Here is a 54,737-nt window from a genome sequence, read left to right as displayed (position 1 = left end):
GCGTGAGCGCGATCGCCGCGCCGGCTCTGGCGGCTGAAAAGCCCAAAACCACCGACAAGTTCTCCGAGGCGACCGCCGGGCTCGAGCGCAAGGACGGGCTGGTTCCGGTCTTCGTCGATAAGAAGGACGGCAAGGTCTTCCTGCTGCTGCCCAAGCCGGGCGCGGACGGGATCGCCGGGCGGTATCTCTACCAGACCTATCTGCGCGCCGGCCTCGGCTCAAACCCAACGGGCTTGGACCGTTCGGCGCCGGGCGACACCCAGATCATCGCCTTCCGCCGCGTGGGCGGGAAGGTCATCGCCCAGTTCGAGAACTGGGGCTTCTCGGCCGCGCGCGGTTCGGCCGACGAGCAGCAGGCGGTGCGGGACTCGTTTCCGATCTCCAGCGTCTGGTCCAACGCCATCGAGGCCGAGGGTGCGGATGGCCGACTGCTGGTCGATATCTCCAGTTTCCTGGTCCGCGATGCGCAGGGCATCGCCAAGACCCTCAAGCGGTCCAAGCAAGGCGACTTCCGGCTGAACGACGGGCTCTCGTACGTCGACACCGGCGAGGTCAATGTCTTCCCGCTGAACGTCGAGCTGGAGGCGGTCGAGACCTTCGTCGGCGATGATCCTGGCGGCGAGGTTCGCGGCATCGTGCCCGATCCGCGCAACGTCACCCTGGCGCTGCACCACTCGTTCGTGGCCTTGCCGGAGCCCGGCTATACGCCCCGCCAGAACGATCCGCGCGTCGGCGTCATCGACCATACCGTCGCCGACTATTCCGCGCCGCTGAACGAGCCCCTGGTCTATCGCCTGGCCCACCGCTTCCGCCTGGAAAAGACCGACCCGACCGCCGCCCGCTCGCCGGTCAAGAAGCCGATCGTGTTCTATGTCGACCGCGCCGCGCCCGAACCGGTGCGCTCGGCCCTGATCGAGGGCGGGCGCTGGTGGAACCAGGCCTTCGAGGCGGCCGGCTTCATCGACGCCTTCAGGGTCGAGGTCTTGCCGGACGGCGTCTCGCCGCTGGACGCTCGCTACAATGTCGTCAACTGGGTGCACCGCCAGACGCGCGGCTGGTCGTACGGCCACGCGGTGGTCGATCCGCGCACGGGCGAGATCGTCAAGGGCGACGTCCTGCTGGGCTCGCAGCGCATTCGCCAGGACCGGCTGATCTTCGAAGGCCTGGAAGGTGCGACCGCCACCGGCCAGGGCGGGCCTAATGACCCGATCCAGATCTCCTTGGCCCGCCTGCGCCAGCTGGCCACCCACGAGATCGGCCACTCGATCGGCCTGCAGCACAATTTCGCCGCCAGCGCCTATGGCGACCGCGCCTCTGTGATGGACTATCCGGCGCCCAGGATCGCCATCAGGGGCGGGCAGCTGGACTTCGCCGACGCCTATGGGCGCGGGGTGGGCAGCTGGGACAAGTTCGCGATCGATTGGCTGTATAGCCCCGCGCCGGCCGGGACGGACGAGAAGACCTGGCTGAAGGCCAAGGCCGACAAGAGCCAGGCCGACGGCCTGCGCTATGTTTCCGACGAGGACGCCCGCGCCGCCGACACGCCCCACCCTCTGGGCGCGGTGTGGGACAACGGCGCCGATCCCGTCGCCGAGCTCGATCACCTGATGGCCGTGCGCAAGATCGCCCTGGATCGCTTCGGTCTCGGCAACCTGCCCAAGGGCGCGTCGGTGGCCGACCTGCGCCGGATCGTCGTGCCGATCTACATCTTCCACCGTTACCAGGTGGACGCGACCGCCAAGCTGGTCGGCGGTGTCGACTTCACCTACGGCGCCGAGGGCGACGGCCACGAGGCCAGCAAGCCCGTCCCGGCTGCTCGCCAGGTCGCCGCCATCGACGCCCTGCTGCGGACGGTAACGCCGGCGGCGCTGGATCTCTCCGACAAGACCCTGGACGTCCTGACCTCGGGGCAGTCGCAGGGCTCGGACAAGGCCAATGACATCGAGACCTTCCAGCAGGGTCCGGTGTTCGACCTGCCCGCGACGGCCGAGGTCGCCGCCGACCTGGTGTGGAGCGACCTCTTCGCGCCGGCCCGCCTGAACCGCCTGATGGAGGCCAAGCGTCGCGATCCGGCCCAGCCGGGTGTCGAGGGCCTGCTGGACAAGGCCCTGGCCTTCGCCGCCTTCGACGGCAAGGCGACCGGTCGTCAGGCCGAACTGGCCCGCCGCGTGCGCCAGCGCATGGTGGTCAGCCTGGCCGATGCGCTCTCCGACAAGAGCCTGTCGCCGACCGCCGCCGCCATCATCCGCGCGCGCCTGGCCGACTGGGGCAAGGGATTGAAGGCCGTCACCGCCGGCGACGCCGCCGACCGCGCCCAGGCCCGCGCCCTGGCCGGCATCGTCGCCGACGAGGGCGGCGGCCGCCTGGCGTCGCTGGTCGAGGACGGCAAGGCCAAGGTCGTGACCCCGCCGGGACCGCCGATCGGCGAGACGGAGTGGTTCGGAGATCTCTCCCTTTAATCCGGTCTCCCCGGCGAAAGCCGGGGCCCAGATCGAGCCCAGGGCGCCGTTTGTCTCGTGCGGAAGGTAGGCGCGAGCGCCTAAACGCTCGGGATGAATCTGGGTCCCGGCTTTCGCCGGGAAATCGGAGGTGGGGGACGGTGCTCCAGCTTGACTCAGGGGCAGCCCTCCCGCATTGACCCCATCGACCCTCGCGGGAGACGTCGGGATTCGTTCCCGAGGCCGAAGGCGCAACCGCCCCGGAAACGCTCAGGCAAAAGGACCGCGCGGGTTTAGGAACGCTGGAAAGTAGCCGTCCGAAAGGCCGGCTCGCCGAAGGAGCAAGGCTGACCCCAAACAGCAGAGGGGGGGGGGCGGAATCTCTCAGGCCAAAGGGACAGCGGGGGCGACTTGCCGGCGGACGCCGGTCCCGTCGCCGACCCCGCTTGGAGCCTGCCTAGTGTCCGACCAAGACCTCAAGAAGACCCCGCTCTTCGACGCCCACGTGGCGGCCGGCGCGCGCATGGTGCCGTTCGCGGGCTATTCCATGCCGGTGCAGTACAAGGACGGGGTTCTGAAGGAGCACCTCTGGACCCGTGAGCACGCCGGCCTGTTCGACGTCTCGCACATGGGCCAGGCCCGCATCCGTGGTGAGAACCCGGCCAAGAGCTTCGAGAAGGTCGTCTCGGCCGACTATCAGGGCCTGAAGGCCGGCAAGCAGCGTTATGGCGTGCTGCTCAATGCCGAGGGCGGCATCATCGACGACCTGATGACCGCGCGTCCGGACGACGACGGCCTGTTCGTCGTGGTCAACGGCGCCTGCAAGGACAACGACTACGAGATCATCGCCGACGTCCTGGCCGGCGAGGCCACGGTGACCCGCCTGGAAGACCGCGCGCTGCTGGCGCTGCAAGGTCCCGAGGCCGCCGCCGTGCTGGCCGCCCATGTGCCGCAAGCCGCGCAGATGGTGTTCATGGACACCAAGGCCCTGACGGCCTTCGGCGTCGACGCCATCATCTCGCGCTCGGGTTACACGGGCGAGGACGGCTACGAGATTTCGGTTCCGGCCGACGCCGCCGAGCGCGTGTGGAACACCCTGCTGGCCGACGAGCGCGTCAAGCCGATCGGCCTGGGCGCCCGTGACAGCCTGCGCCTGGAAGCGGGCCTGCCGCTGTACGGCCACGACCTGGACGAGACCGTCTCGCCGATCGAGGCCGGCCTGAACTTCGCCGTCGGCAAGTCGCGCCGCGAGGCCGGCGACTATCTGGGCGCGGCCCGGATCGCCAAGGAGCTGGCCGGCGAGCTGTCGCGCGTCCGCGTGAACCTCAAGGTGCTGGAAGGCGCCCCGGCCCGCGAAGGCGCCGAGATCGCCGACGAAGCCGGCAATGTCATCGGCAAGGTGACCAGCGGCGGCTTCGCGCCCTCGCTCGGCTTCCCCATCGCCATCGGTTTCGCCCCGCCGGCTTTCGCCGCGGTCGGGACCAAGTTGAAAGTCATCGTACGAGGCAAGCAGGCGGCCGCCGAAGTGGTCGCCTCGCCGTTCGTGCCGAACCGTTACGTCCGCAAACTCTAATCAAGGGCCGACAGAGATGCGTTTCACCAAAGATCATGAATGGGTCGTCGTCCAAGGCGACGTCGCCACCGTCGGCATTACTGCCTATGCCGCCGAGCAACTGGGCGACGTGGTGTTCGTGGAAGTGCCGGAAGCCGGCAAGACCGTGAAGCAGGGCGAGAACCTGGCCGTCGTCGAAAGCGTCAAGGCGGCCTCGGACGTCTACGCCCCGGTGTCGGGCGAAGTCGTCGAAGGCAATGCCGAGCTGGGCGACGCGCCGGAAACCGTCAACGCCCTGCCGGAAAGCGGCGGTTGGTTCGCCAAGATCAAGCTGTCGAACCCGGCCGAGGTCGACGCCCTGATGGACCGCGATGCCTACGAAGCGTTCCTCGCCACTCTGTAATTCGCCGCGAAAGCAGACCCAATGCGTTACCTCCCCCTGACCCCCGAAGACCGCGTCGAGATGCTCGGCGCGATCGGCGTGAAGTCGATCGACGATCTGTTCGTCGACGTGCCGGCCTCGGCCCGCCGCGACGGAACCGTCGACCTGCCGCTGCACGCCGGCGAGATCGAAGTCGAGCGCGAGATGGCGGGCCTGGCCCGTCGCAATCGTTCGGCGGGGGAGGGACCGTTCTTCTGTGGGGCCGGCGCCTATCGCCACCACGTGCCGGCCACGGTCGACCACATCATCCAGCGGTCGGAGTTCCTGACCAGCTACACGCCCTACCAGCCGGAAATCGCGCAGGGCACTCTGCAGGTGCTGTTCGAGTTCCAGACCCAGGTCGCGGCCCTGACCGGCATGGAGGTGGCCAACGCCTCGCTCTATGATGGCTCGACCGGCGCGGCCGAGGCCGTGATGATGGCCCAGCGCGTCACCCGCCGGAACAAGGCGGTGATGTCGGGCGGCGTCCACCCGCACTACATCGAAACCATCGAGACCCTGGCCCACGCGGCGGGCGTCTCGACGCAAGCCATGCCGGCCGCCGTCGACGCCGAGGACGCGGTGATCGCCGCGATCGACGCCGACACCGCCTGCGTCGTCGTCCAGACGCCGAACGTGTTCGGCACGGTCACCGACGTCACCAAGATCGCCGAGGCCGCTCACGCCGCCGGCGCGCTGCTGATCGTGGTGACCACCGAAGCCGTCTCGTACGGCCTCTTGAAGTCGCCCGGCGAGATGGGCGCCGACATCGCCGTGGCCGAGGGCCAGTCGATCGGCAACGGCCTGAACTTCGGCGGTCCCTATGTCGGCCTCTTCGCCTGCAAGGAAAAGTTCGTCCGCCAGATGCCGGGCCGCCTGTGCGGCGAGACGGTCGACGCCGACGGCAAGCGCGGTTTCGTGCTGACGCTCTCGACCCGCGAGCAGCACATCCGTCGCGATAAGGCGACGTCGAACATCTGCACCAACAGCGGCCTGTGCGCCCTGGCTTTCTCGATCCACATGAGCCTGCTGGGCGAGACGGGCCTGCGCCAACTGGCGGCCCTGAACCACCAGAAGGCCGTCGCCCTGCGCGACGCCCTGAAGGCCGTGCCAGGCGTCGAGGTGCTGACCCCGCGCTTCTTCAACGAGTTCGCGATCAAGCTGCCGAAGAACGCCGCCGACGTGGTGGAAACTTTGGCCGGCCACGGCGTCATCGCCGGCGTGCCGTTCTCGCGCCTCGACGCGGGCGCGGGCCTGGACGACGTGCTGCTGGTCGCGGCCACCGAGACCACGCTGGATATCGACATCACTTTCTTCGCCAAGATCCTGACCAAGGCGGTGGGCCAATGAGCATGAACAACGTCGGCCGTCCCACGCGCCCCGAGACCGCCAATGACGCCGGTGGTCATGAGACCCTGACCGGCAACCGCGGCCTGCTGCAGAACGAAGCCCTGATCTTCGAACTGGACGGCTGGAACAAGACCGGCGTCGACCTGCCGGAAGCCGCCGCGCCCTCGAGCGACCTGGCCGGCCTGCTGCGCGCCGAGCCGATCGGCCTGCCGGGCCTCTCGGAGCCGGAAGCCGTCCGCCACTATGTGCGCCTGTCCCAGAAGAACCATGCCATCGACCTGGCGCTGTATCCGCTGGGCTCGTGCACGATGAAGCACAACCCGCGCCTGAACGAGAAGATGGCGCGCCTGCCGGGCTTCTCGGACATCCACCCGCTGCAGCCGCAGTCGACGGTGCAGGGCGCCCTGCAGCTGATGGACCGCCTGGCCCACTGGCTGAAGACCCTGACCGGCATGCCCGCCGTCGCCCTGTCGCCCAAGGCTGGCGCCCACGGCGAGCTGTGCGGCCTGCTGGCCATCCGCGCCGCCCACGAGGCGGCCGGCAATGGCCATCGCAAGACCGTGCTGGCGCCGACCAGCGCCCACGGCACCAACCCGGCCACGGCGGCCTTCGTCGGCTACACCGTCGTCGAGATCGCCCAGACCGCTGACGGCCGTGTCGACCTGGCGGACCTGGAGTCCAAGCTGGGCGACCACGTGGCCGCCATCATGGTCACCAACCCCAACACCTGCGGCCTGTTCGAGCGCGACGTCGTCGAGATCGCTCGCCTGACCCACGCGGCGGGCGCGTACTTCTACTGCGACGGCGCCAACTTCAACGCCATCGTCGGCCGGGTGCGTCCGGGAGACCTGGGCGTCGACGCCATGCACATCAACCTGCACAAGACCTTCTCGACGCCCCATGGCGGCGGCGGTCCGGGCGCGGGTCCGGTGGTGCTTTCGGAGGCTCTGGCGGCCTTCGCGCCGACGCCCTGGCTGGTCCACGGCGACGACGGCTTCTCGATGGTCGAGCACGCCGGTGAAGAGGGCGCCAAGACCGCCTTCGGCCGCATGAGCGCCTTCCACGGCCAGATGGGCATGTATGTGCGCGCCTATGCCTACATGCTGAGCCACGGGGCCGACGGCCTGCGTCAGGTGGCCGAGGACGCCGTCCTCAACGCCAACTACATCAAGGCCCAGCTGAAGGACGTGATGAGCCCGGCCTTCCCCGAAGGTCCGTGCATGCATGAAGCCCTGTTCGACGACAGCTGGCTGGAAGGCACCGGCGTGACCACGCTCGACTTCGCCAAGGCGATGATCGACGAGGGCTTCCACCCGATGACCATGTACTTCCCGCTGGTCGTCCACGGCGCGATGCTGATCGAGCCGACCGAGACCGAGAGCAAGCAGGAGCTGGATCGCTTCATCGAAGCCCTCCGACTGCTGGCCGGGGCGGCCAAGGCGGGGGATACGGAGCGCTTCAAGGGCGCGCCGTTCCATGCCCCGCTGCGTCGCCTCGACGAGACCCAGGCGGCCCGCAAGCCTCGGTTGAGGTGGAAACCTGTTGCAGCGGCGCCACTGGCGGCTGAATAGCAAATTCCATACCCCCCTTGCGACCAGAGGGCGCCTTTACGGCGCCCTCATCGGTCCACATATCGGGGGTGCGTGTCGGGGCGCTCTGGCTTTTCCAGGGAGCAAGCGGGGCGCAGGCCCGTTTCGTCCTCCCAATGACTGCTCTCGCCCTCGCCATGCCGCGCGCCCACCGCACCGCCGATGATCTCGCCCGCGAGCTCATCGCGCGATTCCTGCGCGTGATCCTGGTGAGCCTGGGTGTGCTGCTGATCATCGGCGGCATCGTCATCGCGCCGCTGCCGGGTCCCATGGGCCTGCCGCTGACCGTGGTCGGCCTGATGCTGGTGCTGCGCAACTCGTTCAAGGCGCGCAAGCAGTTCGTCCGCTTCCAGCACGCCCACCCCAAGCTGATCTTCCCGCTGCGCCGCCTGCTGCGTCGCGAGCCCGAGGTCGTGCTGGTGGCCTGGCAACAGGCCCTGCGCGTTGAGCGCCTGATCGTGCCGCGCAAGTGGCGCATGGCCGCCCGCTGGCGCAAGTCCTTCAAGCGTCGCGCCGCCGCGAAGCAAGCCGCCGGTCGGTGACCGCCACCGCCTCCACGATCGACATCAAGCACAGGGTCCGGCGCCGCGCGCGGTTGGCCTTGCTGCTGCGCGAGTCCGCGGCCCGCGCCTTCCGCTGGATCGCCATCGGCTTCGGCACGCTGGTGATCGTCGCGGGCGCGGTGCTGACGCCGCTGCCCGGCCACGTGGGCCTGCCGTTGCTGGTCATCGGCCTGATGATCGTGCTGCGCTACTCGTTCCAGGCCCGCAAGACCTTCATCCGCTGGCAGAAGCGCCACCCCAAGCTGGTCTTCCCGATCCGCCGCCTGATGCGCCGCGAGCCCGAGGTGCTGCTGGTCGTCTGGCAGCAGATGCTGCGCACCGAGAAGCTGGTCCTGCGTCGGGCCCGCTGGCGGCTGCTGAAGAAGACCCGCAAGCGCGTGAAAAAGTACGTGGCGCGCAAGATGGCCAAGGCCGCCTGAACCCATTCAGCCTGAGGGGATTGTAGCAGGGCGCGCTACCGCGACCGCCCCAGGACAATCCATGCGTTTCGACGTCGAAGCCTCGCTGACCTACGACTTCGCGACCCCGTGCGAGGTGCTGCTGCTGGTCGAGGCCGCGCATGGGCCTGACCAGATCGTCCATTCCGAGGCCCTGACCTTCTGGCCGAATGTCGACGCCGTGCGGGTCGACGATCCCGTGACCTTCGAGCGCCGGACGGTGTTCACGGCCAGCGGCCGGGTGAACGCGCTGTACCGCGCGCGGGTCGAGGTCATGCCGCGCGACCACGACCTGGCGGACATGCCGGCCATGGCGATCCGCGAACTGCCCAGCGCCGTCCTGCCGTTCCTGCGCCCCAGCCGCTACAGCCCTTCGGACCGCCTGGAGCGGTTCGTCGAGCACCGGTTCGGCGGCCTGAAGGGCGGACGCCGGGTGGCGGCGATCCTGGCCTGGATCGCCGAGAACCTGGTCTATCGCGCCGGGGTCAGCGACGCGGCCACGACGGCGGTCGACACCTTGGTGGATAGGGCCGGCGTGTGCCGCGACTTCACCCATCTGGTCATCGGCCTGTGCCGCGCCAGCGACATCCCCGCCAGGGCCGTCAGCGCCTATGCCTGGAAGCTGGAACCGCCGGATCTGCACGCCATCGCCGAGGTCTATCTGGGCGGCCGCTGGCGGCTGATCGACGCCACGGGCCTGGCGCCCATCGACGGGCTGGTGCGGGTCGCCACGGGCCGTGACGCCGCCGACATCGCCTTCATGACCATCTTCGGCCAGGCGACCCTGGTCGAGCAGAGCTTCTCGATTCAGGCCGTGGGATAGACGGGCCTTCGGCCCTAGGCCTTGTAGCGGTATCCCCCGGCCCCGACGTATCCGGCGTTCTGCTCGCGCACCTGGGCGCCGGCCTCGTCGTACAGGAACGGCAGGAAGGCGTAGCGCTTGCCCTTGGTCACCGGCAGGGCCTCGTGCAGCAGCGAGCACGAGAACACGACCGCGCCGCCCGTGGGGGCGCGATAGGTCCGGGGCCCGAACTCCGGGAAGCGCAGGTCGCCGCCCTCATAGTCTTCCGCGTTCAGGTTGATGGTCACGGCGAAGCGGCGGTGAGCGGTGCCCTTGGTGGTGTTGTCCCGATGGGCCCGGAAGAAGCCGTGGTCGGCCGCGTCGTAGCAGGCGACCAGGTCGCGCTCCATGCGGGTGGCGGCGAACTGGAAGGCCTTGGCGATCTGCGGGGCCAGGCGGCGCTGGATGCGGGCGCGGACGGCGTCGCGCAGCTCGCCGGCCGGCAGCATCAGGTCGCGGCGGATCTTGTGGTTGGCGTCGCGGATCTCGACCGTCCGGCCCTCCACTTCCCGCATGAAGCCGGACGCCGCGCCGCCGTCGGCCTCGTAGGCGGCGATCAGGGTCTGGCACAGCTCGGGCTCGAACAGGCGGGGCACCACCAGCACGGGGGCGTGGAGCTCGACGCCGGAATGGGTCGCCACCGGCGGCAGGCCGGGCAGGATGCGGGCCAGAAGCTCGGTCTGGTCGGCGGACAGCGCGGCCAGGATGCGGAAGTTCGGGTCGACCAGGATCCATCCCGACCAGCCGGGCTCGTCGGCCGCGCCGAGGGCGGTGAAGGCAGCGCCGGCCTCGTCCAGCAGCCAGCGGGCGCCGGGCAGGCGGTCCTCGCGGCTGTTCCAGCGCTCGGTGTCGCGCAGCAGGCCGAAGAAGGCCAGGCCGTCGCCGTCGAGCCGTTCAGCCTGTTCGATCACGACCCGCTCGACGGTCTCGACGAAGGCGTCGTCACCCTCGCCCACCAGGGCCAGCAGCAGATAACGCCCCGCCGCGACATCGAACGCATAGCGGGGATTGCCGCGACTGACGGCGAAGAACGACGGCGCGGGATCGCCGGGCAGCAGCTTGGTCATCGTCCGTCCGTTCTACACGTCCGGTTGCGTGCACTGTCAAAAAGAAGAGGGGCGAGCAAAGAAAAGGGCGCGGACCTTGCGATCCGCGCCCTCTGTCTTGTTCGCCAAGCCCGCTGCTATTGCAGCTTGGAGCCCAGCTGGCTGATCGCGGCGTCGGCGAGCGGGTCGCTCTTGGCGCCGGCCAGGCGGGCCGTCAGCACCGCTTCGGCGGCCTGGGCGGCGAGATCCACCGCGGCGGCCTTCACGTCGGCGGCGGCTTGCGCCTCGGCCTGGGCGATCTTGCGTTCGGCCATCTCGGCGCGGCGCTTGATCTGCTCCTCGAGCTTTTCCTTGGCTTCCTCGGCCAGACGCTTGGCGTCGGCCTTGGCGGCTTCCAGCATGCCCGTGGCCTGGCGCTCGGCTTCGTCGCGCTGGGCCTTCACGTCCGCGAGCAGGGCTTGCGCCTCTTCACGCAGTTGCTGGGCTTCATCGAGCTCGGCCTTGATCTTGGCGGCATAGCCGTCCAGCGCGCCGAACAGCGCGCCCGGCAGGACCTTCAGCACGACTAGCAGGCCGAAGAAGATCACCAGAGCAACCAGAACCCAGAATTCCGGGTTCGAGAAGCTGAACAGGGATTCGTGTTCCATCTTCAGCTCCTTAGGCCAGAGCCGACTTCAGCTCGGCGGCCGTGGCCGCCTTGCCCGTCAGCTTCTCGACGATCGCGCCGGCCGTATCTTCGGCGACCACGCGGACCTGGCTCATGGCCGTGTCGCGGGCGGCCTGGATCGAAGCTTCGGCCGCGGCCAGCTTCTCGGCCAGGACGGCCTCTTCCTTGGCCTGGCGTTCGGCGGCCTCGGCGGCGGCCTTGGCCTTGGCGTCGGCAGCGGTCTTCTGGGCCTTGGCGCGAGCCTCGGCGACTTCAGCCGCGGCGGCGCGAGCCTGGGCTTCGGCCTCGTCCTTCATGCGACGGGCGTCGGCGATGTCGCCGGCGATCTTGCCGCCGCGCTCGTCGATCGCGCCGCTGACGCGGGGCAGCAGCACCTTCGACAGCACCGCGTACAAGACGGCGAAAATGATCAGCAGCCAGACAATCTGACCACCCCAGTGCTCGAACTGCAGCTGCGGAAGGCCGCCGCTTTCGTGCTTGGGGGCTTCAGTCGTCTCGGTCGTGCCGTGATGTTCCGTCGCCATGGGCGAAGGCGCCTCTCAGCTAGTGCGCTTGGAGCGGGCCGTCATCCGGCCCGCTCCAGGAAGCGCGAGAAAACAAAGGCATGGAGCGCGTCGCTTCCAGTGAAGCGCCGCGCTCCAGCGGATCCGATTACGAGAACAGGATCAGGAAGGCGATGACCAGGGCGAAGATGCCCAGGGCTTCCGTCAGAGCCATGCCCAGGAACAGCATCGGGCGCTCTTGAGCGGCGGCGGTCGGGTTACGCAGGGCGCCTTGGAAGTAGTTGCCGAACATCACGCCCAGGCCAACGCCAGCGCCGATCATGCCGAGCATGGCCAGACCAGCGCCGATGTACTTAGCAGCAGCAGCGTCCATGATAGAGACTCCTTAGGAAGGGTATGTAGGTTGAAAGACTAGTGGTTGATCAGTGGCTGTCGAGGTGCACGACGTCGTTGATGTAGACGCAGGCGAGCACCGCGAACACGAAGGCCTGCAGGAAGGCCACCATGAACTCGAGGGCCGTCAGGGCGACGACCGAGGTCAGGGCCAGGGCCGAACCGGCCCAGCCCAGGACGCCGAGACCGCCCAGGGCGATCACGAAACCGGCGAAGATCTTCAGCACGACGTGGCCGCCCAGCATGTTGCCGAACAGACGAAGGCCCAGGGTGATCGGACGGATCAGGAACGACAGGATCTCGATCGGCACCAGCAGGATGTACAGCACCGGCGGGACGCCCGACGGCGCGAACAGCTTGAAGAACTTGATGCCGTTCTTGGCGAAGCCGACGGCGACCACGGTCAGGATGACCATCAGGCCCAGCGTCAGGGTCACGGCCAGTTGCGACGTGGCGGTGAACACCAGGAACATGCCCTGGATGTTCATGAACAGCACGAAGGCGAACAGCGTGAAGATGAACGGCAGGAACTTCTTGCCTTCGTGGCCGATGATCGACTCCGCGAGCCCATCGACCAGTCCGTAGAGCATCTCGCCCACCGCCTGCAGGCGGCCCGGGATCACGGCGCGGCGCGCGGCCAGCGTGTAGAAGGCCATGACCAGCACGGCGGCTAGCATCATCGCGGCGACCGAGTTCGTGATCGACAGGTCGATCGTGCCGAGGCCGGGAACGGTCACGGTGGGCAGTTCCACGATCTTCGTGATCTGGAACTGGTGCATCGGATCGGCCATCGGCCCTAGTCTCTCTTCTGCTTGGGGACGGTAGACCCGTCTCCCATGTGTCCGTCGGCATTCCCTTGGGGGGACGGCGCCGACGCCTGCGCGCTTAGTTTCATCGCCTTGCGGACGATGGAGAATATCGCGAGCCCCAGACCGATCAGCAGACCGCCGACCATGCCCCAGGGGCCCGATTTCAGGACGTAGTGGTCGAGCAGCCAGCCAAAGCCGAGACCCACCAACACGCCCCCGATCAAATCCGCCAACAGACGGTAACCGTCCTGGTTGGCCTTTTCGGTCGCCGCTTTCGCGGGCTTTTCCGCCGCCTTCTTCGCCTCAAATGCGTCGAGCCGAGCGTCGAGGCTTGCGAGGGCCTTGTCGTTCGGTTCGTCGGCCTTGGGCATGGGAAGCGGCAGGTCCGAAAACGCCGCGGACGCGCCAAAACAAGGCGCAATTCCGGCCGGCTTGATCGGCGCGGAACCTATAGACCTCGCTGCGGTGCGTCAAGGCGAGCGGTTCGTAGGCCAAGCAGCGGAATTACTTAAGGATTTCGCCCTCGGCTTCAGGGAGGGGCAAAACGATCCCCATTCGAGACCGGTTAACAGGCCTACCAAAGCCGGGAACCCTTCCTATATGGAGCGTGCTCTTTCGGCGTCACCCCCAATAGGCAAGGGGTGATGCGCCCGATGACGCATTGATTTTTGCGTAAATCTGGGCTTTAGAGCCGCCGCCTCCAAACAACACGAAGATTCATGTCGCACCTGAAGAACACCGGATTCGCCGATCGTATTTCCTCGCAGCAGGAAGCCAAGAAGGCCATGCTGGCCAAGTTCAAGGCCAAGCCGACCGTGCAGGATCCCGATTTCGACAAGCGCGAAGAGCAACGCGCCGCCGAACTCGAAGCCGTCCGCGCCGCCCGCGCCGAAGCCAAGGAAAAGGCCCGCCTTGAAGCCGTGGCTCGCCAAGAGGCGATCATGGCCGTCAAGCGCGCTGAGCGGAAGGAACGCAAGCAGGTGGAAGCCGCCGAAATGCGTATCCGCAAGGAAGAGAAGGCTCAGGCCCGTGACGAGCTCCGCGCCCTGGGCAAGACCAGCAACAGCAAGGCCGACCGCGCCCACCAGTGGGCCAGCCTCTGGGGCAACTGATCCTTTGAGGATGAGGCGGGGACCTTCGGGTCCCCGTTTTCGTTTCGGCTTCCATCCCGCCGAGGGGGCGTCATGGGCTCTGTCCATTTCGAACTTCTGCTCGCCCTCTTCACGGTCGCCGCGCTTGCCGGGGCGCTGGACGCCATCGCTGGCGGCGGCGGTCTGGTGACCCTGCCGGCCCTGCTGCTGGCGGGGCTGTCGCCGGTCCAGGCCCTGGGCACCAACAAGCTGCAGGGCGCGATCAGCGCGCTGTCCTCGACCACGGCCTTCGCCCGCCGCGGCCTGATCGACTGGAAAACCGCCCTGCCGGTCGCCGGCGCGGCCGCCGTGGCGGGCCTGTGCGGCGCGCTGTGCGCCAGCCTGCTGTCGCCGCAGCTGCTGCGCGCGATCGTGCCGCTGCTGCTGATCTCCATCGCCCTCTATTTCGGCTTCTCGCGCGCCCTCAAGAGCGAGGACGTCGCGCCGCGCATGGCGCTGATCCCGTTCGCCTGTTTCGTCACGCCGCTGGTCGGCTTCTATGACGGCATCTTCGGGCCGGGCGCTGGGGCCTTCTACATGGTCGCGATCGTGACCCTGCTGGGCTACGGCGTGCTGAAGGCCACGGCCCACACCAAGCTGGCCAACGCCGCCAGCAACCTGGGCAGCCTGACCCTGTTCATGATCAAGGGCGCGGTCGTCTGGCCGGTGGGGCTGGCCATGGCCGCCGGCGCGTTCATCGGCGCTCAGGTGGGGTCGCGCCTGGCCATGCGCTTCGGCCCCAAGCTGATCCGGCCGCTCTTGGTGGTGATCTCGTGCGCCATGGCGGTGAAGCTGCTGGCCGACCCGGCCAATCCGATCCGTCAGGCGATCGGCTTCTAGGCGACCAGCTTTTCAGCCGTGCTCAGGTCGACGCTGACCAACTGGCTGACGCCGCGCTCGGCCATGGTCACGCCGAACAGGCGATCCATCCGGCTCATGGTCACCGGGTTGTGGGTGATGGCGATGAAGCGCGTCTGGGTGCGCCGGCGCATCTCGTCCAGCATGTTGCAGTAGCGGTCGACATTGGCGTCGTCCAAGGGCGCGTCGACTTCGTCCAGCACGCAGATCGGGGCCGGATTGGCCAGGAACACGCCGAAGATCAGGGCGCTGGCGGTCAGGGCCTGCTCGCCGCCGCTCATCAGGCTCATGCTGGCCATGCGCTTGCCGGGCGGGCAGGCGAAGATTTCCAGGCCGGCTTCCAGCGGATCGTCGCTTTCGATCAGCTTCAGCTCGGCCTGGCCGCCCCCGAACAGCGCCTGGAAGAGGGTCTGGAAGTTGGCGTTGATCACGTCGAAGGCGGCCAGCAGGCGCTCACGGCCTTCGGCGTTCAGCTCCTCGATGCCGGCCCGCAGCTTGGTCACCGCGCCCGACAGGTCGGCCCGCTCGACCCGCATGATCTCCAGGCGGCCGGCATATTCCTGGGCCTCTTCCTCGGCGCGCAGGTTCACCGGGCCGATGGCGTCGCGCTCGCGCTCCAGCGCGAACAGGTGGGCCTCGACGCCAGCGGCGTCCTTCGGCACGGCCACGGCCTCGCCGGCGACGTGGCGGCCCAGTTCCTCGGGCTCCATGCGGGCCTGCTCGCGGATGGCCGAGGCGACCTCGGCGAAGCGCTGGCGGGCGCCGTCCAGGTGGGCGACCAGCGAGGCGCGCTTTTCGCGAGCCTCGCCGGCGGCCTGCTCGGCGGCGCGGGCGGTGCGGTCGTTGTTGAGGCGCAGGGTTTCGGCGGCTTCCAGGGCGTCGCTGGCCTTGGCGCGGCGAGCCTCGGCGGCGCCGAACTCGTCCAGCAACGCGACCAGCTTTTCCTGCAAGGCGGCAGGGGCCTCACGCGCGCCTTCCAGGGCGGCGGCGGCCTTCACGCGGTCGGCTTCGAGGCTTTCGGTGCGCTTGCCGGCGGTCTCGGCGCGCTTGCCCCAGTCGGCGCGGTCGCGCTCCAGGCTCTCCAGGCGACGCTGGCGGCCGGCGCGTTCGCGGGTCTCGACGTCCAGGGCCGTGCGAGCGGCGCTGGCGGCCTCGCGGGCCTGGGCCGAGGCCTGGCGGGCGGCGGCCAGCTGCGGCTGCAGGTCGCCCGAGGTCTGGGCGGCGGCATGGGCCTCGCGCGCGGCGGCCAGGGCGGCGTCGGACTCGACCTTCTCGGCCTCGAAGCGGGCGATGGTGTCGTCCAGCGACTGGGCGCGAGCCGCGCGCGTCGCCTGTTCGCGCTCGAACTTGGCGACCTGCTCGCGGGCGCTGTTCAGCAGGCGCTCAGCGTCGGGCGGACCGCGGCGCTTGTCGCGCAGCAGGTCCTCGACGGCGCGCATGCGGTCGGCTGCGGTCTTCAGGGCGGCGGCGGTGGCCTCGGCGCGCGGCGCCAGGATGTCGATCTCGGCCTCGACCTCGGCCAGGCGCGTGCGCTGCTCCAGCCGCACGGCGGCGGGCTTGGGCGCATCGGCGCGGGCCACGAAGCCGTCCCAGCGCCACAGGTCGCCCTCCTTGGAGACCAGGCGCGCGCCGGGCTTGAGGTCCTTTTGCAGGCGGTCCCCATCGGCGCGTGCCACGACGGCCACGTGCGAGAGGCGGGCGGCGAGGGCGGGCGGCGCCTTGACCAGCGGCGCCAGCGGCTGGGCGCCCTCCGGCCAAGTCGGAGAGGGCGCCTCGGCGCCGCCCCAGTACGACGGCGCCTTGGCGTCCAGGGCCGCGTCCAAATCATCGCCCAGCGCCGCCGCCAGGGCCGCGCCATAGCCCTTGTCAGGCGCGACGCTGTCCAGGGCCGGGGCATGGCCGCTCTTGCTGCGCGGCGCGGTCAGCTGGGCCAGGCCTCGGGCTTCCGTGCGCAGGCGGCCCAGCTGGTCCTCGACATTACGCGCCAGCTGGCGGGCCTGGGCTTCCTGCTCGGCGGCCTTGACGCGCTCGTTCTCGGCCTCTTCCAGCGCCGCCCGCGCCGCTGCGAGCGCGGCCTGCGCATTGTCAAAGCGCTGACGAGCGTCGGCGGCGGCCGGATCGATCTCGGGACCGACGGCGGCGCGCTCGGCCTTGGCCTGATCCAGGGCGCGGTTGGTGCGGTTGGCGCGGGCGTCGGCTTCGGACAGGCGGGCGGCGGCGGCGCGGCCTTGCGCCTCCTCGGCGGCGACGCGAGCAGCCAGTTGCTCGACGGTCGTTTCGGCGGTGGCGCGGGCGGTCTCTGCGGCCTTGGCGGCGGTCTCCAGCTCGGGACCCCGCTCCGGCGCGGCGGCGACCAGGGCGCGGACCTCGGCCAACTCGGCGTCGATGCGGGCCAGGGCGGCGGCGGCGTCGTCCTTGGCCTGGCTCTCGCGGGCGCGGTCGTCGTCGATGCGGGCCAGATCGGTCTTCAGGCGCTCGAACTCGGCCGAGGCGGCCTCGGCCTCGCGCTCGGCGCGGTCCTTCTGGATGGCCAGCTGGCCCAGGATCGCCTGGGCGATGGTCGCCTCTTCCCGCAGAGGGGGCATGGCGGCCTCGGCCTCGGTGATGGCCACCTGGGCGGCGGCGGCGGCGCGAGCGGTCTCCTCGACGGTGCGCGCGGCCTCGGTCGCCTCGCGCTGGGTGCGCTCCAGGGTGTCGCGGGCTTCGGTCCAGCGGGCATAGAGCACCGCGCCCTGCACGGCGCGGATCTCGGACGACAGGCGCTTGTACTTCTCGGCTTGGCGGGCCTCGCGCTTGAGGCGGTTGAGGGCCGTCTCCAGCTCGCGGGCCACGTCCTCCAGCCGCGAGAGGTTGCTCTCGGCGGCCCGCAGGCGCAGCTCGGCCTCGTGGCGGCGGGTGTGGAGCCCTGAGACCCCGGCCGCCTCTTCCAGGATGCGGCGGCGGTTCTGCGGCTTGGCGCCGATCAGTTCGCTGATCTGGCCCTGGCGCACCAGGGCCGGCGAGTTGGCGCCGGTCGAGGCGTCGGCGAACAGCAGCTGGACGTCGCGGGCCCGCACCTCGCGGCCGTTGATCTTGTAGGTCGAGCCGGCCCCACGATCGATACGGCGCACGACTTCCAGCACCGGGTCGTCATTGAACTGGGCCGGGGCCGTGCGGTCGGCATTGTCGATGGTCAGGGCCACGTCGGCATGGTTGCGCGGCGGGCGCGCGCCGCTGCCGGCGAAGATCACGTCGTCCATGCCGCCGGCCCGCATGGCCTTGGCGGAGTTGGCGCCCATCACCCAGCGCAGGGCCTCAAGCAGGTTCGACTTGCCGCAACCGTTCGGGCCAACGATGCCCGTCAGCCCCGGCTCGATCCGGAACTCGGTCGGCTCGACGAAGGACTTGAAGCCCGAGAGGCGGAGGCGCTGGAACTGCACGGAGGCGGTCCCTGGAGGCTCAGCGCTTCGCCGCCGAGGCGAAGGCCTTGGAGAGCACCGCGAAGTCGGCGCTGTGGTCGTACGGCGCGCCGTTGACGAAGAAGGTCGGGGTGCCTTCGATGCCGTCGTCGACACCCTTGGCCATGCGGGCATTGACCGCCTTCAGGGCCGCCTCGTCGTTCAGCGCGGCGCTGAATTGTTCGTCGGTCAGGCCGTACTGCTTGCCGATCGCTTCCAGGCCCTCGAACAGCTTGTCGCTGCGGTAGATCTCTTCCTGTTTCTGGAAGATGGTGGTCAGCACCTCGAAGTACTTCCCGGGGATCCGGCGAGCCAGGATGAAGCCGGCGGCCGCGAACTCGACCGGCGGGGTCAGGAACTCGCGGAACACCAGGCGCACCTTGCCGGTGTCGATGAAGCTCTTGCGCACCTGCGGCTGGACCGTGGTCCACCAGTGGGCGCAGTGCGGGCAGCTGGCCGAGGCGTAGACCACCAGCTGCACCGGCGCCTTGGCCGAGCCCAGCACCATGTCGCCGGGCGCGGGCGGCAGCGGCGCGGCGCGCGCGGCCGAGGCGCTGGCCGTAACGGCCAGGCCGGAAACGAGCAGGGCGCGCCGGTCCAGGGCCATTATTTCGAGGCTTCCGCGATGGCGGCGTCCAGCTGGGCCAGGGTGGCTTCGCCGCCCTCTTCGCCGCCGACCTTCTTGCCGTTGACGACGAAGGTCGGGGTGCCCTGGATCTTGTTGTCCTTCATCAGCTTCTCGAGACGCTGGGCCGACTTGGCGGCGTTCTCGTCGCTGAGGCAGCTGTTGAACTGGTCCTCGCTCATGCCGGCGGCGCGGGCGATGGTCAGCAGCTCGCCGCGGATGTCGCCGCTTTGGAAGATGCTGGCCTGGGCATGGTACAGGGCGTCGGTCACCTGGAAGTACTTATCCTTGCCGGCGCAGCGGGCCAGCATGGCGCCGGCATTGGCCAGGGTCGGCTCGCCGGTCAGGGCTTCGCGGGCCACGTAGTTGACCTTGCCGGTGTCGATGTACTTGGCCTTGAAGGCCGGGAAGACTTCCTCGTTCCACTTGGCGCAGTGCGGGCACGCCACCGAGGCGTATTCCACGACCGTGACCTTGGCGTTCGGATTGCCCAGGGTCATGTCCTCGGCCGAGACCTTCGTGCCCTTGGGGCCGCAACCGGCGAGGCTGGCCGCGAGAGCGGCGACGAGGGTGGCGCGGGTGATCAGCGAACGCATGAAAAGGCCCTTCGGCGGTCGATTGGGAAGTTAAACGCGATTCTCGCTAGCGAGCGAAAAAGGCGCAACTGGGACAGGCGCATCAGCTTTACCGGAGGCCGCTTGTCAACCGGCTCAGCGCTGCGATTGCAGCACGCCGCGACCCAGCTTCAGGAGGGCCTGTTTCAGCTCGCCGTCGGGCTGGTCGGCCAGGCTGTCGGTCAGCTGCTTCTCCTGGGCGGCGTCCAGGGGCGGCTTGCGGCGGCGCACCTGGGAGACCGGCGCGGCCTGCGCCTTCACAGGGCCTTGGACGATGCGCAGGCGGGTGACCACGCCCTTACCCAGCAGCATGTCGAGACGGGCGGTGATCTGCGGGGCCTGGTGCTGGATCAGCGAGGCCACCGGGCCGTCGACCCGCAACTCCAGCGCGCCGCCGTCGCCGTTGCGGCCCTTGATGATGCGGACGGGCTCGGTGCGTCGGGCCAGCGTGTCGCCGACGATCTCGCGCCAGCGGGCCTGCAGCACGGCGGGGCCTTGGCCGAACTGGCTCTCCAACGCCTTCAGCAGCGGGGCCAGGTTCTTGCCGGCCGGCGGCGGGGTGCGGAACTGCGGCTTCGTCCGCTTGGATCGCAGGATCGCGAGAGCTTCTTCCGGCGTGGGCAAGGGGCGGCGCATGCGGGAAGGCTAGCACGAGGGGCGGCCTTCGCGGTAGGCGAGGGGGCATGAAAGACCGTGAAGCGATCCGCTCGGCCCTGCTGGCCTGGTACGACGCCCAGGCCCGCGAGCTGGCCTGGCGCACCTCGCCCGGCGACCGCCGCGCGGGCGTGCGCAGCGATCCCTACCGCGTCTGGCTGTCGGAGGTGATGCTGCAGCAGACCACCGTGCCGCACGCGACGCCGTATTTCCTGAGCTTCACCCAGCGCTGGCCGACGGTCTCGGACCTGGCGGCGGTGGAAGACGGCGACCTGATGGCCGCCTGGGCGGGGCTGGGCTATTACGCCCGCGCTCGCAACCTGCTGGCCTGCGCTCGCGCGGTGGCCAGCCAGCACGGCGGCGTCTTCCCGGACACCGAGGAGGGCCTGCGCGCCTTGCCGGGCGTGGGCGCCTACACCGCCGCCGCCGTCGCCGCGATCGCCTTCGACCGCGCCGCCAATGTCGTCGACGGCAATGTCGAGCGGGTGATGTCGCGGCTGTTCGCGGTCGAGACGCCGCTGCCCGACTCTAAGCCCGAGCTGAAGGCCTTGGCCGGCGAGCTCGTCACCGAAGAGCGCCCCGGCGACTGGGCCCAGGCGCTGATGGATCTGGGCGCCACGGTCTGCAAGCCGAAGTCGCCGCTGTGCGACCGCTGCCCGATTTCCACGTGGTGCGCGGCCTATGCAGGCGGCGCGCCCGAGACCTATCCGAGGAAGACCAGGAAGGCCGACCGCCCCCGCCGCCACGGCGTCGCCTATGTCCTGACGCGCGGCGACCAGATGGCCCTGGTCCGCCGCCCGCCCAAGGGGCTCCTCGGCGGCATGCTGGGCCTGCCGACCAGCGACTGGCGGGCGACGCCCTACACGGACGCTGAAGCGATCGCCGCCGCGCCGGCCGCTGCGGCTTGGCGCGACCTGGGGGCGGTGGAGCACGTCTTCACGCACTTCTCGCTGACCTTGCGCGTGTTCGCGGCGGACGGGGCGAACGACGGCGATTTCGTCTGGACCTCCCGCGAGGGCCTGGGCGCGCTGCCCAGCGTATTCCTGAAGGCGGCAATGGCCGGGGAGCGGCTGATCTGACCATGCCCAGCATCCACCACGTCGCCGTCATCTGTTCGGACTACGCCCGGTCCAGGCGGTTCTATGTTGAGGTCCTGGGCTTTCCGGTGATCCGCGAGGTCTTTCGCGAGGCGCGGAACTCGTGGAAGTGCGACCTGGATGCCGGCAACGCCCAGATCGAGCTCTTCTCGTTCCCCTCGCCGCCGCCCCGGCCCAGCTATCCCGAGGCCTGCGGCTTGCGCCACTTGGCCTTCGCCACGCCGAATCTGGAGGCCGAAGTCACGCGGCTGACCGCCCTGGGCGTCGTCTGCGAACCGGTGCGGATCGATGAATACACCGACCGCAAGTTCACCTTCTTCTCCGATCCAGACGGCTTGCCGCTGGAGCTGTATGAGGCCTGATCCGGCGACCTGATGCGTGGACTATGCAAGCTCTGCTAGGGGGAAGTCGGACGTCGACAGGAAGCTGCCATTGGATGAATTTGCTTGGAGGCAGAGCTTCTGAAGCGCGGTGCTTCCGCTTGGAGGGGGGATGTTTGAAAGGTTCTATGATCAGCGCCTACGCGCACAGGAAGAAGACGGCCGAACTTCATGGACAATAGCGCTCGCGCACGGAGCTGGGCTCGTTACGCTCGGTGGCCTTATCGGCAACGTTGAAGATGTGAACTATGCCGTGGCCCAGCTGTGGCCCGCGCTGACCTGTTTTGGCGCCGGTCTGGCCTTCTCGGTCGCTTCGGTTCAGCGCCACGCTGTCGTCGTGGCCGTGCAACTTGGTGTCACGGTGATTGAGGGGCGGCGCGAGAAAATTGTCGAACAACGGGGTACGAGGCCTACAGATGTATTCGCTCCGCTCGACCTTTCGGGTGCTCGCCACGTATTTGGAACCGAAGAGGCCGCTGTGCAGGCCTATCTCTCATTCGTGAAGGGCAGCATCGAACGAGATCAAACTCGAGAGGCCGAGCTCGATACTGCTTTCGCGGCAAGCGAATTGGAGTTGCGGGAGAAAGTTTCTGAATGGGCTAAGGAAAAGAACCTATTCATCAAGCTTCAGAGTATAGCTATCGGCTGCGCTTTCGCTGCCGCTGCTGCCCTTGCTTTCGCAGGCCTGCATGGGCTCCAACCCAAAAGTAAGCCAGCAGCGGAACCTGCGCGAAAGGTTGTGTCTGCGCCCTTGGCGGTACCCAATTCAGCGGCCACGCCATCGCTTCGGCCTAAAGGCCCAACACCGTCAACTCCGATCGCCCCGGCGAAGTGATCCGCCCGATGAGCTAAGGGTCTTGGTAGCCTTTTGGGGGGAGCTAGGTCTGAGGCGGACGACGGCAACGTCCGCCTCAGCGGCGAAAGCCGGCCTCCAGCCTTTCGGCGGCGACCGGGTTATGAGCGCCAGGCCTACGAGGCCTAGTTCATCCCCGCGCGCACCTGGGCCCGCAGCACATCAATCGGCGCCAGGCCAGCGTCGGTCTTGAAGTGCCAGTAGGTCCAGCCGTTGCAGGCGGGGGCCGACTGCACCAGGGCGCCGATCTTGTGGATCGAGCCCGACAGGTCGCCGACCGTGATCGAGCCGTCCGGGCGCACCTTGGCGGCGTGGGCGCCCTTGCTGCAGTAGAGGGTGTCGCCCGGCGACAGCAGGCCGTTCTCGATGATCGTGCCGAAGGGCACGCGCGGCTCGGCGCGCTTGGAACCCATGACTTCCAGGTCTTCTGGGGCGATCGGCACGACCTTGGCGATGCGGGTCTTGGCGTGTTCGAGATATTCGGCTTCGCGCTCGATGCCGATGAACTTGCGGCCCAGGCGCTTGGCGGCCGCGCCGGTGGTGCCGACGCCGAAGAACGGATCCAGGATCACGTCGCCCGGCTTGGTCGTCGACATGATGACCCGATAGAGCAGCGCTTCCGGCTTCTGGGTCGGGTGCGCCTTCTGGCCGTCGGCGCCCTTGATGCGCTCTTCGCCGGTGCACAGCGGGATGGTCCAGTCCGAGCGCATCTGCACCTCGTCATTGGCCATCTTCAGGGCGTCGTAGTTGAAGGTGTAGCGCTTGGCGTTCTGGCTCTTGGAGGCCCAGATCAGGGTCTCGTGAGCATTGGCGAAGCGGGTGCCCTTGAAGTTGGGCATCGGGTTGGACTTGCGCCAGACGATGTCGTTCAGGATCCAGAAGCCCAGGTCCTGCACGGCCACGCCGACGCGGAAGATGTTGTGATAGCTGCCGATCACCCAGATGGCGCCGTCATCCTTCAGGACGCGGCGGGCGGCCTTCAGCCACTCGCGGGTGAACTTGTCATAGGCGGCGAAGCTCTCGAACTGGTCCCAGTGGTCGTCGACCGCGTCGACCTTGGAATTGTCGGGACGCAGCAGGTCGCCGCCCAGCTGCAGGTTGTAGGGTGGATCGGCGAAGATCAGGTCGACCGACTTCTCCGGCAGGGCGTTCATCTGCTCGATGCAGTCACCCAGGATGATGGTTTCCGGCCCGAACTTCATGGTCCCGTTCCTTTAGAAAGCGAACGGAATCATGAGTCTTGCTGGTAAATGCCAGGTGATCAGACGTGGTTAGCGGGGCGTTAACTCTACCCGGAAGCGACCATTTGAGTCTGGTCAGACTCAAAACTTGTGGATGATCAAAGATCTAGCGCTTCGGTCACGCCGAGCTCGCCGGCCAGGGCCGCCTTCACCGGGGCCCAGCCCAGGCGGTGGATCGGCGAAGGGCCAAGCTTGCGCAGGCCTTCGACGTGGATCGGGGCGTGGTAGCCCTTGTGGCCGGCGAAGCCGTAGCCGGGATAGACCGCGTCCATCTCGACCATGATCCGGTCGCGGGCTTCCTTGGCCAGGATCGAGGCGGCGGCGATCGAGCACGACAGGCTGTCGCCCTTGACCACGGTCTTGACCTCGCACGGCAGTGGGAAGCGGTAATTGCCGTCGACCAGGGCGAAGACCGGCGTCACGTGCAGGCCCTCGACCGCGCGGCGCATGGCCAGGCCGGCGGCGTGCAGGATGTTCAGCTGCGCGATCTCCTCGATCGAGGCCATGCCCACGCACCATGAGATGGCGACGGCCTTGATCTCCTCCTCCAGGGCCGCGCGGGCCTTGGCGGTCAGTTTCTTGGAGTCGTTGAGGCCCTTGGGGATGCGGTCGGGATCCAGGATCACCGCGCCGGCGCTGACTGGCCCGGCCCAGGGACCGCGTCCGGCCTCGTCCACCCCGCAGACAGGACCCTGTCCGCAGGCCAGTTCCAGCATCATGTCGGGCCCGGTGCGCATGAGCCGGTGTTTAGGCGTGTTCGGGAGGACGGGAAAGAAGTTTACGGGCGTAATAATTTCTATTGACGATCGGGCGTCGCGTCGCTCACCGTGATTACGACTGTAGTTTCGGGGGCGAGCATGGATCTGGAGTATCGGCGCGACATCGACGGGCTGCGGGCCGTGGCGGTGGCGGCGATCGTCATCCACCACGCCTTTCCGAGCCTGCTGCCCGGCGGCTTCGTCGGGGTGGACGTGTTCTTCGTCATCTCGGGCTACCTGATCACGCGGCTGATCGCTGAGGCTCGCGATGGCGGCAGCTTCTCGTGGGGCGGGTTCTACCTGCGGCGGGCGCGGCGGATCGTGCCGGCTTATCTGCTGGCGGTGCTGGTCACGGCGGCGCTGGCGGCGTGGATCGAGATGCCGCGCCTGCTGGCCATGACCGGGGCGGCGACGGCGGCCTCGGGCCTGTTTCTGACCAACATCCTGTTCACCCAGACCGCCGGATACTTCGCGCCGGGCGCCCAGCAGAACCCGCTGCTGCATCTGTGGTCGCTGGGCGTGGAGGAGCAGTTCTACCTGGTCTGGCCGGCGCTGATCGCGCTGCTGTCGCTGAAGCCGTTGCGGGGCCTGCGGGCCAGTCTGGCCTTGCTACTGCTGGTTGGCTCACTCGTGCTGGCCCAGGCGATGGTCGCCAGCAACTGGGCCTTCTTCGGCCTGCCGATGCGAGCGTGGGAGTTCCTGGCCGGCGGGGTGCTGGCCCTGGGCCTGGTCAAGCCGCCGCAGGATCGGACCACGGCCAAGCTGGCCGGGATCCTGGGCGGGCTGGCGATCGCCGGCAGCCTCATCTGGCTGAACGAGGCCAGTCCCTTTCCGGGGCTGTCGGCGATTCCGGTCTGCCTGGGGACGGCGCTGCTGGTCTGGAGCGGATCGGGCGCTTACCCTGGCTTGGCCCCGCTGCGCCTGGCGCCGGTGGTCGGGCTGGGGAAGGTCTCGTATTCGCTCTATCTGTGGCATTGGCCGCTGCTGGTTCTGGCCGCCGATGTCGCCCAACAGCCGCTGACCATGCTCCAGCGCCTGGGCCTGGTCGGTCTGGCGCTGGTGCTGGCGATCCTGAGCTGGCGCTTCGTCGAGCAGCCGTTCCGGCAAGGACGGACCGACCGGCCCTGGCGGCGCCTGGGCCTGATGCTGCTGCCCCTGCTGGCGCCGATCGCCGTGGGCGCGCTGCTGTTCTTCACCCAGGGCCTGCCGGGCCGCCTGTCGCCCGACGCCAAGGCGCTGGCGGACCTGGAGGAGACCGACGTCAATCCGGCCCGCAAGGCCTGTTTCGAAAAGCGTGGCGGGGACGACGTCTGCCGCTTCGGCGCGAAGTCCAACGTGGAGGGCGACGACGTCCTGGTCTGGGGCGACTCCCACGCCGACGCCGTGACTCCGGGTGTCATGAACTGGGCCGTGGCGCGGGGCTGGAGCGTCCGCGAGGTGGCGCGCGGCGGCTGCCCGCCGCTGGTCGGCGTCAGTGTCCGGACGATGTACCGCTTCAAGCTGGAGTGCGAGGCGGCCGCCGACCAGGTGCTGGACCGGATCACGGCGGACAAGCGCCTGAAGCTGCTGGTGCTGTCGGCGCGCTGGCCGCTCTATCGCGACGCCCCGCCGTTCTACGACGTCAACTCGCCGCGCGTGACGATGGAGGCGGATGGCAAGCGGGCGCGTCTGTCGGGTGCGCTGGGTCGCACGCTGCGGGCCATCGCCCAGCGGCGTCCCGACCTGCGGGTGCTGATCGTCGGTCCGGTTCCGGAGCTGACCCTGGGCGCGCCGGAATGTCTGGGGCAGTCCGCCCAGCTTGGTCTGGACCGGGCGCGCTGCGCCAGCGTCGACGCCGAGCTGCCTCTTTCTCGCGCCGGTCCGGCCGAGGATGCGATCCGCGCGGCGATCCAGGATCGTCGGGGCGTCACGGCGGTGTTCCCGTCGCAGACCCTGTGCGTCCACGGCCGATGCCTATCGATGATGGACGGCGAACCGATCTATTTCGACGACGACCACCTCAGCGCCTCGGGCGCGCGGCGACTGGTTCCGGCCTGGCTTGACGCGGGGTGGCAGGCGCTTGAGCATCCGGGGTCATGAGTATCAAGTCGATCGTCGCCGCCCTCGCCCTATTGTCCGCAGCCGCGCCCGTTCATGCGCAAGAGGAATGGAAACAGGTCTGGTCCGACGAGTTCGACGGCGACCGGCTGGACCCGGCCAAGTGGACCCATGCCGCCGACTGCGGCGGCGGCGGCAATGACGAGCGCCAGTGCTACGAGCTCAGCCCCGAGACGGTGTCGGTCAAGGACGGCCTGCTGCGGCTGACCACGATCAAGCGCAAGACCCGGGGCCTGGCCAATCCCTGGGCCGGTCCGACCGGGCCGATGAAGACCGGCGACTACGCCTCGGGCAAGGTCCTGACCCAGGGCCTAGCCAGCTGGCGCTACGGAAAGTTCGAGGCGCGGGCGCGGGTTCCGGGCGGCCAGGGCGTGTGGCCGGCGATCTGGATGATGCCCGAGCTGTCGACCTATGGCGGCTGGCCCAAGTCCGGGGAGATCGACATCCTGGAAACCGTGAACCTGGGCGCGGCCTGTCCTCAGATGGGGCCGGGTTGCGAGGGCGGTCGCGAGAACCGGATCTTCGGCACGATCCATTTCGCCGGCGACGCGGCCGGGGCGCACAAGCAGGTCAGTACGAGCACGCCCATGCCCGCCTCGCCGGACGGCTTCCATGTCTACGCCGTCGAGTGGACGCCCGAGGCGATCACCTGGTTCGTGGACGGACAACAGTACGCTCAGGCCAAGGCCGCTGACTGGAAGCGCGACGACCAGCCGGTCGGCGCCGCGCCGTTCGACCAGCCCTTCCACCTGATCCTGAACCTGGCCTTCGGCGGCCGCTGGCCCGAGGGCGCCAATGCCAAGGGCGTCGACGAGGCGGCCCTGCCGGCGACGATGGAGGTCGATTGGGTGCGGGTCAGCCAGCGGCCCTAGTGCGCAGCGCACGGCCGCTCTAGAAGCGAGCCGGGGGACCTCTCATGACGCTGCTGACCTACGCCGTGCCGCTGCTGTGGCTGACCGCTTCGGCCGGAGCGTTCTTCCTGGTGTTCAAGCCGCGGCCGCGCTGGTCGCTGGTCGGCACGCCCGCGCGGGCGCTGGTCGCATTCGTCGTGGTGTTCGTGGCCGGCGGCGCGCTGACCGCCGTGACCCGGCCGGACGATACGCCGGCGCCCAAGCTCGTCATCCCGGCGCGGCCGGCGAACCTGCCCGAGCCGGCCCTGGTCCGCGCCCATCCCGAAAACTATCTGACCCTGGGCAAGGTGACCTTCATCCGCGGCAAGACGGGCTCGCTGCTCGCCACCGGGCGGGCGGACAACATCTCAGGCCTGCCGCTGCGGGATCCGACGGTGCGTTGCCGGATGCCGGGCGGCGAGGTCTCGGCCACCGTCCATGCGGTCGTATCGGCCGGTGGCAGCCTGGTCTTCGCGGCGGTCGATATGGGCCGGGTCGACGGCGCCTGGGACCACGGGGACTGCGCCATCACCAAGGCGCAGGTCGCTGGATAGGCGCGGCGTGCGCCTTGCGGAGGACACAACCGCCCGTATGGTGTCGCTTCCGGTTCAGGGAGGAACTCCAGTCGATGCGTAGTGTGAAGATCGCGGTCGCCGCGTTGATGGCTCTGGCCCTGGCGGCCTGCGGCCAGCCGAAAGCCTATCAGGCCCTGCCGGACGACATGGAGATGGGCAACAAGGACGCCAAGATCACGGTCGTCGAATACGCCTCGGTCGGCTGCCCGGTCTGCGCCAAATGGCAGGCCGAGGTCTATCCGGCCTTCAAGGCCAAGTATGTCGACACCGGCAAGGTGCACTACGTGTTCCGCGAGATGCTGGTCGGGGGGACCGAGGAGGTCACCGTGGCCGCGGGCGGCTTCCTGCTGGCGCGCTGCGCGGGCAAGGACAAGTACTTCGCCGTCAACGACGCGATCTTCGCCGCCCAGCCGGGGATCTTCTACTCGCCGCGCGAGACCCTGTCGGACATCGCCAAGTCGGTCGGCATGAGCCAGGACCAGTTCGAGAAGTGCGTCAGCGACGAGGCCCAGATGACGGCCCTGAACACCCGCGTGCAGAACAACGCCAAGGCCCACGACATCAACGCCACCCCGACCTTCGAGATCAACGGCCGCAAGATGGAGCCGGGCTATCACACCCTGGCCGAGATCGACGCGGCGATCGAGAATGCGGGCAAGTAAGGGGCCGGCGCGCCCCGAGGCGGCGAGATGACAGGTCAGTCCAGACGGGTGCGTATCGTCGCCGTTCCAGAGGGAGAAGCGCCCCTCTGGGTGCGAGAGCGATGGGTCGGTCTTGAGCTTTCGATCGCGCCGGATCAGCAGGGGCCTGAGACCACGCTCGGCCATGGCGTCCTCAGCGGGCCGCCGCCAATCACCCTGGGTGATTTCGAGGCCGGGCGGCGTGGCCGTCCGGTCGTGACCAGCGGCTATTTCGTGAAGGCGATCGACGCGATCGAGGCGCTGGAACGCCAGGCCCCGGACGCGGCGACGTGGTGGCGCACCCACGCGCCGCCATCGAAGTCGTCTTGGCTGATATTCGAGAAAGAGTGCTGCCGGCCTCTAGAGTGAGGTCGGTTTCCACCCTTGGCGGACGCGCATCCCTCTCCCCTTGAGGGAGAGGGTGGCCTGCGAAGCAGGTCGGGTGAGGGGTTGCGCTCCGCTATCCGGATAGGCCTTTCGACCCCTCATCCGTCGCCTGACGGCGACACCTTCTCCCGCAAGGGGAGAAGGACCCACGTAGGTCCGCTCTCAACCCATGGCGGGCCTTGTCCCTCAAATGGAACGGATTTACCTAGGGTTGTTTATTGGGGTTCTACGATGGTGCTCGCGCGCAGGGTTCTTTTGGCCGCTTCAGTGGCTTCGTTCATGATGGGCGCAATAGCGCTCGCTGCCGGCGTTGCGATTGGCATTATCGACCACGCGGTCGCGAGGGTTTTCCCCCCACTGATCAAGGCGTTCTACTTCGCGTTTGCTGGGGCTGCTGGACTCGTGCTGTGCGGAATCGACCGGAAGCTTGAAGGTCTGGCTTACGATCGGGATTGAAGCCAGCAGCGAGGTCGGTCTTCCACCCATACTTGCCCCCCGCGCTGACGCGCTCCTCCCCCTTTAAGGGGAAAGAAGGAGCGCGATCACCTTCCGCCCCCTCTGGGGGCGGACGACCGCGTAGCGGTCAGGTGCGGGCCAGCGGCGGTGGCCGCGCTCCACCCTTAGCCGACCTATCCACCGTCAGCGCCGATGGCCCATCGCCCTGCACTCGTCATGGCGGAAGCAGGTCACCAGGTGGTCGTTGACCAGCCCCGTGGCCTGCATGAAGGCGTAGACGATCACCGGGCCGCAGAACTTGAAGCCTCGAGCCTTCAGGGCCTTGGACATCTCGACGGCCAGCGGCGTCTCGGCCGGGACCTGGCCGGCCTGCCAGTGGTTCTGGATCGGCGCGCCGCCGACCATGTCCCACAGGAGCTGGCCGAAGTCCTCGCCGCGCTCGCGCATGTCCAAATAGATCCGTGCGCCTAAGATGGCCGCGTCGATCTTGCCGTTCGAGCGGATGATGCCGGCGTCGGCCATCAGCCGGGCGCGGTCGGTCTCGTCGAAGCGGGCGACCTTTTCCGGATCGAAGCCGGCGAAGGCGGCGCGGAAGGCCTCGCGCTTGCGCAGGATGGTGATCCACGACAGTCCGGCCTGGAAACCGTCCAGGACGAGCTTCTCCCACAGGGCGCGGCTGTCCCACTCGGGCACGCCCCATTCGTGGTCGTGATAGGCCTCGTAGAACGGGTCGCCGTTCATGCCCTTCCAGGTGCAGCGCGCGTGCTCGGTCATGCGGCGAAGCTAGCAGAAGCTGGCCGACTGACCAGAACTTTTCGGGAACATTGTTTCACGAGCGACTGAATTGTCCGTCTCGCGCGTTGGAAGGTCCAGAGGGATCGAACCAACGGAAGGAGACGCCGATGAAGCGCCTCAAGACCTTGGCCATGCTGGCCCTGGCGACGACGGCCATGACGGCCACGCCCGTCCTGGCCCAGCGCCATCATGACCGTGACAACAATCCGCCCGGCCCGCGCGGCGGTCCCGGAACCAACTGGGAGAACCCGCCCGGCTGGCGCGGCGGTCCCGGCGCCTCGCCCGACCGCCGCTACTATCGCTGGAAAGGTCAGCGGGTCGAGTTCCGCTATCGCGACGGCTACTACTACAACCGCGCCTACGGCTATTATCACCCGCGCTTCGGCTGGTGGAATCCGCGCGCCAAGTGCTGGTTCGACAACGACAACAACCCGCCCGGTCCGCGTGGCGGCCCCGGCACGAACTGGGAGAACCCTCCCGGTTGGCGGGGTGGTCCGGGCGCTTCGCCCGATCGCTACGGCAGCTGCCGCTAGCTAGATGAGCCAGGTCGGCCGGTCCACCTGGACTGGTCGGCCGTCGGCCGTCAGGGCCGCGCCTTCGATGCGGTCCAGCCGCAGGATGGCCATGGCCCGGCCGTCACCGCCGCTCAGCACCTCGCCGGCGCGCAGGTCGCCCGCCAGCACCTCGGTGCCGAAGGCCGGGGCAGGGCCGTCGAAGGTGATCGGCAGCATGCGGTTCTTGATCGTGCCGCGCCGCTTCATGCGGCTGGTGGTTTCCTGGCCGACGAAGCAGCCCTTCTTGAAGTCGATCCCGGCCAGCAGGTCGAAATCGGCCTCGATCGGATAGTGGGCCTCGCTGCCCCAGTCGGCGGGGCCGGGCACGCCCAGCGACAGGCGCCAGGCTTCGTAGTCGGCTTCAGTGCTCTCGGCCTCGCAGTGACCGTAGGCGCGCGCGCCCAGGGCCGGTAGGCGCGGGTCGGCGAAACCCCCAGCCATCGGCTCGCCGAACGCGGCGATGACCTTGAAGTCGCTGGCCTCCAGCGTCACCTTGGCCCGTAGGCGGTACATCGTCAGCCGCGTCAGGATCGCGTCGCGGTGCTCGGCCGCCACGTCCAGCAGCGCGCCGTCGCCCATCTCTTTCGGATTTGCCGCCACGAACAGGTCGTAGAGCAGCTTGCCCTGCGGCGTCAGCAGGCCTGCGAAGCGCAGTTCGCCCGGCTGGATGGTCTCGACATCCTGGGTCAGCAGGCCCTGCAGGAAGCTCTTCCAGTCCGGACCGGACACGGCGATGACGGCGCGGGACGCCAGGTGGGCGGTGCGAAGAGAACTCATGATGGCGATATAGGCTCGACCGCGCCGCCTCGCCAACGGCGCCACGCGACGTTCGGTCGCAGGAAGTCAAAAGCTTAGCTGTTATAGCGGGATGCGCCGACTCACCGACTGATCTATGGATAGGCGGATGACACAGCGGGCCTTCCCGATTCTTTTCATCACGGCCACACGCATCGGCGATGCGGTGCTTTCGTCCGGCCTGATCAAGATGCTGGCCGACCAGATCCCCAACGCGCGCTTCACCATCGTCGCCGGCCCGCTGGCCGCGCCGCTGTTCGCCCACGTGCCGGGCCTGGACCGCGTGATCGTGATGGAGAAGGGCAAGGGCAAGGGCCACTGGTTCAAGCTCTGGAACCAGGTGCGCCACAAGAAGTGGAGCCTGGTCGTCGACCTGCGCGGCTCGGCCACGGCCCTCTTCCTGCGCCGCGACAAGCGGGCGATCTGGAAGAAGCTGCCCGGCGACGTCGTGCACAAGGTGGTCGACGCCGCCCGCACCCTGAAGCTGGAAGGCGATCCGCCCGCGCCGCACCTCTACATCTCGCCCGAGGTCCAGGCCCTGGCCGACGAGCTGCTGGGAGACGGCGGTCCGATCCTGGCCATGGGCCCGGCCTCGAACTGGATCGGCAAGGTCTGGCCGATCGAGCGCTTCACCCAGACGGCGGCCCAGCTGCTGGACAAGGACGGCCCGATGGCCGGCGGTCGCCTCTTGATCCTGGGCGGCCCCGAAGACACCCGCATGGTCGAGGAACTGCGCATGGCCTCGGCGCGCGGCCGGACCATCGACCTGACCGGCAAGGTCGATCTTTTGACCGCCTATGCCTGCCTCAAGCGCGCGCGGCTGTTCATCGGCAACGACTCGGGCCTGATGCACATCGCCGCCGCCGCCGGCGCGCCGACCATCGGCCTGTTCGGGCCTTCGGACGAGCGGCGCTATGGCCCCTGGGGCGACCGCGCCGAGGCCGTGCGCGGCCCGCGCAGCTTCGACCAGTTCATGGCCATCGACCCGGACCTCTCCCAGGCCATCCGCCACATGAGCGACCTACCGGTGGCCACGGTGCTCAAGGCGGCCAAGGCGCTGCTGGCGCGTACGGAGCCGGAGGCCGAGATCTCGCCACAGGAGGCGGTGGTCGAGGCGGCGATCGCTGAGGAAGAGGCGTCTGAAGCTGTCGTCGAGGCGGAGGAAGAAGCCTCGCCGAAAGAAGAAGCGGTCGAGGAAGCCATCGCCGAAGAGCGTGTTCCGGAACGCGATACCAACTAATTCTGCCTTCCTCGCCCTTGTGGCGAGGACCCATGGCGCCGCCGCCTCTGAGCTTGGGGCAATCAGGGAAGTACCCGCTGAACATTGGGTCCTCGCCACAAGGGCGAGGAAGGCCATGTTTTCTGGGTTGCTTGGGAACGGAGCCGGACCTAGACCCGCTGAAATCCATTCGCAGGAGCCGTCCCCATGACCCAGACCTTCGACCTGATCGTGCGTGGGGGCGAGGTGGTGAACCACGCGGGGCGCGGGATCACCGACATCGGCGTGCGGGGCGGCAAGATCGTGGCGATCGGCGACCTCAGCCAGGCTAGCGCCGGCGAAGTGTTCGACGCCACGGGCCTGACCGTCCTGCCGGGCGTGATCGACAGCCAGGTGCACTTCCGCGAGCCGGGCCTCGAATGGAAGGAAGACCTGGAAAGCGGTTCGCGCGGCGCGGCCCTGGGCGGCGTGGTCGCCGTCTTCGAGATGCCCAACACCGAGCCGACCACCACCGACCCGGACGCCCTGGCCGACAAGCTCGCTCGCGCCAAGAACCGCATGCACACCGACCATGCCTTCTATGTCGGCGGCACGCACGAGAACGCCAACTTCCTGGGCGAGCTGGAGCGCCTGCCGGGTTGCTGCGGCATCAAGGTATTTATGGGCGCCTCGACCGGCTCGCTGCTGGTGCAGGACGACGAGGGCGTCGAGAACGTGCTGCGCCACGTCAACCGCCGCGCCGCCTTCCACTCCGAGGACGAATACCGCCTGGCCGAGCGCCGCTCCCTCGCCCGTCCCGGCGACTGGACCAGCCACCCCGAGGTGCGCGACGCCCAGGCCGCCCTGCAGTCGACCCACCGCCTGGTCCGCATCGCCAAGAGCCTGGGCAAGCGCATCCACGTGCTGCACGTCACGACCAAGGAAGAGATCGACTTCCTGGCCCAGAACAAGGACGTCGCCAGCGTCGAGGTCACGCCCCAGCACCTGACCCTGGTGGCGCCCGAGGCCTATGAGCGCCTGAAGGGCTTTGCCCAGATGAACCCGCCGATCCGCACCGCCGACCACGTGGCCGGCGTCTGGCGCGGCATCGAGGCCGGCATCGCCGACGTGCTGGGTTCGGATCACGCCCCCCACACCCGCGAGGAGAAGGCGCGTCCCTATCCGGCCTCGCCCTCGGGCATGCCGGGCGTCCAGACGCTGGTGCCGGTGATGCTGACCCACGTGGTGGACGGCAAGCTGAGCCTCGAGCGTTTCGTCGACCTGACCAGCCATGGCGTCAACCGCGTGTTCGGCCTGGCCGACAAGGGCCGCCTGGCCGAGGGCTTCGACGCCGACTTCACCATCGTCGACATGAAGGCCCGCAAGGTCATCACCCACGAGCAGATGGCCAACCGCGCCGGTTGGACCCCGTTCGACGGCTTCGAGGCCAAGGCCTGGCCGGTGGCGACCATCGTGCGCGGCATCGTGGTCATGCGGGATGATGAGATCGTCGCCGAAGGGCGTGGCGAGCCGGTGCGGTTCCTGGAGACGCTGGCGCGGTAAACCACAATCCGATCTCCCCGGCGAAAGCCGGGGCCCAGATGGAATGGCGTGAGCGTGGGTTCCATAGGCTCGGCGCCCATCCAATCATCCCCAGCGCTATGGGATCTGGGCCCCCGCTTTCGCCGGGGAAACGGTATTAGGTAACGTCGCTCCGCCTTCTGACTAACCACAGGCGTTCCGCCGGCCCCGGCGCCAGGGCGATCGCCCGGTCATAGGCGGCCAGCGCCTCGTCGCGGCGGCCTAGCCGCGCCAGCAGGTCGGCGCGCACCGCGTGAAACGGCTGGAAGTCATCCAGCCGCGCCGCGTCCAGCGCTTCGATTTCCGCCAGGGCCACGGCCGGCCCGCCAAGCTCGGCCAAGGCCACGGCGCGGTTGATCCGCACGAACGGATCGTCCCGATCGGCCAGGTCATAGAGCGCCAGCACCGCCGACCACGGCGGCGGCTCGGCCAGCGAGCGGCGCACGCACCACACCCCGTGCAGGGCCGCCCGCAGCTGGCGTGGGCCGGGGCGGTTGAGCCGGGCGGCGCGGCGTAGCAGGGCGTCGGCCTCGTGGATCAGCGGCCGGTTCCATAGTCTGGGATCCTGCTCCGACAGCGGGACCATCGCCCCGTCCGCGTCCAGCCGCGCCGGCCGCCTCGCCTCGGCGAACCGCACCGTGGCGGCGAAGGCCAGGCACTCGGGTTCTTCCGGCAGCAGCTCGGCGAGGACGGCGGTCAGGCCCAGCATCTCGCGGGCATAGCCGGCGTGCGTCCCGGCTCCGGCGGCGTCCTCGTGCGCGCGGGCATAGGCGACCTCGAGCGTCGAGAGCACGGCCGCCAGCCGCTCGGGCCAGGCCTCGGGCCCCGGCACCTCGAACGACACGCCGGCCTGGGCGATCTTCTTCTTGGCGCGAGTCAGCCGCTGGAACATGGCGGTTTCCGCGACCAGGAAGGCGCGGGCGATCTCCTGCACGGTCAGGCCGCAGACCAGCCGCAGGGTCAGGGCCGCGCGGGCCTCGGGCGCGACGGCCGGGTGGCAGCAGACGAAGATCAGCCGTAGCCGCTCGTCGGGGATCAGGCGGGCGTCGGACGCCAGGATCTCCTCGGCGGAGGCCTCCGGTTCGGGCGCGTCCGGAGCCAGGCGGCCGCGGACGTTCCGTTTGCGGATCATGTCCAACGCGCACCGCCGCGCGGTGGCGTAGAGCCAGGCCGCGGGATCCAGGGGCGGGGCCGCCGGCCAGACGGCGGCGGCCCGCGCGCAGGCCTCGGCATAGGCTTCCTCGGCCAGGTCCAGGTCGCGGAAGGCCGCCGCCAGGGCGGCGACGATCCGCCCCCCGGCCTCCCGCGCGGTCTGGTCGAGGGCGATCAATCAACAGTCCGTGGTCGGGCGGACCTCGACCGAGCCGTCGCCCGCCAGCGGGATGCGCTTGGCCACCGCCATGGCCGCGTCCAGGTCCGGAACCTCGACCAGATAGAAGCCGCCCAGCTGCTCGCGCGCCTCGGCATAGGGGCCGTCATGCAAGGCGTACTGGCCGCCGCTCTTGCGCAGCGTGGTCGCCGTATCGCCGGTGTTGAGGCCCGAGCCGCCGCGCAGGATGCCCTCTTCCTCCAGCGCCTTGGCCAGGGCGACGTGGGCGGTGATGATCTCGTCCAGCGCGCGGCCGTTGTCGCCGCGATAAAGCTCTTCGTTCTCGTAGATCAGCAGGGCGTATTGCATCTTTGGTCTCCCAGGAGCGCGCGGCCATCGCGACGCTTCGACCTCAGAGACGCGCCGGCTGACGCGGATTCGACAGGTCTTGGAAAAAATGTCGAGGGGGGCGCATAACGGAGGCCATGGACGGATCGACCCCTAACACCGCCCCCTTCCGCGACGCCCGCTACGCGCCCCGTGCGCTGGAGGTCGAGAGGCAGGGCGAGACGCTGATCCTGCGCAATCCCATGCCCTATTCGGACGCGGTGCGGACCGTGACCCAGCCGCTGGCGCGCTGGGCCGCCGAGGCGCCTGAACGGGTGTGGCTCGCGGAACGTGAAGGCGAAGGCTGGCGGACGGTGACCTACGCCCAGGCCAAGGATCGCGTGGCGGCCCTGGCTGGCGGGCTCGCAGGCCTTGGCCTCTCGCGCGGCCAGCCGCTGCTGATCCTGGCCCGCAACGGCATCGAGCACGCCCTGATCGCCTATGCCGCCATGAGCCTGGGCGCGCCGGCCGCGCCGGTCTCTCCGCAGTACGGGCTGAAGGGCGCGGACCTGACCCGCCTGCGGCACGCCGTCGAGCGGCTGAAGCCCGCCGCCGTCTATGCCGACGACGCCGAGGCGTTCGGCGACGCCCTGGCCGCGCCGTTCCTGGCCGGTCTGCCGGTCGTGGTCAGCCGCAATGCGCGGCCCGGCGACGTGGCCTTCGACGATCTGCTCAAGAGCGCGCCGGTCGAACCCGTGGCGCGTCCGGAAGACGTCGCCAAGCTGCTGCTGACCTCGGGCTCCACCGGGCGGCCCAAGGCGGTGGTCTGCACCCACGCCAACATCGCGCTGAACGCGGCCCAGATCCAAGGCTGCTACGCCGATCCAGAGCCGCCGGTGCTGGTCAATTCCGCGCCCTGGAGCCACAGCCTGGGCGCCAACGCCATCCTGCACATGGTGCTGCACCGGGGCGGGACGCTGCACATCGATGCTGGCCAGCCCGTGCCGGGCAAGTTCGGCGAGACGGTCCGGAACCTGTCCGAGATCGCCACGACCTACCACAACATGGTCCCGGCCGGCTGGGCGATGTTCGTCGGCGAGCTGGAGCGCGACGACGCCCTGGCGGCGAAGTTCTTCGAGAAGGTCCGGGTGATCCAGTACGGCGGGGCCTCGATGGCCCAGTCGATCCTGGACCGCGTCCAGGCCGTGGCGGTGCGCACTGTCGGCGAACGGATCACCTTCGCGGCCGGCTATGGCGCGACCGAGACCGGGCCGACGGCCTGCAACATCCACTGGCTGAACGCGCGCTCGGGCATGGTCGGCCTGCCGACGCCGGGGACCGCCGTGAAACTCGTGCCGGCTGGCGACGGCGGCAAGTTCGAGATCCGGGTGAAGGGACCGCAGGTCTCGCCAGGCTATCTTGACCAGCCGGAAGCCACGGCGCAGGCCTTCGACGAGGACGGTTTCTACCGCCTGGGCGATGCGGCGCGGCTGGCCGATCCGGAGGACCCGGCGGCCGGTCTCGTGTTCGACGGGCGGCTGGTGGAGAACTTCAAGCTGGCCAGCGGGACCTTCGTCGCGGCGGGCGCCCTGCGGGTGGCGGCGGTGTCGGCGATCGGCGGCGTGGTCTCGGACGCGGTGATCTGCGGCGAGGGGCAGGACGGCGTGGGCCTGATGCTGTTCCTGGACGCCAAGGCCTGTGAGCGGCTGGGCGACGCGGAGGCCGTCCGTACGCAGATTATCGAGGGTCTCTCGCGGATGAACGCGGCGGCCAAGGGCGGCGGCGGCAGGATCGCCCGCGCCTTGATCCTGGACGGCGCGCCGGACGCGGCCAGCGGCGAGCTGACGGACAAGGGCTATATCAACCAGGCCCTGGCGCGCGACCGGCGGCCGAAGGCGCTCGAGCGCCTCTTTGCCGAGGCGCCCGACGCCGGGGTTCTCGTTCTCTGATCGATTTTCAAACCCCGCTTTCCCGGCGAAAGCCGGGATCCAGATCGAACCCAGGGCGCCTGAAGCTTGAGGCGAGGGCGAGGAGCGCGAACGCCCCGGCCTCTCAGGCTGAATCTGGGTCCCCGCTTTCGCCGGGAAAACGGGAAAAGGAAGGCCGCAGGGTGTGGGCGACGCCGGTGCAGATCAGCATCTGGCCGAAATAGTAGAGACCCCACACCGCCAGGCCTGTCGCGAAATTGTCCGGCAGCGGACCCAGGCGAGCGAAGATCAGCAGGTCCGACAGTACGAACATCAGCGCCCCGCGCCCGACACTCTTGTGCGGGAAGTGGCTGCCCAGGGCGGTGGCGGCCATGACCGACAGGAAGACGCTGTACAGCGCGATGCCCGGCGCGGCGGCGCGGTCGGCGGGCAGCATCCAGGCGATGGCCGTGACCGCCGGGATCAGGATGAGCGGCGCCAGCGAGGCGCTGCGGCGGTGGCGCAGATAGAGGCCGCTGGCGACGACGTGGCCCAGCAGGAAGGCGATCGCCCCCACCGTCAGGCCGTGGGTTTCCAGCAGCACGTCGCCGGCCGCGCCCAGGGCCATGACCACGACCAGCAGCCAACCGTCGAGGCTTCTAGCCCTTAGCGCCGCGTGCAGCGCCAGCAAGGCGACGCCAGCGCCCTTCCAGGCGGTCTCAATCAGCGGCGGCAGGTCGACGGCCCACGTCCCGACATAGCTGACGCCCGCGATGACCGAGGCGACCAGCGTCCAGCGCGCGGTCGGGCTCATGGCCTTCATGGCAAGTTTTCCCCCCATTTTGCCCGCACACTGCGACAGCTGCCCGCTCCGGCGCAATCGTGTTGAGACCAATGCCGAAATGTCGGAGACAGGAGGCATAAAAGCGGAGGACAGCATGAACGGCGCGGACGCCCTGATCACCACCCTGGCCGACAACGGGGTCACCGCCTGCTTCGCCAATCCGGGCACCAGCGAGATGCAGTTCGTCTCGGCCCTGGACCGTGAGCCGCGCATGCGCAGCGTGCTGTGCCTGTTCGAAGGCGTGGCGACCGGGGCCGCCGACGGCTATGGCCGCATGGCCGGCAAGCCCGCCTGCACCCTGCTGCACCTGGGACCGGGCTACGCCAACGGCGCGGCCAACCTGCACAACGCCCGTCGCGCGTACACACCGGTCGTCAACGTCATCGGCGACCACGCCACCTATCACCGGGGCTTCGATGCGCCGCTGAACAGCGACATCGCCGCCCTGGCCGCGCCGAACTCGGTCTGGGTCAAGTCGGCCGAGAGCGCCGACAGCGTCGGGCCGCTGACCGCCGAAGCGATCGTCGCCAGCTACGGGACGCCCGGCGGCAATGCGTGCCTGGTTTTGCCCGCCGACGCGGCCTGGAACCCGGCGACCGTGAAGGGGCCGGTGGTGACGCCGCCCGCTTTCGCCAGGCCCGAGCAGGCGGCCGTGCGGGCGGTGGCCCAGGCGCTGTCCTTCGCCAAGAGGCCGGTGCTGCTGCTGGGCTCAGGCGCCTGTGGCGAGGCCGCTTTGGCCGCCGCCGGGCGCCTGGCCGCCCATGGCGTGCGGGTGCTGACCGACACCTTCACCGCCCGCCAGGCGCGTGGCGAGGGCCGTTTCCGCCCCGACAAGCTGCCCTATTTCGCCGAGCAGGCCCTGAAGGACCTGGATGGCGTCGACCTGATGATCCTGGTCTCGACCGCCCGGCCGGTGGCGTTCTTCGCCTATCCCGACCGGCCCAGCGTGCTCGTGCCGGAAGGCTGCTCGGTCGAGACCCTGTGCGGGCGCGAGGTCGATGCTGAGGCGGCGCTGACCGCCCTGGCCGACGCGGTCGGCGCGCCGGCATCTGGTCCGGTCGAGGCCTATGCCGCGCCCGAAGCGCCGGCCGGCCGCTTCGACGCCTGGGCCATCGGCGCGTCGATCGCCAAGCATATGCCGACCGACGCGGTGATCTCGGACGACGCGGTCACCGCCGGCTTGCCAATCTTCACCCAGACCAAGGCCGCCCGCGCCCACGACTGGCTGTCGTTGACGGGCGGGGCGATCGGGCAGGGCATCCCGCTGGCCATCGGCGCGGCCGTGGCCTGTCCCGACCGCAAGGTGCTAGCCCTGACCGGCGACGGGGCGGGCATGTACACGGTGCAGGGCCTGTGGACGATCGTCCGCGAGCAGCTGGACGTCACGGTCGTGGTCTTCGCTAACCACGCCTATCGGATCCTGGGCATCGAGCTGGGCCGCACCGGGGCCGGCAATCCTGGCCCGGCCGCCTCGCGGCTGCTGGACCTGGGCGATCCCCGCATCGACTGGGTGCAGATGGCCCAGGGCATGGGCATGGCAGCCGAGCGGGCCAGCACCGCCGAAGCCTTCGACGACGCCTTCGCCCGCGCCATGGCCACGCCCGGTCCACGCCTGATCGAGGCCGCGCTCTAGTCTTTGTTGGTCGCGCGATAGCCGCCGAAACCGGCATCCACTTTCGGCTATCGCGCTCTAGCGCAGCGCGGCGTCCAGCGCCTCGGCGATGGCGGTCATGGCCGCCAGGTTGGGGTGGTAGGGCGCGGCGCCGGGAGCCGGGTAGCCGTTCATCCAAGGCTCGGCCGCGCAGGCGTCGTGGTTGCGGCTGAATTCCGAGGTGGTGATCACCCAGGCGTCGCTGGCGGTCGCCGCTTCCCGCGTGATGGCCAGCAGCCGCGCGGCCTTGGCGCGGGCGGCGTCGGCGTCCGCATCGCTCAGCGGCGTGGCGGCGCAGGATCCCTTGGGCGGCAGGATGGTCGGATATTCGACCAGCACGATCCGGGCTTTCGGCGCCCGCTGGCGGATCGCCGCGACCATGCCGGTCATGGCCGTCTTCAGGGCGGCATAGTCCGCTTCGCTCGGCGTCGTCGCCGGCGCGCAATTGGCCTCGCCCAGCTGGCGGCACGAGGCGCCATAGAGCCCGCCGACCAGGCCGATATCGTTACCGCCGATGGTGACCGTGACCAGGGCCGTGTCGGCGGTCACCGCGTCGATCTGGGCCGGCAGCTCGCCCCAGGGCTGGAGGATCGCCGAGGTCCTGGCGCCGCTACAGCCGACATCGACCAGAGTCAGACCCCGCCTGGCCGCCAGCTGGTTGGCATAGTTCCGCGTCGACCGCGCGCAGCGGGCTGGCGCGCCCTCCTGGTAGGGCGCGACGCCCAGGCCGGCGGCATAGGAGCTGCCCATCGAGACGTAGCGCTCACCCGCTTGAGCAGCGGATGCGAGCAGGGCGAAGGCGAGGGTCAGGGCGCGGAGCATGACGTGAGCCTAGCGGGTGGACGGGCCAAAAAGAAAGCCCGCCCGGATCGCTCCGGGCGGGCCTCTTCATTCAAGTCTCAAAGCTGGGATCAGCTCTTGACCTTGTTGGTCGGCAGCTTGCAGCCGCCGCCGATGCCCTTGGCCTGGACGCAGGAGAGGAACTCCTTGGCGGCCGGCTTGGCGACACCGATCGGATAGCCCAGCACCCAGCCCGGCAGGCCGTCCGAGCAGGCCACTTCGACGAAGCCTTCGGTTTCGGTCGAGCCGATCACGCGGGCGTCCGAGACCTTGCACGAGGCCTTGTTGAAGCCGACCAGGTCCTGGCTCAGGCGAGCGAACTGGGTGTCCTTCTTGGAGAAGGAGCAGCGGAAGCCGTTGAACTCGGCCGTCAGGCAGTCATAGACCGTGCCGCCGCTGGCGGTGAACACGCCGATGCCGCCGACGTCGCTGCCCTTGCACTTCAGCTCGACGATTTCCTTCTTGGGGTCGGTCGAGGGCAGCATGCCGTACTTCTCGACGTCGCAGGCGAAGCCCGCGCCCTTCGCCAGCTTGGTGTAGAGGGCGTTGGCTTCGGTCTGGGCCGCGACCATGTCGGTCATGGTGCAGCCGCCGCCGACAAAGGCGGCCTGAGCGCAGGGGATGGCGCGGTTGAAGGCGCCGTTCGCCGCGGTCTGCTGGTACATGTAGCCCTTGCCGTCCTGGCACGAGACTTCGAAATAGTTGTCGGTCTTGGTGCTGAGGACGTAACGCTTGTCCTTGACGGCGCAGGTCGTGCCCGCGGCCGCCGCGGCGGTGTTCAGCGTGTTGACGACGTTCAGCTGGGTCTCACGGTTGGTGAGCTTGCAGCTGACATTGCCGCCTTCTTCGTACAGCAGGCAGCTGTTCACCACGACTTCGCCGCTGATATTCATCGGGGCGGTCGTCTGGACGATGTAGCCGGCGCCGCCCTTACAGGCGACTTCGAAGTACGAGTTCTTGGTGCCCGAGCCGATGGCGCGGGTGTTTTCGATGTCGCAGGTCGCGCCGCCCTTCTGGACGAACGGGGCCAGGCCCGCGCCGGGGTTGGCGTTGCCGGGCAGCATGCAGGCCAGGCCGCCGACCTTGCCGTCCGGACCCGGTTGGCTCGATTCCAGGCAGGTGTAGACCTGCGGCGCGGCGTCCTTCTTCGCGATCATCGCGAAGCCCATGCCTTCGTTACAGGCGACTTCGTAATACTTGCTGCCGGCCTTCTTGTCCTCGCCGATGAAGCGGGCGTCCGAAACCGTGCAGCCCGCGCCGCTGGCCTGGATCAGGGCCGGGGCGTCCTTCATGCCCGCTTCACGCGCCTTGGCGTCGATAGCGGCGGGCTTGCCCTTCTCTTCCTTCTGCGCCGAAATGACGACAGCAGGGGTCAGAATGGCGACCGCGAGGGCGGCCGTCAGGCCGATCGCGAAACGCTTCATGGGAAACATCTCCTGGGTGGATTCCTCGCGCGGACATAAGCGCGTGCTTGTATCGGGGGTCAAGATACCGTCCGACATAGGCGCGATCATGACTGCCCTGGCGGGCAAAAAATGGGTTGGATCAAGGACAAGCGCCGGTTGAACGGCGCGCGGGAGGACGGAATGCGCGACGGATTCGAGGACGCAGCGACGGAAGAGACTCAGGAACCGAAGAAAACCGGTCGCCTGGTCTATCCGTTCGAGACCGTGCCGGAGCAGGGCTCGGGCCAGGCGGTCGAGGTCGCGCCGGGCGTGCTGTGGCTGCGCATGCCGCTGGGCGGTTCGCTGCAGTTCATCAATGTCTGGGCCATTGCCGATGGCGAGGGCTGGGCGGTGGTCGACACGGGCGTCCAGACCAAGGAGACTAGCCAGGCTTGGCGCAGCGCCTTCACGGGCGCCCTGGGCGGCAAGCCGATCACGCGGGTGATCGTCACCCACCTGCATCCCGACCACATCGGCCTGGCCGGCTGGATGACCCGCAAGTTCGACTGCCGGCTCTGGATGACCCGGCTGGAATATTTCCAGTGCCGGATGCTGGTGGCCGACACCGGCCGCGAGGCGCCCGAGGACGGGGTGAAGTTCTTCCACGCCGCCGGCTGGGACGAGGACGCCATCGAGAACTACAAGGCCCGCTTCGGCGGCTTCGGCAAGGCGATCTACGCCCTGCCCGACAGCTATCGCCGGCTGTCGGACGGCGAGGATTTCGACATCGGCGGCAAGACCTGGCGGGTGGTGACGGGGCAGGGGCACTCGCCCGACCACGCCTGCCTGTGGTGTCCCGAGCTAAACGTGCTGATCTCGGGCGACCAGGTGCTGCCGCGCATCTCGTCCAACGTCTCGGTGTTCCCGACCGAGCCCGACGCCGATCCCTTGAGCGACTGGCTGCGGTCCTTGGCCAAGGTCAAGGCGGCGGTGCCCGACGAGGTCATCGTGCTGCCGGCTCACAACGATCCGTTCGAGGGCCTGCACACCCGTATCGACGGCCTGATCTCGGGTCACGAGCGGGGCCTGGCGCGGCTGGAGAAGAAGCTGGCCGAGCCCAAGCGGGTGGTCGACACCTTCGGCGCCCTGTTCGCGCGGCCGATCGGGCCGGACCTCTTGGGCATGGCCACGGGCGAGGCGCTGGCGCACCTGAACTGCCTGATCGGGCGGGGCAAGATCCGCCGCGAACTCGATGAGCAGGGCGTCGCCTGGTACTCGGCGATTTCTAGCGCCGCCTAAAAACAGACGTTTGACACTTCGCGTGCGAAATATAAGCTCGCGATCATGCCCGTGCCCGCCGACCGCCGCCTGATCTTCCTGCTCAACGCCGGCCATCGGCGCGTGCAGCGCTGGATCGAAGGCAAGATGGCGGCCAAGGGCGGGCTGACGGCGGCGCAGTCAGGGGTGCTGTTCTTCCTGGGCGAGCAGGACGGGGCGCTGATCGGCGAGGCCGCCGACGCCTTGGACCTGGCCCCCTCGGCCATGACCGGCCTGATCGACCGCATGACCAAGGCCGAATTGGTCGAGCGTCGCGCCGATCCCAAGGACGGCCGCGCCATGCGCCTGCATCTGACCGACAAGGGCCGCGCCGCCCGCGAGGCCGCCAAGGCCGGGCTCGACGGCATCAACGCCCACCTGACCGAAGGCTTCACGGACGAGGAGATCGGCGTCGTCGCGCGCTGGCTCTCCAGCCTCCAGACCAAGTTCCCCAAGGGAGAATGACTATGACCGAGCATGTCAAAGTCGAGATCGACGCCGGCGTGATGACGCTGACCCTGGCGCGTCCGGAAAAGAAGAACGCCTTGTCGAACGACATGTACGGCGTGCTGGCCGACAGCCTGGAGGCCGCCGAGAAGGATCCGGCCGTGCGCGTCGTGGTCTTCCAGGCCGACGGTGACAGCTTCACCGCCGGCAACGACCTGCAGGACTTCGCCAGCCAGGCCACCGGCGCCTTCACCGGCGAGCGGCATGTGATCCGCTTCCTGAAGGCCCTGGCCAACGCCACCCGGCCGCTGGTCGCCGCCGTCCATGGCCAGGCCGTGGGCGTAGGCACGACCATGCTGCTGCACTGCGACCTCGTCTATGTCACGCCCGACGCGCGCCTGACCGTGCCGTTCGTCAACCTGGCGCTGGTGCCGGAAGCCGCGTCCAGCTGGCTGCTGCCGGCCCGCATCGGCCATGCCCGCGCCTACGCCATGTTCGCTTTGGGCGAGGCGATCGACGGCGGCACCGCCGTGGCCTGGGGGATCGCCAACGGCTCGGCCGAGCTCGGCGACCTGCGGGCCCGCGCCCGCGCCGCCGCCGACCAGCTGGCCACGCGTCCGCTGGGCGCCCTGACCACGACCAAGCGCCTGATGCGCGACGCCGAGAAGATCGCCGAACTGATGGACACCGAAGGCGCGCTGTTTGGCGAACGCCTCAAGACCGCTGAAGCGCGTGAAGCCTTCATGGCCTTCATGGAGCGCCGGCCGCCGGATTTCAGTAAGGTGGGGTAGGGAAATCTCGACATTCAGCTTTGAATCAACCCCCACCCGATCTTCCCCGCGAAAGCGGGGACCCAAGCCGAGGCGGCGGGTCATGGTTCGGCCTCATCCCGTCCTGAAATCCAGCTTGGATCCCCGCTTTCGCGGGGACGATCGGTGAAGGGGAGTGATTTTGCTGAACCTAGATCCGCTCTAGTCTCACCAGAACAACGAAAACGATCTGGGAGGATCGACATGGCGGAGCGGATCACCTCGCCCTTCGGGGCGAAATCGACGGCGCGCGAGGTGGTCGCGGGCCATGACCTCTCAGGCCGCGTGGCCATCGTCACCGGCGCGGCCACCGGCATCGGCGTCGAGACGGCGCGGGCCCTGGCCCTGGCCGGGGCGGAGGTGATCATCGCCGCCCGCAAGCCCGACCTCGGCGAAGAGGTCGCCAACGCCATCAACGAAGAGGCTGGCCTCAAGCGCGCCAGCTTCGGCATGGTCGATCTGGCCAGCCTGGCGTCCATCCGCCACTTCGCCCATCGCTGGGGCGACCGGCCCATCGACCTGTTGATCAACAACGCCGGCGTCATGGCCAGTCCGCTGATGCGCACGGCCGACGGCTTCGAGATGCAGTTCGGCACGAACCATCTGGGCCACTTCCTGCTGTCGGTGCTGCTGGCCCCGAACCTGGTCGCCGGCGCCAAGGCGTCCGGCAAACGCTCGCGGCTGGTGTCGCTGTCGTCGATCGGCCATCGCCGCGCTGGGGTGAATTTCGACGACCCGAACTACGAGCATCGCGACTACGACAAGTGGGAGGCCTACGGCCAGGCCAAGACCGCCAACAGCCTGTTCGCGGTCGGCTTCGACCAGCGGTTCAAGGACCAGGGCGTCAATGCCAACGCCGTCATGCCTGGCGGCATCATGACCCCGCTGCAGCGGCATATGTCGATCGAGGAGCAGCGGGCCATGGGCTGGCTGGACGAGAACGACAAGCCGCGCGAGGGCTTCAAGACCACCGAGCAGGGCGCGGCGACCAGCGTCTGGGCGGCGGTGGGCAGTGAGCTGGAGGGCGTCGGCGGGCTCTATCTCGAGGACTGCAACCAGGCGGTCCCGTGGAGCCAGGAGCGGCCCTGGAACGGCGTCATGCCCCATGCCCTGGATCCCGAGTCGGCGGACCGCCTGTGGGACCTGTCGGTGAAGACCGTCGGAGCCGGCGCCTGATGGAGCAGCGCACCATTCTGCGCCTGGCCGGCGCCGCCACGATCGTCGGGTCGGCCATCGATATCGTCGCGCCGTTCCTGATCTATCCGCGCCTGGTCGAGCCGCAGCCGCACCTGGTCTACGTGCTCATCGATCTGCTGCTGATGATCGGCATGCTGGGCGTGTGGTCGGCGAGCCGGCGGAGCGCGAGCGTGCTGGGCCTGGTCGGCTTCGTGCTGGGCCTGCTGGGCGTGATGCTGGTGCGGACCGCGTCGGCCAAGATCTTCGGCGAGGCCTCGTACATGATCGCCTCCAGCGTCTGGTCGATCGGCATGGTGCTGTGGGCCGTCGACCTGTTGCGGGCCAAGGTGTTCCGGGCGCCCGCCGCGCTCTGGATCGCCGCCCTCGTTATCGGCCTTGCGGGCCTGGCCCTGAAGGATCACGGTCCGATCGCGCACGTGGCCAAGATGAGCTTCATCGTCGGCTTCATCGTCGCCGGCATCGACCTGATCCGTACCCGGGAGCAATCCGCATGAGCTTGCAGGGCAAGACCCTCTTCGTCACCGGCGCCTCGCGTGGCATCGGCCTGGCCATCGCCCTTCGCGCCGCCCGCGACGGGGCCAATATCGTCATCGCCGCCAAGACGGCGCAGGCGCATCCCAAGCTGCCGGGCACCATCTACACCGCCGCCAAGGAGATCGAGGCGGCCGGCGGCCAGGCCCTGCCGCTGGTGGTCGACGTCCGGGATGAAGCCAATGTCCAGGAGGCGGTGGACAAAGCCGCCGCCCAGTTCGGCGGCATCGATATCTGCGTCAACAACGCCTCGGCCATCTCGCTGACCGGCACGCTGTCGACCGACATGAAGCGCTACGACCTGATGCACCAGATCAATACGCGCGGCACGTTCCTGACCTCCAAGACCTGCATCCCGTACCTGAAGAAGTCGGCCAATCCGCACGTGCTGATGCTGTCGCCGCCGCTGGACATGTCGCCGCGCTGGTTCGGCTCGCACGTGGCCTACACCATGGCCAAGTTCGGCATGTCGATGTGCGTTCTCGGCATGTCCGAGGAATTCCGCGCCGACGGCGTCGCCTTCAACGCCCTGTGGCCGCGCACCGGCATCGCCACCGCCGCCATCCAGTTCGCCCTGACCGGCGAAGAGGGCCTGCGCCACTGCCGCACGCCCGAGATCATGGCCGACGCGGCCTATGCGATCTTCAACAAGCCCTCGCGCGAGCTGACGGGCCAGTTCCTGATCGACGACACGTTCCTGTATGGCGAGGGCGTGCGCGACTTCGATCAGTACAAGGTCGATCCGGCCGCCACCCTGATGCCGGACTTCTTCGTGCCGGAGAGCAGCGAGCCGCCGCCGGGGGTGAAGATCGGGTGAGGCCAAACCCGACTATCCCAGTGAAAACGGGGATCCAAGCGGGCGCCCGCAAAACCCCTGGTCTACCTATTCATGCCTTCCTAGGCCTTGTGCCTAGGACCCATCGTTCCGGAACAGCTGAACAAGCGGGTGCGCGTCTACGTCGTCGGCGGATCGCCGGAAGCACGGAACCCAGCCGCGCCATGGGTCCTAGGCACAAGGCCTAGGAAGGCAAACTTTCCGCGGAGATTAGCGCTTCTTCCCCGCCGATTTCCGGACCGCCACTTCCAGCGACTTCCTCGACCACTCCAACAGGAACTCCTGGTCGTCTAGGGCCTCGGCCGGGGCGGTCCAGTAGTTCAGGGTCTTGCCGTCGCCGAACGGGTCGAAGATCTGCGAGCCGGCGGCCTCGAACGCGCCCCTCAGGGTCTCGTCGCCCTTGAGGTACAGGGTGTCGTCGTCGATCAGCGCGAAGAACAGGCCGTTCGCATAGACGCCGACTCCGCCGAACATGCGGCGCGAGGTGATGTGGCCCAGCGGGGCCAGCTGCTCCAGAACGAAGTCCCGATAGTCCGAAGAGACCGCCATGCCTGTTTCCGTCCGTACCGCTACGCCCGCTGATGCAGCTCTGATCCACCAGTTCATCCTCGATCTGGCGGACTATGAAAAGCTGCTCGACACGGTGACGGCGACGCAAGGCGACACCGCCGCTGCGCTGTTCGGCGAGAACCCTCGCGCCTTTGCCGATATCGCCGAGCTGGACGGGCAGCCGGTCGGGTTCTCGCTGTGGTTCTACAACTATTCGACCTTCGTCGGCCGGCACGGGATCTGGCTGGAGGACCTGTTCGTGCGGCCTTCGGCGCGGGGCTCGGGGGCGGGCAAGGCGCTGCTGGTCAACCTGGCCAAGCGCTGCGTCGAGGAGGGCCTGGGGCGCTTCGAGTGGTCGGTGCTGGACTGGAACGCACCGTCGATCGCCTTCTATGACAGCCTGGGGGCGGCCACGATGGACGAGTGGCTGATCCGCCGGCTGACGGGCGAGGGGATCCGCAAGCTGGCGGGCGTCTAGCTACTCCAGCCGGTCGGCCTTGCGCAGGTCGGGGAACAGCCAGGCCCAGGCGGCGGTGACCGCCATGGCCCCGACGCCGCCGAACACCGCCGCCCCGATGGGCCCCAGCAGCCAGGCCGCCGCGCCGCTCTCGACCTCGCCCAGCTCGTTGGAGGCGCTGATGAACACGCCCGAGACGGCGGCGACGCGGCCGCGCATGGCGTCGGGGGTGACGATCTGGACCAGGGTCTGGCGGACATAGACGCTGAGCATGTCGGCTCCGCCCAGCACGGCCAGGGCGGCCACCGACAGCCAGACCAGCTTGGAGAGGCCAAACACCACCGTGGCCAGGCCGAAGACCGCGACGCCCGCGAACATGATCCGGCCGGCGTGGCGACGGATCGGCTGGCTGGCCAGGTAAACCCCGACCAGCGAGGCGCCGATGGCCGGCGCGGCGCGCAGCAGGCCAAAGCCGCCGGGACCGATGTGCAGCACGTCCTTGGCGAACACCGGCAGCAGGGCCGTGGCCCCGCCCAGGATCACCGCGAACAGATCGAGCGAGATCGAGCCGAAGACGATCTTGTTGTTCCAGACATAGGCCAGGCCCTCCTTGATCAGCTCGACGCGCGAGCCGGGCTGGGCTTCAGGCTTGGTGTTCTTGCGGATCGACAGGGCCAGCAGGGCGGCGGCCAGGTACAGGACCAGCGAGGTCCCGAAGGCCAGGGCCGGCGAGTGGACTAGCAGCAGGCCGCCCAGGGCGGGGCCCATGATCGAGCCGCTTTGCCAGGACAGAGAGTTCCAGGCGATGGCGCGCGGCAGCAGCGGGCGCGGCACCAGCATCGGCCCCATGGCGCTGCTGGCGGGCGACAGGAAGGCGCGGCTGGCCCCGAACAGCACCGAGATGGCGAAGATCGGCCACAGCTGGTGCGAGCCCATCAGGGCCAGGACCATCAGCACGGTGGCGCTGACGGCGTCCAGGGCCAGGGTCGTGGCGACGATCAGCTTGCGGGTCCGGCGGTCGGCGTTCTCGCCCGCGACCAAGGTCAGCAGGAACAGCGGCACGAACTGCGCCAGGCCGATCATCGAGACCATGAAGGCCGACTCGCCGACCGAGTGGGTCAGGCGCGCGATGGCGTAGACCTGCCAGCCCAGGGCCACCGACTGGATCTGCACCCCCAGGGTGGAGACGAAGCGCGCCACCCAGAACAGGAGGAAGTCACGCTCCCGCAACAGGGCGCGGGTAGAGGTGTCGGCGGCGGTGGGGGTGAGCTCGGACATCGGCCCGCAACATAGGGCGAAGCTGTCGCACCGCAACGTTATTGACCTGAGAAAGCCTTGGCCCTACAGCGCGCGCATCTTTTGGAGGTTTTCAGGCATGCGACGCCTGCGACGAATTCAGCGCGAACGCGCCACGATCTGACGCCCTCCCGGTCGCGCCTTCGCGTCGGGAGCCCCCGACGCCCTTTCGCATTTCCCGAAGGCCGATGACCTCCGTTCAAAAGACTCTTCCTACCGCTCCGTATCCGCCGCTGGTCCATGAGACCCCGGCGATGGAAGCCGCTGTCACCCACCTGATCGACCGGGTCTTCGGCCCCGGCCGCTTCGCCAAGTCGTCCGAGCGCCTGCGCGAGGGCAACACCCTGCTGAGCGACTGCTCGTTCGTGGCCATCCGCGATGGCGCGCCCGTCGGCTGCTGCCGCATGTGGCCGGTGACGATCGGCGGGGAGCCGGTCGCCTTCCTGGGTCCGCTGGCCGTCGATCCCGACGAGCGCAGCGCGGGCCTGGGCCAGGCCCTGGTCGAGAGCGCCGTCGAGGCCGCCCGCGCCGCCGGTTGGCGCGCCGTGCTGCTGGTCGGCGACGGTCCCTATTTCGGCCGCGTCGGCTTCACCAACGCCCACACCGCCGGCGTCGTCATGCCCGGCCCCGTGGACCAGCGCCGCGTGCTCTTGTTGCCGTTACGGAAGGGTGGAGACGAGGGTCTGTCGGGCCTCGTTTCGATCGATCCGCGCGCTTGAGTGCCGGGCCGGTACGGCCTAACTGATCAGCGATGACCGACACACCGAAGCCTGGCTTGGAAGGTGTCGCCGCGGCCGCGAAGGCCGCCGGCGCGCGCGGCCTGCCGCCGGTGCATCTGTGGAACCCGCCCCACTGCGGCGAGATCGACATCCGCATCCGCAAGGACGGGGTGTGGTTCCACGAAGGCACGCCGATCGGCCGCGAGGCCCTGGTGCGACTGTTCTCGACCGTGCTGCGCCTGGATCCGGACGGCTATCACCTCGTCACGCCGGTCGAGAAGATGAAGATCACGGTCGAGGACGCGCCATTCATCGCCACGCGGGTCGACCGTGTGGGCGACGCGCTGGTCTTCCAGACCAATGTCGGCGACGAGGTCGAGGCCGGCCCCGACAATCCCATCCGTGTCGAGATCGACGCCACGACCGGTGAGCCGCGTCCCTATGTCCACGTCCGTCGAGGGCTCGAGGCCCTGATCGCCCGCCCCGTATTCTATGAGCTGGCCGAGATGGCGGTCCTGGACGGCGACACCTGGAGCGTGACCTCGAACGGCGCCGTCTTCCCGATCGCGCCTCCCGGATCGGCGCCGGCATGACCCGAGATGAGCGCCGGGCCTGGATCACCAGCCGCCTGCATCCGATCGCGGACTATGATCCCAGCCTGGCCAACCCCCAGAGGTCCGACTACGACCTCAATCCCGGCCTGAAGGTCGACAATCCGCACGCCCTGCGTCCCGCCGCCGTACTGGTGGGCCTGGTTGAGCACGAGGACGGGCTGACGGTCCTGCTGACCCGTCGCGCCGACACCCTGCGCAGCCACACCGGCCAGATCGCCTTCCCTGGCGGTCGCTGCGATCCCGGCGAGCTGCCCTGGGAGACGGCCCTGCGCGAGGCCCAGGAAGAGGTGGCGCTGGACCCGGCGCGCGTGACCCTGGCCGGCCTGCTGCACGGCTATCAGACGGTGACCGGCTTCTACGTCACGCCAGTGGTGGGTTTCGTCGATCCGAAGGCGACATTCACCCCCAGTCCGGAAGAAGTGGCCGACGTCTTCGAGACGCCGTTCGAATTCCTGATGGATCCGGCCAACCACCAGCGCCAGCACCGCGAGGCGCCGGACGGCGCGCGCCGTCACTTTTACGCCATGCCGTGGAACGATCGGTTCATCTGGGGCGCGACAGCGGGCATGCTTCGGTCGCTGTACGAGGCGCTTTACGACGAAAGCGGTCGTCACCCCCTCTGAACAGGGTGTTTGACGGCTGGTGAAATGAGGGCCTCCTGGCCTAACAATGTCGCCCCTTGAAGGGCGCAACGCATGAGTGGGAACAGGCGTGAGCACTGAAACGATCGGCCCCGCGCCGTGGATGATCTCGCCGGAGACGAAGGCGGTGATCGCCGCCCTGGAGGCGCGCGGCTATCCGGGCTGCGCGCGCTTCGTCGGCGGCTGCGTGCGCAACACGATCATGGGCAAGCCGGTCGACGACATCGACATCGCCACGACCCTGACGCCAGACCTGGTCATCGACGCCCTGGAGCAGGCCGGCCTGCGCGCCATCCCGACCGGCGTCGACCACGGCACGATCACGGCGCTGTCGGGCGGCCAGCCCTATGAGATCACCACCCTGCGCAAGGACGTCTCGACCGACGGCCGCCGGGCGGTGGTGGCCTTCACCCAGGACTGGGGCCAAGACGCCGAGCGGCGCGACTTCCGCTTCAACGCCATCTATGCCGATGTCGAGGGTCATCTGTACGACCCGACCGGCCATGGCATCGCCGATGCGCGCGAGGGGCGGGTGGTGTTTGTCGGCGACCCGATGACCCGCATCCGCGAGGACTATCTGCGCATCCTGCGCTTCTTCCGCTTCCAGGCCTGGTACGGCAAGGGCGAGGCCGACCAGAAGGCCCTGGCCGCCTGCAAGGCGCTGAAGGGCATGGTCTCGGGCCGCGCCGCCGAGCGCACCCAGAAGGAGCTGATGAAGATGCTGGCCGCGGAAGATCCGCGCCCGGCCTTCCGCCTGATGGCCGCCACGGCGGTGCTGGGCTCGATCCTGCCTTCGGTGAAGTCGCTGGCCCGCTTCGAGGCCCTGGTCGCCATCGAGACCGAGCAGTTGTTCGAGAATGATCCCGACCTGCGCCTGGCGTCGCTGATCCCGGACGATCCCAAGGTCGCCGAGCAGCTGGCCGAGCGCCTGCGCCTGCCCAACAATGTCCGCGACCGCATCGTCGACGCCGTGGGCAAGAGCCCGCGCGTCGTCTCGTGGATGAGCCCGCGCGAGGCCCGCCGCGCCGTCTACGGCCTGGGCGTGCGCGCCTTCTGCGACCGGGTCAAGCTGGCCTGGGCGGGCTCGGGCCGCGACTCCACCGCGCCGCAATGGCGGGCGCTGCTGGCCCTGGCCGAGACCTGGACCCCGCCGACCTTCCCGCTGTCGGGCGACGAGATCATGAAGGCCGGCGTGCCCAAGGGCCCGATGGTCGGCGAGGTGATGCGCGAGATCGAGATCTGGTGGATCGACCAGGACTTCATCGAGGACAAGTTCAGCGCCATCGAGCGCCTGAAAGCGGTGGCTCAGGGGATGGTGTACTGATGAAGATCGGCCTGCTTCAGACCGGCCATCCGCCGGGCGACCTGGCGGAGACCTACGGCAGCTATTCGGCGATGTTCGAGGCGCTGCTGGGCGATGGGCACAGCTATCAGGTCTATGACGTCGAGGCGGGTCAGCTGCCGGCCGATCCGGCCGAGAACGACGCCTATGTCATCACCGGCTCGGCGGCCGGGGTCTATGACCCGCTGCCGTGGATCGAGCCGCTCAAAGCGTTCTTACGCCAGGCCAAGGGCCAGCAGCCGCTGGTCGGGGTGTGCTTCGGCCACCAGATCATGGCCGAGGCGTTCGGCGGCAAGGCCGAGAAGTCCGGCAAGGGCTGGGGCGTGGGCCTGCAGGCCTATGAGGTCTCGGCGCACGAACCGTGGATGGACGATGCGGCCCATGTCGCCGTGCCGGGCTCGCACCAGGACCAGGTGACCGCCCTGCCGCCGGGCGCGCGGGTGCTGGGCGGCAGCGCCTTCACGCCCTATGGCATTCTGGCGTACGACGACGCCAAGGCGATCTCGATGCAGTTCCACCCGGAGTTCACGCCGGCCTACGCCAAGGCGCTGATCGAGGCGCGGCGCGGCACCCGCTTCACCGACGAGCAGGCCGACGCGGCGATCGCCAGCCTCAGCGCCCAGAACGACCGCGTGCGGATGGCGCAGTGGATCGGCCGGTTCCTGGCCCAGGAAACTCAAGGGTAAGCTGGGGCGTTCGAGTCCGGACCTTCCGGAGAGAACGCTCATGCGCGCTGCTACCGTTGTGATGCTTGCCGGGGCCGTCGCGCTGGCCGGCGCCGTTGTCGCGGGCGCCCAGACCGCGCCCGAAACGGCGGCCAAGCCCGCGCCCGTCACGCTGAAGACCGCCGCCAGCTTCCAGTCGATCAAGGATCCGGGCGCCCGCTCGGTCGCCCTGTTCCAGGAAGCGGGCAAGGTGATCCAGAGCCCGCGCTGCCTGAACTGTCACCCGGTGGAACGCGCGCCGACGCAAGGCGATGATTTGCATCCGCACAATCCGCCGATGGTGGCCGGCGACAGCGGTCACGGCCCGGCCGGCCTGCCGTGTTTCTCGTGCCATAAGGCAAAGAACGTCCCGACCTGGGGCCAGGACATCAAGAGCATCCCCGGCGATCCCAAATGGGCCCTGGCTCCGGCCGAGATGGCCTGGCAGGGCAAGTCGCTGGCGGCGATCTGCGCCCAGATCAAGAACCCGGCGACCAACGGCGGCAAGACGATGGCGCAGCTGCACGACCACATGGCCCAGGACCACCTGGTCGGCTGGGCCTGGAACCCCGGCGCGGGCCGCGTCCCGGCGCCCGGAACCCAGGCTCAGTTCGGCGAGCTGATCAAGGCGTGGATCGACACGGGGGCGAAGTGCCCGAAGGGGGTTTGAGGCCGCGCATGGAACCCCTCTCTCATAGAGAGAGGGAGGGGCCCGCGCCGCCAGGCGTGGGAGGGTGAGAGGGTAAGATGTC

At 68.9% G+C, this 54,737-nt stretch carries 58 protein-coding genes, 1 pseudogene and 1 riboswitch (1 of these 60 running past the window's edge); of the genes and pseudogenes, 38 read left to right on the top strand and 21 right to left on the bottom strand.

The genetic code is table 11. From position 1 onward, the window contains the following. The 8 genes and pseudogenes from J7528_RS19090 to J7528_RS19055 form a co-directional block, all read left to right on the top strand. Positions 1–2,459, top strand: the 3' portion of a protein-coding gene (locus J7528_RS19090) for a zinc-dependent metalloprotease (RefSeq protein WP_291877659.1). Its footprint begins 40 nt before the window's first position; only the last 2,459 of its 2,499 coding nucleotides appear in the window; its start codon lies beyond the left edge, outside the window; its stop codon occupies positions 2,457–2,459. A 184-nt stretch (positions 2,460–2,643) separates the two neighbouring features. Continuing rightward, a riboswitch (glycine riboswitch) is annotated at positions 2,644–2,734 on the top strand. Between the two features lie 164 nt (positions 2,735–2,898). Next, positions 2,899–4,011: a glycine cleavage system aminomethyltransferase GcvT gene (gene gcvT, locus J7528_RS19085; protein WP_291877656.1), complete on the top strand. Its 1,113-nt coding sequence runs from the start codon at positions 2,899–2,901 to the stop codon at positions 4,009–4,011. A 13-nt stretch (positions 4,012–4,024) separates the two neighbouring features. Beyond that, positions 4,025–4,393, top strand: a pseudogene (gene gcvH, locus J7528_RS19080) (glycine cleavage system protein GcvH); the annotation flags it as partial. Between the two features lie 21 nt (positions 4,394–4,414). After that, positions 4,415–5,761: an aminomethyl-transferring glycine dehydrogenase subunit GcvPA gene (gene gcvPA, locus J7528_RS19075; protein WP_291877655.1), complete on the top strand. Its 1,347-nt coding sequence runs from the start codon at positions 4,415–4,417 to the stop codon at positions 5,759–5,761. Continuing rightward, complete coding sequence (gcvPB, locus tag J7528_RS19070) at positions 5,758–7,332, top strand: aminomethyl-transferring glycine dehydrogenase subunit GcvPB (RefSeq protein ID WP_291877652.1); 1,575 nt, start codon at positions 5,758–5,760, stop codon at positions 7,330–7,332. Before gcvPA ends, gcvPB begins: the two co-directional genes overlap by 4 nt. 134 nt (positions 7,333–7,466) lie before the next feature. Further along, entirely contained in the window at positions 7,467–7,892 is a 426-nt protein-coding gene (locus J7528_RS19065) for a hypothetical protein (protein WP_291877650.1), read from the top strand. Then, positions 7,889–8,332, top strand: a complete 444-nt coding sequence (locus tag J7528_RS19060) for a hypothetical protein (protein ID WP_291877647.1) — start codon at positions 7,889–7,891, stop codon at positions 8,330–8,332. The genes J7528_RS19065 and J7528_RS19060 overlap by 4 nt, the downstream gene beginning before the upstream one ends. Before the next feature lie 61 nt (positions 8,333–8,393). Next, the gene (locus tag J7528_RS19055) at positions 8,394–9,173 is read left to right on the top strand and encodes a transglutaminase family protein (protein ID WP_291877645.1); all 780 of its coding nucleotides are present in this window, start codon (positions 8,394–8,396) and stop codon (positions 9,171–9,173) included. A gap of 14 nt (positions 9,174–9,187) precedes the next feature. Here the strand turns inward: J7528_RS19055 and J7528_RS19050 are convergent, their stop codons facing one another. The 6 genes from J7528_RS19050 to J7528_RS19025 form a co-directional block, all read right to left on the bottom strand. Beyond that, the gene (locus J7528_RS19050) at positions 9,188–10,258 is read right to left on the bottom strand and encodes a 2OG-Fe(II) oxygenase (protein ID WP_291877643.1); all 1,071 of its coding nucleotides are present in this window, start codon (positions 10,256–10,258) and stop codon (positions 9,188–9,190) included. Positions 10,259–10,374: 116 nt separating this feature from the next. After that, positions 10,375–10,884: a F0F1 ATP synthase subunit B gene (locus J7528_RS19045; protein ID WP_291877641.1), complete on the bottom strand. Its 510-nt coding sequence runs from the start codon at positions 10,882–10,884 to the stop codon at positions 10,375–10,377. A 10-nt stretch (positions 10,885–10,894) separates the two neighbouring features. Then, on the bottom strand, positions 10,895–11,428 hold the full coding sequence (locus J7528_RS19040; protein WP_291877638.1) for a hypothetical protein: 534 nt from the start codon (positions 11,426–11,428) through the stop codon (positions 10,895–10,897). 127 nt (positions 11,429–11,555) lie between these two features. Continuing rightward, complete coding sequence (locus tag J7528_RS19035) at positions 11,556–11,780, bottom strand: F0F1 ATP synthase subunit C (protein ID WP_004615714.1); 225 nt, start codon at positions 11,778–11,780, stop codon at positions 11,556–11,558. Positions 11,781–11,829: 49 nt separating this feature from the next. Then, positions 11,830–12,591 carry a F0F1 ATP synthase subunit A gene (locus J7528_RS19030; protein ID WP_291877635.1) on the bottom strand — a complete coding sequence of 254 codons (762 nt, stop codon included), beginning with the start codon at positions 12,589–12,591 and terminating at the stop codon, positions 11,830–11,832. Positions 12,592–12,596: 5 nt separating this feature from the next. Further along, a complete protein-coding gene (locus J7528_RS19025) occupies positions 12,597–12,980 on the bottom strand; it encodes an AtpZ/AtpI family protein (protein ID WP_291877633.1) in 384 nt (127 codons plus the stop codon). Positions 12,981–13,328: 348 nt separating this feature from the next. Between J7528_RS19025 and J7528_RS19020 the strand changes: the two genes are divergently transcribed. Continuing rightward, positions 13,329–13,721, top strand: coding sequence for a DUF6481 family protein (locus tag J7528_RS19020; protein WP_291877630.1), 393 nt, complete (start codon positions 13,329–13,331; stop codon positions 13,719–13,721). A 72-nt stretch (positions 13,722–13,793) separates the two neighbouring features. Then, a complete protein-coding gene (locus tag J7528_RS19015) occupies positions 13,794–14,579 on the top strand; it encodes a TSUP family transporter (RefSeq protein ID WP_291877627.1) in 786 nt (261 codons plus the stop codon). On the opposite strand, the gene smc is transcribed toward J7528_RS19015, so the two are convergent. The 4 genes from smc to J7528_RS18995 all read right to left on the bottom strand — a co-directional run bounded on the left by smc (position 14,576) and on the right by J7528_RS18995 (position 19,909). Continuing rightward, the gene (gene smc, locus J7528_RS19010; RefSeq protein ID WP_291877624.1) at positions 14,576–18,016 is read right to left on the bottom strand and encodes a chromosome segregation protein SMC; all 3,441 of its coding nucleotides are present in this window, start codon (positions 18,014–18,016) and stop codon (positions 14,576–14,578) included. The genes J7528_RS19015 and smc overlap by 4 nt on opposite strands. A 19-nt stretch (positions 18,017–18,035) precedes the next feature. Further along, positions 18,036–18,641, bottom strand: a complete 606-nt coding sequence (locus J7528_RS19005) for a thioredoxin domain-containing protein (protein WP_291877621.1) — start codon at positions 18,639–18,641, stop codon at positions 18,036–18,038. Continuing rightward, on the bottom strand, positions 18,641–19,255 hold the full coding sequence (locus J7528_RS19000) for a DsbA family protein (protein WP_291877619.1): 615 nt from the start codon (positions 19,253–19,255) through the stop codon (positions 18,641–18,643). Before J7528_RS19000 ends, J7528_RS19005 begins: the two co-directional genes overlap by 1 nt. Positions 19,256–19,369: 114 nt before the next feature. Beyond that, on the bottom strand, positions 19,370–19,909 hold the full coding sequence (locus J7528_RS18995; RefSeq protein ID WP_291877617.1) for a DciA family protein: 540 nt from the start codon (positions 19,907–19,909) through the stop codon (positions 19,370–19,372). Positions 19,910–19,956: 47 nt separating this feature from the next. Here J7528_RS18995 and mutY point away from each other — a divergent pair, with 47 nt between their 5' ends. From mutY to J7528_RS18980, 3 genes are all read left to right on the top strand, one after another. Beyond that, a complete protein-coding gene (gene mutY / locus J7528_RS18990; RefSeq protein ID WP_291877615.1) occupies positions 19,957–21,006 on the top strand; it encodes an A/G-specific adenine glycosylase in 1,050 nt (349 codons plus the stop codon). Between the two features lie 2 nt (positions 21,007–21,008). Then, positions 21,009–21,386, top strand: a complete 378-nt coding sequence (locus J7528_RS18985; RefSeq protein WP_291877612.1) for a VOC family protein — start codon at positions 21,009–21,011, stop codon at positions 21,384–21,386. Between the two features lie 130 nt (positions 21,387–21,516). Continuing rightward, positions 21,517–22,239, top strand: a complete 723-nt coding sequence (locus tag J7528_RS18980; protein WP_291877610.1) for a hypothetical protein — start codon at positions 21,517–21,519, stop codon at positions 22,237–22,239. Positions 22,240–22,382: 143 nt separating this feature from the next. Here J7528_RS18980 and ccrM read toward each other — a convergent pair whose 3' ends face one another. Continuing rightward, positions 22,383–23,459, bottom strand: coding sequence for an adenine-specific DNA-methyltransferase CcrM (gene ccrM / locus J7528_RS18975; protein WP_291877607.1), 1,077 nt, complete (start codon positions 23,457–23,459; stop codon positions 22,383–22,385). A 137-nt stretch (positions 23,460–23,596) separates the two neighbouring features. Continuing rightward, positions 23,597–24,235, bottom strand: coding sequence for a ribonuclease HII (locus tag J7528_RS18970; protein ID WP_291877604.1), 639 nt, complete (start codon positions 24,233–24,235; stop codon positions 23,597–23,599). A 120-nt stretch (positions 24,236–24,355) separates the two neighbouring features. Between J7528_RS18970 and J7528_RS18965 the strand changes: the two genes are divergently transcribed. The 6 genes from J7528_RS18965 (at position 24,356) to J7528_RS18940 (ending at position 29,341) form a co-directional block, all read left to right on the top strand. Beyond that, complete coding sequence (locus J7528_RS18965) at positions 24,356–26,335, top strand: acyltransferase family protein (RefSeq protein ID WP_291877601.1); 1,980 nt, start codon at positions 24,356–24,358, stop codon at positions 26,333–26,335. Further along, a complete protein-coding gene (locus tag J7528_RS18960) occupies positions 26,332–27,225 on the top strand; it encodes a glycoside hydrolase family 16 protein (protein WP_291877599.1) in 894 nt (297 codons plus the stop codon). The genes J7528_RS18965 and J7528_RS18960 overlap by 4 nt, the downstream gene beginning before the upstream one ends. A gap of 44 nt (positions 27,226–27,269) precedes the next feature. Beyond that, on the top strand, positions 27,270–27,797 hold the full coding sequence (locus J7528_RS18955; RefSeq protein WP_291877597.1) for a hypothetical protein: 528 nt from the start codon (positions 27,270–27,272) through the stop codon (positions 27,795–27,797). A 74-nt stretch (positions 27,798–27,871) separates the two neighbouring features. After that, the gene (locus tag J7528_RS18950; RefSeq protein WP_291877594.1) at positions 27,872–28,480 is read left to right on the top strand and encodes a DsbA family protein; all 609 of its coding nucleotides are present in this window, start codon (positions 27,872–27,874) and stop codon (positions 28,478–28,480) included. A gap of 48 nt (positions 28,481–28,528) precedes the next feature. Continuing rightward, entirely contained in the window at positions 28,529–28,867 is a 339-nt protein-coding gene (locus J7528_RS18945; RefSeq protein ID WP_291877591.1) for a hypothetical protein, read from the top strand. 249 nt (positions 28,868–29,116) lie between these two features. Continuing rightward, positions 29,117–29,341 carry a hypothetical protein gene (locus J7528_RS18940; RefSeq protein WP_291877588.1) on the top strand — a complete coding sequence of 75 codons (225 nt, stop codon included), beginning with the start codon at positions 29,117–29,119 and terminating at the stop codon, positions 29,339–29,341. Between the two features lie 183 nt (positions 29,342–29,524). Here the strand turns inward: J7528_RS18940 and J7528_RS18935 are convergent, their stop codons facing one another. Continuing rightward, positions 29,525–30,115 (bottom strand): DNA-3-methyladenine glycosylase I, encoded by a 591-nt coding sequence (locus tag J7528_RS18935; RefSeq protein ID WP_291877586.1) that lies wholly within the window; start codon positions 30,113–30,115, stop codon positions 29,525–29,527. A 128-nt stretch (positions 30,116–30,243) separates the two neighbouring features. Between J7528_RS18935 and J7528_RS18930 the strand changes: the two genes are divergently transcribed. Next, a complete protein-coding gene (locus tag J7528_RS18930) occupies positions 30,244–30,669 on the top strand; it encodes a hypothetical protein (RefSeq protein ID WP_291877584.1) in 426 nt (141 codons plus the stop codon). Here J7528_RS18930 and J7528_RS18925 read toward each other — a convergent pair whose 3' ends face one another. Further along, positions 30,670–31,467 carry a folate-binding protein YgfZ gene (locus J7528_RS18925; RefSeq protein ID WP_291877582.1) on the bottom strand — a complete coding sequence of 266 codons (798 nt, stop codon included), beginning with the start codon at positions 31,465–31,467 and terminating at the stop codon, positions 30,670–30,672. 127 nt (positions 31,468–31,594) lie between these two features. Here J7528_RS18925 and J7528_RS18920 point away from each other — a divergent pair, with 127 nt between their 5' ends. Then, a complete protein-coding gene (locus J7528_RS18920; protein WP_291877580.1) occupies positions 31,595–32,725 on the top strand; it encodes a glycosyltransferase family 9 protein in 1,131 nt (376 codons plus the stop codon). 186 nt (positions 32,726–32,911) lie between these two features. Next, the gene (locus J7528_RS18915) at positions 32,912–34,246 is read left to right on the top strand and encodes a dihydroorotase (protein WP_291877578.1); all 1,335 of its coding nucleotides are present in this window, start codon (positions 32,912–32,914) and stop codon (positions 34,244–34,246) included. A gap of 136 nt (positions 34,247–34,382) precedes the next feature. Here J7528_RS18915 and J7528_RS18910 read toward each other — a convergent pair whose 3' ends face one another. Further along, the gene (locus J7528_RS18910; protein WP_291877576.1) at positions 34,383–35,594 is read right to left on the bottom strand and encodes a DUF6596 domain-containing protein; all 1,212 of its coding nucleotides are present in this window, start codon (positions 35,592–35,594) and stop codon (positions 34,383–34,385) included. Continuing rightward, a complete protein-coding gene (locus J7528_RS18905; protein WP_291877574.1) occupies positions 35,595–35,942 on the bottom strand; it encodes a YciI family protein in 348 nt (115 codons plus the stop codon). 116 nt (positions 35,943–36,058) lie between these two features. Between J7528_RS18905 and J7528_RS18900 the strand changes: the two genes are divergently transcribed. Further along, positions 36,059–37,849 (top strand): feruloyl-CoA synthase, encoded by a 1,791-nt coding sequence (locus J7528_RS18900; RefSeq protein WP_291877572.1) that lies wholly within the window; start codon positions 36,059–36,061, stop codon positions 37,847–37,849. 103 nt (positions 37,850–37,952) lie between these two features. Here the strand turns inward: J7528_RS18900 and J7528_RS18895 are convergent, their stop codons facing one another. Next, complete coding sequence (locus J7528_RS18895) at positions 37,953–38,630, bottom strand: lysoplasmalogenase family protein (RefSeq protein ID WP_291877571.1); 678 nt, start codon at positions 38,628–38,630, stop codon at positions 37,953–37,955. A gap of 115 nt (positions 38,631–38,745) precedes the next feature. Here J7528_RS18895 and J7528_RS18890 point away from each other — a divergent pair, with 115 nt between their 5' ends. Next, a complete protein-coding gene (locus J7528_RS18890) occupies positions 38,746–40,284 on the top strand; it encodes an acetolactate synthase large subunit (protein WP_291877568.1) in 1,539 nt (512 codons plus the stop codon). Between the two features lie 57 nt (positions 40,285–40,341). Here the strand turns inward: J7528_RS18890 and J7528_RS18885 are convergent, their stop codons facing one another. Further along, a complete protein-coding gene (locus J7528_RS18885) occupies positions 40,342–41,124 on the bottom strand; it encodes an SGNH/GDSL hydrolase family protein (protein ID WP_291877565.1) in 783 nt (260 codons plus the stop codon). Positions 41,125–41,213: 89 nt separating this feature from the next. Further along, positions 41,214–42,575, bottom strand: a complete 1,362-nt coding sequence (locus tag J7528_RS18880; protein WP_291877562.1) for a hypothetical protein — start codon at positions 42,573–42,575, stop codon at positions 41,214–41,216. A gap of 153 nt (positions 42,576–42,728) precedes the next feature. Here J7528_RS18880 and J7528_RS18875 point away from each other — a divergent pair, with 153 nt between their 5' ends. From J7528_RS18875 to J7528_RS18850, 6 genes are all read left to right on the top strand, one after another. Then, positions 42,729–43,826 (top strand): MBL fold metallo-hydrolase, encoded by a 1,098-nt coding sequence (locus J7528_RS18875; RefSeq protein WP_291877560.1) that lies wholly within the window; start codon positions 42,729–42,731, stop codon positions 43,824–43,826. Positions 43,827–43,871: 45 nt separating this feature from the next. Beyond that, positions 43,872–44,309, top strand: a complete 438-nt coding sequence (locus tag J7528_RS18870) for a MarR family transcriptional regulator (RefSeq protein ID WP_291877558.1) — start codon at positions 43,872–43,874, stop codon at positions 44,307–44,309. 2 nt (positions 44,310–44,311) lie between these two features. After that, positions 44,312–45,082: an enoyl-CoA hydratase gene (locus J7528_RS18865; RefSeq protein ID WP_291877555.1), complete on the top strand. Its 771-nt coding sequence runs from the start codon at positions 44,312–44,314 to the stop codon at positions 45,080–45,082. 222 nt (positions 45,083–45,304) lie between these two features. Beyond that, positions 45,305–46,276 (top strand): SDR family NAD(P)-dependent oxidoreductase, encoded by a 972-nt coding sequence (locus J7528_RS18860; RefSeq protein WP_291877553.1) that lies wholly within the window; start codon positions 45,305–45,307, stop codon positions 46,274–46,276. After that, positions 46,276–46,791, top strand: coding sequence for a hypothetical protein (locus tag J7528_RS18855; RefSeq protein WP_291877551.1), 516 nt, complete (start codon positions 46,276–46,278; stop codon positions 46,789–46,791). The genes J7528_RS18860 and J7528_RS18855 overlap by 1 nt, the downstream gene beginning before the upstream one ends. Continuing rightward, positions 46,788–47,645: an NAD(P)-dependent oxidoreductase gene (locus tag J7528_RS18850; protein ID WP_291877550.1), complete on the top strand. Its 858-nt coding sequence runs from the start codon at positions 46,788–46,790 to the stop codon at positions 47,643–47,645. The genes J7528_RS18855 and J7528_RS18850 overlap by 4 nt, the downstream gene beginning before the upstream one ends. 228 nt (positions 47,646–47,873) lie before the next feature. Here J7528_RS18850 and J7528_RS18845 read toward each other — a convergent pair whose 3' ends face one another. Further along, entirely contained in the window at positions 47,874–48,212 is a 339-nt protein-coding gene (locus J7528_RS18845) for a TfoX/Sxy family protein (RefSeq protein ID WP_291877547.1), read from the bottom strand. Here J7528_RS18845 and J7528_RS18840 point away from each other — a divergent pair. Beyond that, positions 48,211–48,690 carry a GNAT family N-acetyltransferase gene (locus J7528_RS18840; protein WP_291877544.1) on the top strand — a complete coding sequence of 160 codons (480 nt, stop codon included), beginning with the start codon at positions 48,211–48,213 and terminating at the stop codon, positions 48,688–48,690. The two genes, J7528_RS18845 and J7528_RS18840, sit on opposite strands and share 2 nt — an antisense overlap. On the opposite strand, the gene J7528_RS18835 is transcribed toward J7528_RS18840, so the two are convergent. After that, positions 48,691–49,947, bottom strand: a complete 1,257-nt coding sequence (locus J7528_RS18835) for an MFS transporter (RefSeq protein WP_291877541.1) — start codon at positions 49,945–49,947, stop codon at positions 48,691–48,693. Positions 49,948–50,044: 97 nt separating this feature from the next. Here J7528_RS18835 and J7528_RS18830 point away from each other — a divergent pair, with 97 nt between their 5' ends. From J7528_RS18830 to J7528_RS18800, 7 genes are all read left to right on the top strand, one after another. Then, positions 50,045–50,089 (top strand): hypothetical protein, encoded by a 45-nt coding sequence (locus tag J7528_RS18830; protein WP_223395942.1) that lies wholly within the window; start codon positions 50,045–50,047, stop codon positions 50,087–50,089. Between the two features lie 64 nt (positions 50,090–50,153). Then, entirely contained in the window at positions 50,154–50,684 is a 531-nt protein-coding gene (locus J7528_RS18825) for an N-acetyltransferase (protein ID WP_291877539.1), read from the top strand. A gap of 32 nt (positions 50,685–50,716) precedes the next feature. After that, positions 50,717–51,277: a DUF1285 domain-containing protein gene (locus tag J7528_RS18820; protein WP_291877536.1), complete on the top strand. Its 561-nt coding sequence runs from the start codon at positions 50,717–50,719 to the stop codon at positions 51,275–51,277. Then, on the top strand, positions 51,274–51,921 hold the full coding sequence (locus tag J7528_RS18815) for a CoA pyrophosphatase (RefSeq protein WP_291877534.1): 648 nt from the start codon (positions 51,274–51,276) through the stop codon (positions 51,919–51,921). Before J7528_RS18820 ends, J7528_RS18815 begins: the two co-directional genes overlap by 4 nt. Before the next feature lie 88 nt (positions 51,922–52,009). Next, positions 52,010–53,263: a CCA tRNA nucleotidyltransferase gene (locus J7528_RS18810; RefSeq protein ID WP_291877531.1), complete on the top strand. Its 1,254-nt coding sequence runs from the start codon at positions 52,010–52,012 to the stop codon at positions 53,261–53,263. Further along, entirely contained in the window at positions 53,263–53,967 is a 705-nt protein-coding gene (locus J7528_RS18805) for a type 1 glutamine amidotransferase (RefSeq protein ID WP_291877529.1), read from the top strand. The genes J7528_RS18810 and J7528_RS18805 overlap by 1 nt, the downstream gene beginning before the upstream one ends. A 40-nt stretch (positions 53,968–54,007) precedes the next feature. Further along, the gene (locus J7528_RS18800) at positions 54,008–54,655 is read left to right on the top strand and encodes an Isoquinoline 1-oxidoreductase subunit (protein WP_291877526.1); all 648 of its coding nucleotides are present in this window, start codon (positions 54,008–54,010) and stop codon (positions 54,653–54,655) included. The last annotated feature ends 82 nt before the right edge of the window (positions 54,656–54,737 follow it).

It is taken from the genome of Caulobacter sp., assembly GCF_017744445.1.
Classification (GTDB): domain Bacteria; phylum Pseudomonadota; class Alphaproteobacteria; order Caulobacterales; family Caulobacteraceae; genus Caulobacter.
Note: the sequence above shows the minus strand (reverse complement) of the source record. Positions and strands in the feature narration are given on the sequence as shown.

Excerpts from the sequence above, each read along its gene's own strand:
- gcvPA (WP_291877655.1), top strand. The coding sequence starts at position 4,415 with ATGCGTTACCTCCCCCTGACCCCCGAAGACCGCGTCGAGATGCTCGGC.
- gcvPB (WP_291877652.1), top strand. The coding sequence starts at position 5,758 with ATGAGCATGAACAACGTCGGCCGTCCCACGCGCCCCGAGACCGCCAAT.
- J7528_RS19065 (WP_291877650.1), top strand. The coding sequence starts at position 7,467 with ATGACTGCTCTCGCCCTCGCCATGCCGCGCGCCCACCGCACCGCCGAT.
- J7528_RS19055 (WP_291877645.1), top strand. The coding sequence starts at position 8,394 with ATGCGTTTCGACGTCGAAGCCTCGCTGACCTACGACTTCGCGACCCCG.
- J7528_RS19050 (WP_291877643.1), bottom strand. The coding sequence starts at position 10,258 with ATGACCAAGCTGCTGCCCGGCGATCCCGCGCCGTCGTTCTTCGCCGTC.
- J7528_RS19045 (WP_291877641.1), bottom strand. The coding sequence starts at position 10,884 with ATGGAACACGAATCCCTGTTCAGCTTCTCGAACCCGGAATTCTGGGTT.
- J7528_RS19040 (WP_291877638.1), bottom strand. The coding sequence starts at position 11,428 with ATGGCGACGGAACATCACGGCACGACCGAGACGACTGAAGCCCCCAAG.
- J7528_RS19035 (WP_004615714.1), bottom strand. The coding sequence starts at position 11,780 with ATGGACGCTGCTGCTGCTAAGTACATCGGCGCTGGTCTGGCCATGCTC.
- J7528_RS19030 (WP_291877635.1), bottom strand. The coding sequence starts at position 12,591 with ATGGCCGATCCGATGCACCAGTTCCAGATCACGAAGATCGTGGAACTG.
- J7528_RS19025 (WP_291877633.1), bottom strand. The coding sequence starts at position 12,980 with ATGCCCAAGGCCGACGAACCGAACGACAAGGCCCTCGCAAGCCTCGAC.
- J7528_RS19020 (WP_291877630.1), top strand. The coding sequence starts at position 13,329 with ATGTCGCACCTGAAGAACACCGGATTCGCCGATCGTATTTCCTCGCAG.
- J7528_RS19015 (WP_291877627.1), top strand. The coding sequence starts at position 13,794 with ATGGGCTCTGTCCATTTCGAACTTCTGCTCGCCCTCTTCACGGTCGCC.
- J7528_RS19005 (WP_291877621.1), bottom strand. The coding sequence starts at position 18,641 with ATGGCCCTGGACCGGCGCGCCCTGCTCGTTTCCGGCCTGGCCGTTACG.
- J7528_RS19000 (WP_291877619.1), bottom strand. The coding sequence starts at position 19,255 with ATGCGTTCGCTGATCACCCGCGCCACCCTCGTCGCCGCTCTCGCGGCC.
- J7528_RS18995 (WP_291877617.1), bottom strand. The coding sequence starts at position 19,909 with ATGCGCCGCCCCTTGCCCACGCCGGAAGAAGCTCTCGCGATCCTGCGA.
- mutY (WP_291877615.1), top strand. The coding sequence starts at position 19,957 with ATGAAAGACCGTGAAGCGATCCGCTCGGCCCTGCTGGCCTGGTACGAC.
- J7528_RS18985 (WP_291877612.1), top strand. The coding sequence starts at position 21,009 with ATGCCCAGCATCCACCACGTCGCCGTCATCTGTTCGGACTACGCCCGG.
- J7528_RS18980 (WP_291877610.1), top strand. The coding sequence starts at position 21,517 with ATGTTTGAAAGGTTCTATGATCAGCGCCTACGCGCACAGGAAGAAGAC.
- ccrM (WP_291877607.1), bottom strand. The coding sequence starts at position 23,459 with ATGAAGTTCGGGCCGGAAACCATCATCCTGGGTGACTGCATCGAGCAG.
- J7528_RS18970 (WP_291877604.1), bottom strand. The coding sequence starts at position 24,235 with ATGCGCACCGGGCCCGACATGATGCTGGAACTGGCCTGCGGACAGGGT.
- J7528_RS18965 (WP_291877601.1), top strand. The coding sequence starts at position 24,356 with ATGGATCTGGAGTATCGGCGCGACATCGACGGGCTGCGGGCCGTGGCG.
- J7528_RS18960 (WP_291877599.1), top strand. The coding sequence starts at position 26,332 with ATGAGTATCAAGTCGATCGTCGCCGCCCTCGCCCTATTGTCCGCAGCC.
- J7528_RS18955 (WP_291877597.1), top strand. The coding sequence starts at position 27,270 with ATGACGCTGCTGACCTACGCCGTGCCGCTGCTGTGGCTGACCGCTTCG.
- J7528_RS18950 (WP_291877594.1), top strand. The coding sequence starts at position 27,872 with ATGCGTAGTGTGAAGATCGCGGTCGCCGCGTTGATGGCTCTGGCCCTG.
- J7528_RS18940 (WP_291877588.1), top strand. The coding sequence starts at position 29,117 with ATGGTGCTCGCGCGCAGGGTTCTTTTGGCCGCTTCAGTGGCTTCGTTC.
- J7528_RS18935 (WP_291877586.1), bottom strand. The coding sequence starts at position 30,115 with ATGACCGAGCACGCGCGCTGCACCTGGAAGGGCATGAACGGCGACCCG.
- J7528_RS18930 (WP_291877584.1), top strand. The coding sequence starts at position 30,244 with ATGAAGCGCCTCAAGACCTTGGCCATGCTGGCCCTGGCGACGACGGCC.
- J7528_RS18925 (WP_291877582.1), bottom strand. The coding sequence starts at position 31,467 with ATGAGTTCTCTTCGCACCGCCCACCTGGCGTCCCGCGCCGTCATCGCC.
- J7528_RS18920 (WP_291877580.1), top strand. The coding sequence starts at position 31,595 with ATGACACAGCGGGCCTTCCCGATTCTTTTCATCACGGCCACACGCATC.
- J7528_RS18915 (WP_291877578.1), top strand. The coding sequence starts at position 32,912 with ATGACCCAGACCTTCGACCTGATCGTGCGTGGGGGCGAGGTGGTGAAC.
- J7528_RS18905 (WP_291877574.1), bottom strand. The coding sequence starts at position 35,942 with ATGCAATACGCCCTGCTGATCTACGAGAACGAAGAGCTTTATCGCGGC.
- J7528_RS18900 (WP_291877572.1), top strand. The coding sequence starts at position 36,059 with ATGGACGGATCGACCCCTAACACCGCCCCCTTCCGCGACGCCCGCTAC.
- J7528_RS18895 (WP_291877571.1), bottom strand. The coding sequence starts at position 38,630 with ATGAAGGCCATGAGCCCGACCGCGCGCTGGACGCTGGTCGCCTCGGTC.
- J7528_RS18890 (WP_291877568.1), top strand. The coding sequence starts at position 38,746 with ATGAACGGCGCGGACGCCCTGATCACCACCCTGGCCGACAACGGGGTC.
- J7528_RS18885 (WP_291877565.1), bottom strand. The coding sequence starts at position 41,124 with ATGCTCCGCGCCCTGACCCTCGCCTTCGCCCTGCTCGCATCCGCTGCT.
- J7528_RS18880 (WP_291877562.1), bottom strand. The coding sequence starts at position 42,575 with ATGTTTCCCATGAAGCGTTTCGCGATCGGCCTGACGGCCGCCCTCGCG.
- J7528_RS18875 (WP_291877560.1), top strand. The coding sequence starts at position 42,729 with ATGCGCGACGGATTCGAGGACGCAGCGACGGAAGAGACTCAGGAACCG.
- J7528_RS18870 (WP_291877558.1), top strand. The coding sequence starts at position 43,872 with ATGCCCGTGCCCGCCGACCGCCGCCTGATCTTCCTGCTCAACGCCGGC.
- J7528_RS18865 (WP_291877555.1), top strand. The coding sequence starts at position 44,312 with ATGACCGAGCATGTCAAAGTCGAGATCGACGCCGGCGTGATGACGCTG.
- J7528_RS18860 (WP_291877553.1), top strand. The coding sequence starts at position 45,305 with ATGGCGGAGCGGATCACCTCGCCCTTCGGGGCGAAATCGACGGCGCGC.
- J7528_RS18855 (WP_291877551.1), top strand. The coding sequence starts at position 46,276 with ATGGAGCAGCGCACCATTCTGCGCCTGGCCGGCGCCGCCACGATCGTC.
- J7528_RS18850 (WP_291877550.1), top strand. The coding sequence starts at position 46,788 with ATGAGCTTGCAGGGCAAGACCCTCTTCGTCACCGGCGCCTCGCGTGGC.
- J7528_RS18840 (WP_291877544.1), top strand. The coding sequence starts at position 48,211 with ATGCCTGTTTCCGTCCGTACCGCTACGCCCGCTGATGCAGCTCTGATC.
- J7528_RS18845 (WP_291877547.1), bottom strand. The coding sequence starts at position 48,212 with ATGGCGGTCTCTTCGGACTATCGGGACTTCGTTCTGGAGCAGCTGGCC.
- J7528_RS18835 (WP_291877541.1), bottom strand. The coding sequence starts at position 49,947 with ATGTCCGAGCTCACCCCCACCGCCGCCGACACCTCTACCCGCGCCCTG.
- J7528_RS18825 (WP_291877539.1), top strand. The coding sequence starts at position 50,154 with ATGACCTCCGTTCAAAAGACTCTTCCTACCGCTCCGTATCCGCCGCTG.
- J7528_RS18820 (WP_291877536.1), top strand. The coding sequence starts at position 50,717 with ATGACCGACACACCGAAGCCTGGCTTGGAAGGTGTCGCCGCGGCCGCG.
- J7528_RS18815 (WP_291877534.1), top strand. The coding sequence starts at position 51,274 with ATGACCCGAGATGAGCGCCGGGCCTGGATCACCAGCCGCCTGCATCCG.
- J7528_RS18805 (WP_291877529.1), top strand. The coding sequence starts at position 53,263 with ATGAAGATCGGCCTGCTTCAGACCGGCCATCCGCCGGGCGACCTGGCG.
- J7528_RS18800 (WP_291877526.1), top strand. The coding sequence starts at position 54,008 with ATGCGCGCTGCTACCGTTGTGATGCTTGCCGGGGCCGTCGCGCTGGCC.